Below are 57671 nucleotides of genomic sequence, written 5' to 3'. Positions count from 1 at the left end.
AGCCCCTTTCCGCCCGTTTGTATTGTTCAGCACATTCCGTCCGACTATTCCCACTCGTTGGCTGAGAAGCTCAATAAATCTTCCCGGCTCCGTGTGCGAGAAGCAGAAGATGGCGTCCTGCTTGAAAGTTCTCATGTGTATGTGGCACCGGGAGGAAAGCATCTCAGGCTTATGCAGCTACCGGATGAGCGAGTGGTAGTGAGGATTACCGACGACCCGTTAGTCAATGGCTTTCGACCGTCGGTGGATTACCTGTTTCAGTCTGCGCTCAGGATCAAAAAACTCAAGAAAGTGGCTGCCTTGATGACTGGGATGGGAAGAGACGGCGCCAAGGGGCTGCTGAGCCTCAAACGTGATGGCGCATTCACCATCGCGCAGGATAAAGAGAGTTGCGCCGTTTATGGCATGCCGAGAGCGGCGAAAGAGCTGGGAGCAGTATGCCGAACCGTTCCTTTGATTGGCATCGCAGGTGCGATTGAAGCTGCGGTGAAATCATTTCAAACGCCGGGTTCAGAAAACCTATCCAAAACGGCGGCAATGAATGGGGATGAAGGATGAGAAGAAAAGCATCGCAAACGACCCATTTAAAAGCGTTGGCAGAGAAAGCCCAGCATATTGAAGCTCTGATAGATGACACTGCATCGCTTTCCAACGTGAATGAGGAAATCGAACAGTTCATAACTTTCCATGAAGGTTACCAAGCCAATGACATGACGCCTTATCGCGCTGTCGATGATTTGCTGCTGAATATTCAATCGCTGACAGATTATCTTGCAGCAGAAGATTGTGAGCTGGATGAGACGCTCAGCGAGCTTTTAGCTCGGGCCATTCATGCGGTGGCCGAGGACTTCCGCTCGTTTATCGACGGTCAGCCGAATGAGGAATATAGCGAGATCAAAGAAGCCTTACTGGCCGATATGGCGACCTGTTTTCTGAATAAGGAAACGTTTGATATCCGCTTCTGTGAAGATACCTTTGCGTTCGAAGGTGATGTGGCGGATGAGTTGGCTTATCTCTGTTCTTTGGTTGAACCGGAAGGCCAGGAAAACACATCGAAGATAGTGTCAGGGCGTAAGTTTCTGTCAAAAACCAAGACGCCAACGAACTCCCCTCTCCAGTCGAATTTCGAGCAGACCACACGTGTGAAATCCCAGCTGCTGGAAAAGCTGATGAGTCATACCGAAGAACTGGTTCAGATACGCAATATGATGGTCGATTTGGCCGATCAGGAAGACAACCAGCGCCTGACTGAGCTTTCTAACAAGTTGATGACCATCTCTGACAACATGCTGGGTGACCTGCTGAAAACCCGGATGCGCCCCATCGGTAACTTACTGAGTAAATACCGGAGAATGGTGCGTGATCTCTCCAATGAGCTGGGGAAGAAAGTCGACGTTGAGATCATCGGTGAGAACATCGAGCTCGACAGCAATGTATTGGATGCCATTAATGAGCCGATGACCCACCTGGTGAGAAATGCGGTTGACCACGGTTTTGAAATGCCTGATGAACGCATTGACGCAGGGAAACCAATGATTGGTCGACTGCTCATTCACGCCTTCAACGAATCGGGCAAGGTCGTCATTAACATTCAGGATGATGGCAAAGGTATCGATACCCAGAGAGTGCTGAATAAGGCCATCAGCACGGGGGTGATTTCACAAGAGCAAGCGGCCCGGATGTCAGACAAAGAAACCATGGAGCTGATTTTCCATTCTGGGCTTTCCACATCGGAGCAAGTGAGTTCTGTGTCGGGTCGCGGTGTGGGAATGGACGCGGTGAAACGCAAAGTAGAGGAGATAAAGGGCACTGTCGATATCTACTCAGAATTTGGTATCGGTACCGAAGTCTCAATGATGTTCCCACTGACAATGGCAACGCTGAAAGTCGCCTTACTGCAAATCGGTGGCCTGAATTATGCCATTCCGTCTTCTGAAATTTCTGGGATTGTCGGTGTCAGCCGCGATGATGATGAGATTTCCATCCGGTTTGATAACGGCGCTGCCACCATGCTGAGGAAAGGTACTGTCACGCCTTTGATTGAAGCGAAGGATTATCTTGGGGCGCTGGCGAGTGAAGAACGCTTTCAGTCTCTGTATGAACAGGGAAAGTCAGTCAGTGTGGTGACCTTTAAAGATAGGGGGCAGCACTGGGGGTTGGTCGTTGATGATGTGCGCGCCTTCTTGGATATCGTGATCAAACCCTTAGATAAGAGTATGAATCAGGAGAAGATTTTCTCCGGTGCCACCGTATTAGGAAACGGTGCTTTGGCTTTGGTCATCAACCTGAAGAAAGTGCTGCGTTTTGCGCGCTACTGATAATCAGCGCCCTTTGTCCGGGTTTCTGATTTTGTTCTTATACTTAAGACAGATACGGTTTCTTGATTGGGGGGATAGATGAAAACTCTCGGGAGCTTTTTGCTGGAAGCGGGATTGATTTCAGCCTCCGATCTTGCCGATGCCATGGTTGAGCAGGTGAGAAAAACACCACACAGCGTAGAGATCCTCTATGAGAAAGGCCTTATTTCCCCTGAGCAGCTTCTTGCGATTGTTACGCTTCAAAATGATGAAAACCTGGATTTCAGAACCGCTTGCCTGCAGCTTAATATCTGGAAAAGTGAGTTTATCGACATCATCAATAAAGAAGTCGAAAAGCGCCGTGGAACCTTGGGTCAACTGCTGGTAGAAAGGGAACTTATCGACCCACCTGTTTTGCTGTCAGTGATTAAGCAATATCACGCCTACCGTTCTGAAAATAATAACGACTTTGCGCTTTTCTCCGAAAATGCCATTTTGGATTTGGCCGAGGAGTCTGGCAGTGACGGTGCGCCTGCGATTAACTATGAGCCGGATTTCTCGCAAGCGTCTGAGGGCAACACTTCCGAATATCTGGATCTGTTCTCAGAAGAAAAAGAGATTGCTCTCGAGTTGATGATCCTGGCGATTGAAAAACTGGGAAGCGACAAAAGCGAAGATTCTCCGGAAGAGCTGTTGGATAAGTTCTTCACTGAATATCACTCACTGAAAGGGACGGCGAGAGGGATTGGGGCTGTGTTGACGGAGAATCTAATCCACGAATCAGAGGATGTGCTCGCGTTCTATAAACGTTTCCTGCACAAACTTGAGAGTTCAGATTTCTCCGCTTTGGCAGCAGTGAACCTTAATGTGTTAGATGTGTTGAGCCAACTGAGGAATGAACTGGTCGTCGCGGAATCCGAGCAGAGCTTCTGGGAGAAAGAGGATAAGAAAGCGAAATACCTCAAAGTGTTGGAGGATATCCATAAGCTCAACAATGAACTTCAAGGGCGTGGCTACAAAGTGGACATTGAAGAAGTCAAAGACATGTTCTGATTTGGTGCATTAATTTTCTCCCCCCGTCTCAATTTCCATATATTGATGCACAGTGGAAGTACCCCATTCGATATGATGGGTGAAATTTCAATCAGTTGGGGTGGTAACAATGGATTTTCTGGAAATCTTACCTTCACTCATCAATACCTGGGTCATTCTTGCGGTTTTGGTGGTTATTGCGCTGCGTTCAGCAGTCAAATTCGTTCCTCAGAATACGGCTTATGTGATCGAGCGTTTTGGTAAATACAACAAAACCATGGAAGCAGGTCTGAACGTGCTGGTGCCGTTTATTGATCGTGTGGCGTATGTGAGAACCCTGAAGGAACAAGCGTTCGACGTACCTTCACAGTCGGCAATTACCCGTGACAACATCTCGCTGGTTGTGGACGGCGTGCTGTACATTAAAGTGCTGGACCCGGTGAAAGCGTGTTATGGCGTTGATGATTACATCTTCTCCGTGACCCAACTGGCGCAAACCTCTATGCGTTCTGAGATTGGCCGCATGGAACTGGATAAGACTTTTGAAGAACGTGAAAGCCTGAACACGGCTATCGTATCTGCTATCAACGAGGCGGCGCAGCCTTGGGGTGTGCAGGTGCTGCGTTACGAGATTAAAGATATCGATCCTCCTCGCTCAGTATTGGATGCGATGGAGCGTCAAATGAAAGCAGAGCGTGAGAAACGTGCTGCGATTTTGGAATCAGAAGGTGCACGTCAGGCAGATATCAACGTCGCTGAAGGTCAGAAGCAAGCGCGGGTATTGGCTGCAGAAGCAGAAAAGTCCGAGCAAATCCTGAAAGCAGAAGGTGAAGCTCAGGCGATTCTTGCGGTTGCACAAGCGCAGGCAGAGGCTCTGGAAGTGGTTGGTCGTACGGCGGCAACCGAAGAAGGCCAAAAAGCCATTCAGCTTGACCTTGCAGACAAAGCGATTGAAGCGAAGAAGGCGATTGCGAAGGAGTCTTCAGTGGTATTGCTGCCTGATAGCCAATCCAGTGCAGCATCGCTGGTGGCAGAGTCAATGAGCATCATTAACACCCTGAATGCTAGGAAATAACTTATGGATTTGATGTCGTACCTGCAAACCAATTTAGCCGAATCGACCGTTATCATTGGATTAATCCTGCTGATCATCGAAGTGTGGCTATTGGGTCTTTCCACTATCGTTCTACTGGCACTGGGTGTGTCAGCCATCGTGACGGGCGGTTTGGTTTGGGCAGGAATCATTCCGGAAACGTTAACAGCCGTGATTGCGGGTTCAGGTATCGGTGCGGGTGTGCTTACTGCTATTCTCTGGCGCCCGCTCAAACGATCGCAAAAAGGTCCTCGCCGTGAATACAACATTCACAGCGACTTTATTGGTTTGGTTTTCGACCTTGAAGAACAATTGGACGCAACCAATCCAGTGACGGTGAAATACTCTGGTGTGAACTGGAAGTTGGTCTTAGGACCAAAACACCGTAACGAAGTGGTTCCTGCGGGTGGATCGGTGAAAGTCACTGCAGTCGATGTAGGCAAATTTATGGTTGAGCCTGTTAGCGATAACGGCGGAGACTCCTGAGTCTGTATTGACTGGAAACGATTGAAAAGGAAGCTGAATAGCTTCCTTTTCTTTTTCCAATAAACAAAGCACCTTGGGATGTGTCGCTTGGGTATAGTCGATATCGCGGCCTAAGCTAAACCGCAGCGAATTCAAACAGGGACGAGAGTTGATGAGTAAAGTGTGGTTAACGGGAGATGCGGTTGTTGATTTGATCCCCGATACGGAAATGACTTACCTGAAATGCCCCGGCGGCGCGCCTGCCAATGTGGCAGTTGCCGTTGCCAGGCTCGATGGTGATGTAGGTTTCTTTGGGCGGGTTGGAAACGATCCTTTTGGCCGTTTTCTGGCGCAAACGCTGAAAAAGGAAAGTGTGAACATCGATCATCTGGTTTTGGATGAAGACAAGCGCACTTCAACCGTGGTGGTGGACTTGGATGACAGCGGCGAGCGCAGCTTCACTTTTATGGTAAAGCCGAGTGCTGACCAGTTTATGCAGCCAGAAGATATTCCTGTTTTTGGAGCTGGAGATTGGCTACACACTTGCTCTATCGCCTTGGCCAATGAGCCGACCCGCAGCAGCACCTTTGAGGCAATGTCGCGTATTAAAGCGGCTGGCGGCTTCGTCAGCTTCGACCCGAACCTTCGCGATGAGGTTTGGCAGAACCAATCTGAGATCATCCCTGTGGTGATGCGTGCTGTCGCAATGGCGGATGTGGTGAAATTCTCAGATGATGAATTGCTGTTCCTGACGCAGAAAAGTGAACTGGAAGAGGCTTTGGCCGAGGTGAAAGCGTTGGGTGTTCCGATGATTATGATCACTCAGGGGAAAGAGGGCGCTTGGCTGGTGATGGATGGTGTTCAGTCGCTTGTCACCGGAAAAGTCGTGAGCCCGGTTGATACCACAGGAGCGGGAGATGCGTTTGTGGGCGGCTTGCTAGGGTATCTTTCCCGTCTTTCCGGTGATAGCTGGAAACACGCAGAAATAGCAAAAGAGGCGGTGATATGGGCAAATGCCTGTGGCGCATTGGCAACCACACAAAAAGGTGCGATGACCGCACTGCCTGACTTAGCGAGCCTTCAGGCTTTTATCGATAGTTAATCAAGTTTTTGCTGCTTCTATTCTGGAGGCGGCAGCTTGGTTTATAGCGTCAATCAGATCTGCGCGTTTTAGGGGCTTGGTGAGGTAATTGTCCATGCCCGCATTGATTGCCCGTTCAAAATCTTCTTTTCCGGCATGGGCGGATAGCCCAATGATGTATAGGTGGGGGACATCATGTTCCTGCTCAAATTGACGCAACCGTGCGGTCAGCTCATAGCCATCAATAGTTGGCATTGAAATGTCAGTGATAAGGATGTTGAACAGGTTCTTCTTGTAGTAGGCAATCGCCTCACTACCGTTCTCAAAATAGACAACGTTATCTGTTACCCCAGCCAAAAATATTTTGGTGACTTCCCGGTTGTATTCGATGTCATCGACCACCGCAATGGACAATGATTGTAACGCTGAATGGTCATTTTGTGTTTTGACCGGTTGGGAAACAATAGCGGAAGGCTCCATCATCAAACTGAGTTGTAATTCTTGCAGTAGCTGACCCATGCGAAGAGGCTTGACGATAAACCTTTGCTCAATACCATCCGGATTTCGTTCAAAATCAGCTAAATTTGGGATCACGCCAACCCAAGGACAGTAAGGTTCAGGAAGAAGATCCGCTGAATCGGAGGCGAGAATGACTGCCGCATCAAATGTTGTCTTCGATGCTTCCAGCACGTCCAGTGTTGTCAGGTAAGTCAGTTTTGCCTGCCAATGGGCAAAATAACGATCGATGATAGGGCGATGTAAAGGGTCGGCATTGATCACGGCGACGTGTTGGTTTATCAGGGCGCCTTGGGTGCTTTCTAAATCCTCGAAGGTCGGTAAGGTGAGGGAGAAAGAGAATATGCTGCCCTTACCAAATTCGGATTGCACTTCCAGTCGAGTGCCGAATAGATCAAGCAGGTTTTTCGTGATGGAAAGCCCCAGCCCCGTTCCTTCATAGCGACGGGTCGTGGAGCTATCAACTTGCTCAAATGCCTTGGTCACATCTTCAATTTTGTCTTCCCGAATACCAATGCCTGTGTCTTCGATTGAAAAGGTGAATGTGGTGTTCCGGCTCTGGGGTTCATACTCGCCGCGCAACTGGAAACGGATGTAACCATGTTCGGTAAACTTGACGGCGTTACTCAGCAGGTTATTAAACACCTGGCGTAACCGCAGCTCGTCGGTTTGCACCTCGGTATTCAGGCTGGGAGGAATATCGATAACCACCAGCAAATCCTTACGCGCTGCGGCAAGGGCAGCAAGAGAAGCGGCATCTTCGATGGTATCGGCCAAACAGAATCTTTCTGAGTCCAGTTTTAACTTATTTGCCTCCAGTTTGGAGAAGTCGAGAATATCATTGATAAGCTGCAACAGGTCTTTGGCTGAGGAATTGATGATGCCGGCAAACCCGGCTTGTTCCTTGGTTAAAGAGGATTCCTTCAGCATTTCAGACATGCCGATGATGCCGTTCATTGGGGTGCGGATCTCATGGCTCATATTGGCAAGGAACTGCGATTTAGCTTCGGTAGCATTGCGAGCGGCGGTAGCTGCTTCTTTGAGCATTTCTTCGAATTCGTGACGCTCGCTGGCATCACGGACAATTAACACATACCGGTCAGTAACTCCGGCAGCATTGATGATAGGGAAGGCGGTAATTTCGGTTTGGAAAGACTTACCAGTGCGGGTAAAGCATTCTGCCCTGACGGTGACTCGCTCACCCTTATTGATGGCCTCCTGCAGTTGGTAGGCACCGACTTCAGACGTATGTTCACCGAACAGGAGTACCTGAAAGTCTTTATCACAGGTTTCCCGCTCTTTGTACCCGAGTAACTCATTCAGCGCATCATTTGACAGCGCCACATAGCCACCCAGATCGATGATCAAATAGGCTTCGTGGGATTGCTCAACGATTTCCGCCAGCATTTTGTTTTGGGCAGCGAGTTGTTTGAACCGGTTCTTTTCTCGCGAAAGTTCTTCATAGGTATGGGAAAGAGCGACTGACATATCATTAAAGGCATTGGCGACCTGCGCCACCTCATCTTTGCCTTCTACGGGCACGGTTTCGCCAGGGCCATTTTTCTGGATTTTCAGTGCGCCTTCCCGAAGCGTCAACAATTGTTTGGTGAGTAATGAGCCAAAGACAAGAGAGAACAGGGCAACCAAAACCATTTCAAGTACTGCGATGGAAACAGCGTATTTTTGAGCATCATCGATAAGCTGGCTGAATGCGCTGACATCTAATCCGACTTCAATCTGGCCGACGACATAGTCATCGATAGCGACCGGATGGCGGATATCATAAATCCCATCAATCGCATCAGAGGGCGACTGCGCATAATCCGGTGCGACAGCGCCATCACCAAGGGTATTTGATTCTGCCAATACCTGTCCTTGGTCGTTCATGATCCGGATGTAGGCAATATCACCATCACGAATCGCTTCACGGGTAAAGGCGCGAAGGTTGGCGAGGTCAGTGGAGATAATGGCGTCACGCACGGCGATGGCGAAGGTATTGGAGAGCCTGTCACCGTCGTTAATGATCTGCTGCTCGTTTGAATCCCTTAGCCAGCCGATCCCAGAGACGATCAGTATCGCGAGCAAGATAAGCTCGATAAGCGCAATACCCAGAATCGTCTTTAGGCGAAACGTCATCGCTTTAAGATCCTGTCAGTGTTATTTGGCTTCAATCACAGAAATATTGAGGGCACGGACATCATCCCAGTCATTATCGACCGCATTCTGGAAGCCTTTGATATTCAATTTCTCCAATGCTTTTCTGCCATCAGGTGTACTCCCCAGCGTCACAAACGCTTCCTGTAACCGTCGGTGTTGATCGTCTGAAAGGGACGGGTGCGAGGCAATGGCATGAGGTGTAAAGCCATCAGTGGTGTAGAGCACTTTTAGGTTGTCTTTGGCATTAGGTGGCGCCCCACCCAGTGTGCGGACAATGCCGCCTCCGGCGTCGAACAGGCCATCAGCCACGCCGAGATAGGAAGAGTCGTGGGAACCGACATAGTGTGGTTCGAACACGATACCTTTGTTTTTGAGTGTGGCTTGAGTCAGCAAGGTGGCAGCAAATGCGGCAGGCGCAGGAAAGGCCAGCCTTTTTCCATCCAAATCTTCAAGCGATGTTACGCCCGACGTTTTCCGCACTACCAGAATGCCTTTAATTCGCTTGTCTTTGGCATGGGCAATGGCTTTGTAACCGGGTGATTGATTGAAAACGGTAAAGTGATAGGGGTTCATGTAAGCAATGTCATACTTCCCTTCAGCCAAACGTTTTTCAAACTCTGGGATGTTAGGTGCCGTGGCAAAGCGGATCTTTAGGCCAGAAAGTTCACTGATCTCCTTCATCACCGGGCTCCAGCTTCGGATCAGTTTTGCTGAGGATTGCTGGGGGACAATACCAAAAACAAGTGGTTGGGACTCATCATCGTGTGCGCCAGCATGCGCCACAGCTTTGGTTGCAGTTATTAGAAAGGCACTGCTGAGGGCGATACCCAAGGCAAGAATAGCCTTGCTAAAACTCCGGTTACCTATTGATCTCATTGCGAATATTTCCCTATCCACTGACATTGATTTAACTATAGTACAGTGTCTTATATTTGCGTCAGTCGCGGAGTGGATATTAAGCGCACACTTTATGGCCCCTTAGAAAATTCAACCGGGTGAGCGCTGCATTTCTGCAGTAACTGAGGTAATCTTTGCCAATACGAATTTTGAAGGTATCCAGGCTCTGCTTCTGGGTATTGTTGGGGTTGAATAGGGAGAGTTCATGTCATCAGGAAAACTGAATACCACGCTGGTGTCTGCGGGGCGAAAATCTGAGTACTGCAAAGGCAGTGTTAACAGTGTGATTCAGCGTGCGTCATCAATTGTTTTTGATTCTGTGGCGCAGAAAAAAGTGGCGACAAAACATCGTGGGGAACGTGAGTTATTCTACGGACGCCGTGGCACATTGACGCACTTTGCCTTTCAGGATGCCATGACTGAGCTGGAAGGTGGCGCAGGTTGTGTGCTTTATCCTTGTGGCGCAGCAGCCATTGCCAACAGCATGCTCTCTTTTGTCAAAACCGGTGACCACGTTTTGATGACGGGTGGCGCTTATGAGCCAACCCAAGCCTTCTGTAACACCATTCTTGCCGACATGGGGATTTCCACCACTTACTACGACCCGATGAAAGGTGCTGATACTGGCGCTTTGGTGAAACCGGAAACCTCAGTGGTCTTTCTGGAATCACCAAGCTCGATCACTATGGAAGTGCCCGACATCCCAGCCATTGTAAAAGCGGTACGTGCGGTGAACCCTGACGTGGTGATCATGATTGATAACACCTGGGCGGCTGGCATTCTGTTTAAAGCGCTTGAGCATGATATTGATATCTCTATTCAAGCGGGTACCAAATACATTGTTGGGCATTCTGACGCCATGATTGGCACAGCGGTCGCTAATGCACGCACTTGGGAGCGTCTGCGCGAGCGCTCTTACCTAATGGGACAAATGGTTGATGCGGATACCGCATACATGGCATCCCGTGGTTTGCGTACTTTGGGAGTGCGCCTGAAACAGCATCAGGAGAACAGTATTGCAGTCGCTAACTGGCTGAGTGCGCGACCTGAGGTGGCACGTGTCAATCATCCTGCTTTGGCTGAAAGTGTGGGACACGAAAACTATCAGCGCGATTTCAGTGGCAGTTGTGGCCTGTTCTCTTTCGTGCTGAAAGAGAAATTGACCGACGAGCAGATTGCGAATTATCTGGATAACTTCACTCACTTCAGTATGGCGTATTCGTGGGGTGGCTACGAGTCTCTGGTGCTGGCGAACCAGCCGGAAGATTTGAATGCCATTCGTCCAGTTGGCCCGGTTGATTTCAGCGGCACCTTGGTGCGTCTGCATATTGGCCTTGAAGATGTGGAAGATCTGATTGCGGATTTGGAAGCAGGCTTCGAACGCCTGAAGTAATGCGGCTTCGGTGAGAATTCAAAAACGGCGCATCAAGCGCCGTTTGTGTTTCTAAGGTTCGGCACAGATTCATAGTGCTCAACCGTCGGGAAGGGATCGTAGAAATGGTGCAGCAAGGCTTTCCAATCCTGATACCCCTCGGATTGCCGGAATCCCTCTGTGTGGTCTTCCAGGGTTTCCCAGTTCACCAGCAGTATGTAGCGGCTTTTCTGTTCCATACATCGGCGGACTTCATGGCTGATGTAACCTTTCTGTGCCGAAATAATTGCCTGTGCTTTCTCAAAGGCGTTCTCAAATGCGGCTTCCTGCCCGGGAACCACATTCAATATGGCGACTTCCAGAATCATCTTCATTCCTTGAATGTTAGCGTTTAGGGCGAATTGCTGAGAGATTACTGACCTTTCGCCATCAGCATTTTTAGGGTGTCGGCCAGTTCCTCGGCACTTTGATGCGCACTGGTATTCACCACATATTTGCCATTAACCAGAAACGTCGGTACCGATCTGATTTCAGATTCTACCGTGATCTGATCAGCGCGCTCCATATCTGCAAACAGTGCTTCTTGTTGTGCTTCGGTCATGTCAAAAGGGCTGACCAGATTGTATTGCGCAAACAGTGAACTCAGGATGGCCTTGTTCTTTTCCGCGTCATCAGACTGGTCTTCTTGCACAAACTTGAACAGGGCTTCGGTCAAACCTTCTGGTGGTGCGCCGTCAATCTGACTCATGGCGGAATAGTAAATCATTGCCGCAAAGGTGGCGTTTTCATTGAAGGTGACATGCGCTTTGCCAATTTTTACATCAGCGGCAGCTTCAATCGCGGGAATGGCCGCTTCCATTGAACGGCAGTGGCCGCATGACAGGCTGAAGACTTCGGTGACTGCTGGCAGATTTTCTACAGTCACAGGCGTTGCTAGCGTAGTGTACTTGTCGTTTTGTGGCGCTTCATCGCTGCAGGCGGAGATTGTCAGTGCTGCAAACAATGGAAGAAGGAAACGCTTGAGGTTCATAAAACTTAATCACTATTTTTAGCGAATTCATGTTCGCGATGGATGAATTTTTTGGAAACGTGAGTATATACCCAAATAACTTGAATGCGAGCTCCTTCAAGTTTCTAAAATGAGTAAAAGCCAGATAAAAAAATGCCAGCCGGAGGGCGGCTGGCAATGAGCACAAGGCTCTTGGGCTTCTTTTTATTTAGTCGATGATCATCTTGCTCTGCATCACCATTGCGTCAATAACCGAAGAGCTGATTTGCTCCGAGGTCATCCCGGTAATGTCTACGCTGTAGGCATCGGCCATGTCTTCCATGCTCATGTTGTCGAACACGACCTGCTGATCAATGTTGCCATCACCTTGTGAGGAGATATTCAACATGGCGTGGCCCTCACCATCGTCACTGAACGACAGGTATTCTCCGAGTGAATCTGCAGTTTCGTTATTCAACAAATCAGAGAGATTAATGGCATCCTGCTGAGTATCGAAATCAGCAATATGGTCAACGGCTGGTTCGCTGACCGTGCCTTGATCTCCACGCAGGAAGGCATAGGTGTCCGACCCTGCGCCACCGGCTAATAAATCGTTGCCTTGTCCACCGAAGATCAGGTCATCTCCTAATCCGCCATCGATAATGTCATTTCCCGCATTGCCGTAAATGACATCATCGCCACTGTTGCCGAGTAATACGTCCACTTCACTACTACCAGCTATGCGATCATTTCCATCACTACCAGAGAAGGTGACATCATCTAGCGCAATCACGTCATCGAGTGTATCGCTTACACCGTTTAGCGACGCATTGTTGACTGCTGATTCTGAGCCACCGATGGTGACATTAACCTGAGTTTGCATACCATTTGTGGCGGTGAGACTGATGACCTCAGTAACAGTATCATGCTCTCCTAATGCTGGTGTTGAGTGAGGGTCGAGTGTGTAAGTCCAAGCACCGTCGGTTAATACCAGTGAGCCATATTGGCCGTTTACTGTGGTGTCAGCAAATTCAGGTTGTGAATCATTCGCATCCAAATCAACGATAGAAAGCACACCTGTTGCTTCGAGCGTTGCACCAGAAAAATCAGTGAAGTCGGAATATGACATCGACCTTGGCTGATTAGGCGTATCACGCAGGTAATCCATGGTGAGTCCTGGAGTGATTTGTGGACCGTCTATCTGCACAATCACTCGGCCTTGCTCATTGGAGTCGTACTTAAAGCTACCGTCACCATCAAGGTCGACATCAAACACGGCGAAGGAATAAATATTCCCTGCTGAGTCTTGATAATCGAGTTGATAGTCGTAGGTGGCGGTGTACTGAACACCATTGATTTCAACTTTTTGACTCGAATCCTGAACGTACTCGTTCGAATAATTGTCGCCGTCTACCGTGGTGTCATTATCATAGAAACGGATGGTTGAGCCGGAGTCGTTGAACTGGAATGTCGGCTCATTACCGTAGTACTGCATGTCGCCACCCGAGAAGGTGTAACCTTCATTGAGGACGAATGCATTGCCAATATCCACAAATTCACTGGTGACCGAGTCCGGTGCCACAATGGCTGCGGTGTTGGTGCCGACCACGAACGGATCATCATTGGTTCCCGTGATAGAAACATTAATGTTTTGCACCGTGCCATCCGTTGCCGTCAGCGTGATGGTGTCGGTGACATAGTCGGAGCTCGAAAGCACTTCCGCTTTCACGTCATCCAGCTCATAAGTCCATACGCCATCAGTCAGTGTGAGTGAACCGTAGTCACCCTGAATGGTGGTGTTCAGGAACTCAGGGTTATCTTCTGCGTCCGGGTCACTGATAGCGATACTGCCGCTCACTGTTACTGTGTCTCCGAAGTCACCCTCTGTAACGGCACCACTGAATACGCCAGTAACAATTGGGGCATCATCTGTACCCTGGATGGCAATGACAATTTCATGTTGTCCGCCCTCTGAGTCAGTAATGACGATGGTATCTAGAGTCTCTTCATCGATTTGTTGCGCTTTGCTTTCATCGAATGTGTAGGTCCAGTTACCGTTAGTCAGGACAAGCTCACCGAACTCACCTTGAACAGTGGTATTCGGCAGTGTTGGCGTGTCGCCGCTGTCAGCATCTGATACGCCGATTGAGCCGCTGGCTGAGATAGGCTGGTCTTGTTGCTGCGTCGCGGTGACGGAGAAGGTGACATCGTTGTAGTCGCGATCGCCGCCGCCTACAAGATCTTCCCATCCGGAGTATGTACCTGAGTTATTCTCATAATCGAAGTCACTGCCGTTTTTCGATGATTCAGACACAAATGTCGTGCCTGATGCTCCACCTTGATAGGCTGTTACTCCACCGCTTCCGAAGCTCAGACTTACACTACCGACATTAAAGCCTTTGCTGTCACCGTCAGGGATGAGGAACAGCCCCACTTTTTCACCGCCAGCGGTATTGATGTTTACGCTTGAGTTGTTAACCGAATGCGCGTTATCAAAGATGATGGCGGAACGTACTACGTTACCACTGCCATCCATCACGTAGTAACCGACACTGTTGCTGTAGCCGGCACTGGATGAAATGTTGTTCATGTTTAGATAGAGATTGTCACCTTCGCTCACATCCCAAGTACCGTCATAGTTACGGCCAAGAGTAACGTTTTGTGTCGTTGCTGTGGTGTTGGTGATAGTGCCTGTGGTGTCGCCGGAAAGCACTGCAGCATCATCGCTACCAGTGATGTTCACCACTATCTCCTGCGTCGAACCGTCTGAAGCCTCAACAGTAAAGGTATCTGTTACGTTCTGGCCTTCGTTGAGGCTATCTACCTTGCTGTTGTCGAGCGTATACGTCCATTCGCCGTCAACAAGCGAGAGTGAGCCATAGGTTCCCGATTGATTACTGTCTGGAATTGTGACGTTGTCATTATCAATATCGTTAACCGAGAGTTTGCCACTGGTTGTAATCACGTCACCTGCATCACCTTCAGTCACGCTACCGGAAGTAGTGCCTGAGATGAATGACGCATCATCAGCACCTGTTACCGTAACGACGATGTCCTGAGTGGTGCCGTCTGTCGCTGTCAGTGTTATGACATCCTCAACTTGCTGCCCTTCACTGAGTGATTGTGCCGCATCGCTCAAAGTGTAAGTCCATTCACCATCGACCAAGGATAATGAGCCAAACTGGCCTGCTACTGTCGTATTGGCAAAGCTTGGTGTGTCGTTGGTATCTACATCTGTAATCGACAGGGTGCCGCTGACAGTTTGAGATTGCGAATCTTCGGAGATTTGTGCGGAGAGATCACCCGTTACTTCAGCCAGATCATCGGTACCCGTGACCGTGATAGTGATGTCTTGTTGAGTGCCGTCGGTGGCGGTCAGCGTGATCACATCCTGGGCGGTTTGATCTTCACCCAGGCTCTGAGACTTGGTTTCATCCAGTGTGTAAGTCCAGTTGCCATCGACCAATTCGAGCGTGCCGTAAGTGCCTTCCACCGTCGTGTTCTCAAACACTGTGGTGTCACCGCCGTCGACATCCACCACATCCAGCGAACCAGAGGTGGTGATGAGAGACTCGCCAATTTCCAGTTTCACCGTGGCGGTATTGCCATCGGCATCCACTAGGTAGTAGCTGCCGTCGGTGGTTTGGACGATAACCGGCGGGGTATTGTCATTTTCTATGGAGGTGACATTACCCTGATGTACCAGCGAGCCTTCGCTGTTAATGGTGTAGAGGTCGACACCACCATCCGGATTCGGCGCAACGAAAACAGGCTCACCGTCGACGTAGCCAGCGGTCGACATATATGCGCCAGCATTTTCAATAACGTCAGTCTGTGTCAGTGTTCCGTCAGCGGCGACTTCAAACACAGTAGTCACATCAGCACTGCTGCTGGAGCTGATGGCATAGGTGCTGCCATCAGGGGTTTGATAAAAGTTCACCGAGTTGCCACTGCCGGAGGTGACCGGCTCACTGTCAACCAGAGTGAGGTTACCTGTAGCGCTGTCAACGGCATACAGACTGACGACATCAGTGCCGCTGGAAGTGACAAAGGTATTGCCGTCAATCGTCACAATATCGATGCCTGACACCAGGTCCCCTGACGGGTAGGAGTTGCCGGTTTCAGCAATTTCACCGGTTTCCGGGTTGTAGGAGAGGACATCGACGGTATCACCCTGAGGGCGTGTAGCGAAAATCAGAGTTTCACCATCATCCGTTTCGAAGGTGACGTTTTCGCGCACAATGCCTGTTTGCGAGTTGCCGAAGGTCAGGCCGCCATTGAGGCTGAGTTCACCGGAGTCAGAAATCTGCCATGCAGAAATTGAACCACTGTTCTGCGAGGTCAAGAACAGGGTAGGCTCACCATCGACTTGAGAGACATTGGACTGAGTCAGACCGTTCCCGAGCGCACCAACGGAAATACCTGCTTCCTGAATCACTGCTGTTATGTCGCCGCCAGAAGAGGAGGTCACTGTACCAGTATTATTGTCATAGACGATGCGGTCAGTCTCAGTGAGCGAACCATCATCTTCTACGCGGGAGATGATGGTAGTGCCACTGTAACCAAACGACGTCGAAATAACATAAGGTACACCGTCAATCGTGGTGGTGGTGGTATTCCAACCACTATTGTTATCGCCCTGGGTGACCTCACCAGCGGTGAGGTTGCCACTCTCTTCCACATTCAGCGTAAAGCCTGCTGCGTCCACGCTGCCTGAGGTGGTGCCTGTGACAACGCCGGCATTGTCAGTGCCGGTCACGGTGACCGTGACATCATGGGTTGAACCATCAGAGGCCGTCAGGGTAAAGGTATCTTCTACCGACTGGCCTTCAGGCAGAGGCTCTGCTTTGGCGGGATCGACGGTATAAGTCCAATCGCCATCTACCAACTGGAAGGTGCCGTATTCGCCCTGCATGGTGGTGTTGGCGATGGTGGTGTTGTCACCGGTATCAGGGTCAACAACAGTGATAGAGCCGGAGACAGAAGCATCCGCATCCGTCACCGTTGCTGTCACATCACCAGTCAGTTCAGCCAGATCATCGGTACCGGTGACCGTGATAGTGATGTCTTGTTGAGTGCCGTCGGTGGCGGTCAGCGTGATCACATCCTGGGCGGTGTCGCCCTCTCCCAGTGATTCAGACTTGGCTTCATCCAGGGTGTAGGTCCAGTTGCCATCCACCAGTTCAAGTGTCCCGTAGGTGCCTTCCACCGTCGTGTTCTCAAACACCGTGGTGTCGCCACCGTCGACATCCACCACATCCAGCGAACCAGAGGTGGTGATGAGAGACTCGCCAATTTCCAGTTTCACCGTGGCGGTATTGCCATCGGCATCCACCAGGTAGTAGCTGCCGTCGGCGGTTTGGACGATAACCGGCGGGGTATTGTCATTTTCTATGGCGGCGACATTACCCTGATGTACCAGCGAGCCTTCGCTGTTAATGGTGTAAAGGTCGACACCACCATCCGGATTCGGCGCAACGAAAACAGGCTCACCGTCGACGTAGCCGGCGGTCGACATATATGCGCCAGCATTTTCAATAACGTCAGTCTGTGTCAGTGTTCCGTCAGCGGCGACTTCAAACACAGTAGTCACATCAGCACTGCTGCTGGAGCTGATGGCATAGGTGCTGCCATCAGGGGTTTGATAAAAGTTCACCGAGTTGCCACTGCCGGAGGTGACCGGCTCACTGTCAACCAGAGTGAGGTTACCTGTAGCGCTGTCAACGGCATACAGACTGACGACATCAGTGCCGCTGGAAGTGACAAAGGTATTGCCGTCAATCGTCACAATATCGATGCCTGACACCAGGTCCCCTGACGGGTAGGAGTTGCCGGTTTCAGCAATTTCACCGGTTTCCGGGTTGTAGGAGAGGACATCGACGGTATCACCCTGAGGGCGTGTAGCGAAAATCAGAGTTTCACCATCATCCGTTTCGAAGGTGACGTTTTCGCGCACAATGCCTGTTTGCGAGTTGCCGAAGGTCAGGCCGCCATTGACGGTGAGCTGGCCGTTACCCGAAATCTCCCATGCAGAAATTGAACCGCTGTTTTGCGACGTCAGGAATAGGGTAGGTTGACCGTCGATACTCGAGACATTTGACTGTGTGAGACCATTACCCAGTCCGCCAACAGAGAAACCTGCATTTTCAACGGCAGAGGTGATATCTCCAGACACCGATGACGTTACTACGCCCGTGGAGCTGTCGTAAGTGATGCGGTCGGTCTCAGTGAGCGAACCATCGTTTTCAACCCGAGAGATGATGGTGGTGCCGTCGTAACCAAATGACGTCGAAATAACATAAGGTACACCGTCAATCGTGGTGGTGGTGGTATTCCAACCGCCATTGCTGTCGCCCTGAGTGACCTCACCAGCGGTGAGGTTGCCACTCTCTTCCACATTCAGTGTAAAGCCTGCTGCATCAACGCTGCCTGAAGTGGTGCCTGTGACGACGCCGGCATTGTCAGTGCCGGTCACGGTTACCGTGACATCATGGGTCGAACCATCAGAGGCAGTCAGGGTGAAGGTATCCTGTGCAGTTTCGCCGTCAGTCAGCGGCTGGGCTTTGTCCGGGTCAACGGTGTATGTCCAGTTGCCGTCCACCAGTTCGAAGGTGCCGTAATTACCTTCAATCGTGGTGTTGCCGATGGTGGCGGTTTCACCGGAGTCGGGGTCGGTGACGGTGATCGTGCCGGATGTTGATGCATCAGCATCGGTCACATTACCTGTTGTATCACCCGTTACCACCGCGGCATCGTTTGTACCGGTCAAGGTAATGCTGATGACCTGTTGGTTGCCATCGCTTGCAGTGACCGTGATGTTGTCAGTAACAACTTGGTCTTGCGCCAGCGATTGAACAGCGTCGGTGTTAACCGTGTAAGTCCATTCGCCACCAACCAGCTCAAGCGTGCCGTAGGTACCGTCCAGTGTCGCATCTGGAATAGTCGGTGTCTGGCCGCTATCTGGGTCAGTAATAGTAATGGTGCCTGAGACTGACTGCGCACCGACATCCTCGGTGATGCTGCCCGTCACATCACCGGCAATGATGGAACCGTCATCGGTACCGGAGACATTGATGGTGATGTTCTGTGTCGTGCCGTCACTGGCGGTCAACGTGATCACGTCCTGAACATTGTCGTCAGAACCCAGTGATTCCACTTTGTCGCGATCTACGGTGTACGTCCATTCTCCATCTTCCAAAGTCAGTGAACCGTACTGACCTTCCACTGTGGTATTCGCGAAAGATGGACTGTCGTTGCTATCGACATCAGAGATTTCAATGGTGCCGCTTACAGTAACGGGTGCTGCAATATCGTCGTAATCGAGACTGTCGATATTGTTGTACGAGCCCGGTACTAATGTGAGTGTGGTATCTGGGGTGATCTCTGGGCCATCGAGCTGGATCAGCACCTTACCGTTGTCCGGAATCGCGTTGTAGTTGTTGCCATCGGCATTGGTGTCCACATCGACAATTGCCATGGTATACACGTTACCCTGCGCGTCAGTGTACTGAAGCGTGTAGTCGAGGTTTGCAGGGTAAGTAACGCCGTTTAGCTCGATAGTTTGTGAGCTGTCATTGGAGTATTCGTTGTGTGTGTTGTCGCCATCCAGACGCGCGTCGTTATCAGTGAATTCGACGCTAACACCACCGCTGCTGAAATTTATAGAGGGTGGCAAGTTGGAGGTGTGGAACTCGCCCGACTCAATGCTGAAATTCTCATCCATGATGAAGGCGTTGCCCACGATCGCGCTTGAGAGATCAGCAGTCGAAATTGTGCCTGTTGTCGTGCCAGTGACGACTGCTGCCTGATCGGTTCCCACTACATCGACGGTGATTTGGTGAGTCGAACCGTCAGATGCTGTGAGGGTGAAGGTTTCAGTCTCTGTATCACCCAGAGAGATTGCCTCTGCTTTATCCGGATCGACAGTGTAGGTCCACTCACCGTCTACCAGTGAGAAGGTGCCGTATTCACCATCAATATCAGTGTTGCTGATGCTTGCCGTTTCGCCGCTGTCTGGATCAGTCACTGTGATAGAGCCAGATACGGAAGTGTCAGTGTCAGAAAGACTGGCGGTGGTATCACCCGTGACAACAGCTGCTTGATCAGTGCCTTCAACGGTAACAGTGATCTCGTGTTGTGAATTGTCAGATGCCGTAAGGGTAAAGGTTTCAGTGGCTTCCTGGCCCTCTGGTAGTGTTTGCGCTTTGTCTGGGTCTACCGTGTAAGTCCAGTTGCCGTCGACCAATTCGAAGGTACCATAGTTACCCTCTATGGTGGTGTTATCGATAGACGCGGTTTCGCCGGAATCCGGATCGGTAACCGTGATAGAGCCTGTTGCTGAGGTATCGACGTCAGTGATAGAGGCAGTCGTATTACCTGTCACAACCGCAGACTGGTTGGTGCCGGTGACCGTCACCACAATCTCGTGCGCCGAGTTATCAGACGCGGTCAGGGTAAAGGTCTCGTTGGCTTCCTCGCCTTCTGGCAGGGCTTGCGCTTTATCCGGGTCTACCGTGTAAGTCCAGTTGCCGTCGACCAGTTCGAAGGTACCGTAATTGCCTTCAATCGTGGTATTGCCGATGGTGGCCATTTCGCCGGAATCTGGGTCGGTAACCGTGATAGAGCCTGTTGCTGAGGTATCGACGTCAGTGATCGAGGCAGTGGTATCACCGGTGACAACTGCAGACTGGTTGGTGCCTTCAACCGTGACCACAATTTCGTGCGTCGAGTTATCTGACGCGGTCAGGGTAAAGGTCTCGTTGGCTTCCTCGCCTTCTGGCAGAGACTGGGCTTTGTCAGGGTCTACCGTGTAAGTCCAGTTGCCGTCCACCAGTTCGAAGGTGCCGTAGTTGCCCTCTATGGTGGTGTTGCCGATGGTAGCCGTTTCGCCGGAATCTGGGTCGGTAACCGTGATTGAGCCCGTCGCGGAAGCATCAACATCACTGATGGTTGCTGTGGTGTCACCGGTGACAACCGCAGACTGGTTGGTGCCTTCAACCGTGACCACAATCTCGTGCGTTGAGTTGTCAGACGCAGTGAGCGTAAAGGTTTCGGTCGCCTCTTCACCTTCAGGCAGAGCTTGGGCTTTGTCTGGGTCAACCGTGTAAGTCCAGTTGCCATCGACCAGTTCAAAAGTGCCGTAATTACCTTCAATCGTGGTGTTGCCGATGGTGGCCGTTTCGCCGGAGTCTGGGTCAGTGACTGTGATAGAGCCCGTCGCGGAGGTATCAACATCACTGATTGCAGCAGTGGTATCGCCCGTCACAACCGCAGACTGGTTGGTACCAGTGACCGTCACGACAATCTCATGCGTCGAATTGTCAGACGCGGTCAGAGTAAAGGTTTCGGTCGCCTCTTCCCCGTCCGGCAGGGCTTGCGCTTTATCCGGGTCTACCGTGTAGGTCCAGTTGCCGTCGACCAACTCGAAGGTCCCGTAATTACCTTCAATCGTGGTGTTACCGATAGACGCGGTTTCACCAGAATCCGGATCGGTAACTGTGATAGAGCCTGTTGCTGAGGTATCAACATCATTGATTGCAGCAGTGGTGTCGCCCGAGACAACCGCAGACTGGTTGGTACCTGTTACCGTCACCACGATCTCATGCGTGGAGTTATCTGACGCAGTCAGGGTAAAGGTTTCGTTGGCTTCCTGCCCTTCAGGCAGAGACTGGGCTTTGTCTGGGTCAACCGTATACGTCCAGTTGCCGTCCACCAGTTCGAAGGTCCCGTAATTACCTTCAATCGTGGTGTTGCCGATGGTGGCCGTTTCGCCGGAATCGGGGTCAGTGACGGTGATAGAGCCCGTCGCGGAGGTATCAACATCACTGATTGCAGCAGTGGTATCGCCAGTCACAACCGCAGACTGGTTGGTACCAGTGACCGTCACGACAATCTCATGGGTCGAATTGTCAGACGCGGTCAGGGTAAAGGTCTCGTTGGCTTCCTCGCCTTCTGGCAGAGATTGGGCTTTGTCTGGATCGACGGTGTACGTCCAGTTGCCATCCACCAGTTCAAAAGTGCCGTAATTACCGTCAATCATAGTGTTGCCGATGGTGGCGGTTTCGCCGGAGTCGGGGTCAGTGACGGTGATAGAGCCCGTCGCGGATGTATCGACGTCATTGATTGCAGCAGTGGTATCGCCCGTCACAACCGCAGACTGGTTGGTACCAGTGACCGTCACGACAATCTCATGCGTCGAATTGTCAGACGCGGTCAGGGTAAAGGTCTCGTTGGCTTCCTGCCCTTCAGCCAGAGATTGCGCTTTGTCCGGATCGACGGTGTATGTCCAGTTGCCGTCGACCAGTTCGAAGGTGCCGTAGTTACCTTCAATCGTGGTATTGCCGATGGTGGCGGTTTCGCCGGAATCGGGGTCAGTGACGGTGATAGAGCCCGTTGCCGAGGTATCAACATCACTGATGGTTGCTGTGGTATCACCGGTGACAACTGCAGACTGATTGGTACCAGTGACCGTCACCACAATCTCATGGGTGGAGTTATCAGACGCGGTCAGGGTAAAGGTCTCGTTGGCTTCCTCGCCTTCTGGCAGAGACTGGGCTTTGTCTGGATCGACGGTGTACGTCCAGTTGCCGTCCACCAGTTCAAAGGTGCCGTAATTACCTTCAATCGTGGTGTTACCGATGGTGGCCGTTTCGCCTGAGTCAGGGTCAGTGACGGTGATAGAGCCCGTTGCGGAAGCATCAACATCACTGATGGTTGCTGTGGTGTCACCCGTGACAACCGCAGACTGGTTGGTACCGGTGACCGTCACCACGATTTCATGCGTGGAGTTATCAGACGCGGTCAACGTAAAGGTTTCGTTGGCTTCCTGCCCTTCAGTCAGAGATTGCGCTTTGTCCGGATCGACGGTGTATGTCCAGTTGCCGTCCACCAGTTCGAAGGTGCCGTAGTTACCTTCAATCGTGGTATTGCCGATGGTGGCCGTTTCGCCGGAATCTGGGTCAGTGACGGTGATAGAGCCCGTCGCTGAGGTATCAACATCACTGATGGTTGCTGTGGTGTCACCCGTGACAACCGCAGCATCATCCGTCCCTGTTACGGTCACAACAATCTCATGGGTTGAGCCGTCTATCGCTGTGAGGGTGAAAGTGTCTGTGGCTTCTTCGCCTTCAGGAAGCGGTTTGGCCTTGTCTGGATCGACGGTGTAAGTCCACTCGCCGTCCACTAATTCGAAGGTGCCGTATTCGCCTTGAATGGTGACATTGTCGATAGTGGCGGTTTCACCGCTGTCTGGGTCGGTGACAGTAATTGATCCCGAAGTCGAGGTGTCCTGATCGGTCACTTGTCCGGTGGTATCGCCAGTGACTATAGCAGCATCATCCGTCCCTGTTACGGTCACAACAATCTCATGGGTTGAGCCGTCCGACGCCGTGAGGGTGAAGGTATCGGTTGCTTCTTCGCCTTCAGGGAGTGGTTTGGCTTTGTCTGGGTCAACGATGTATGTCCAGTTGCCGTCGATCAATTCAAAGGTGCCGTATTCCCCTTCGATAGTCACATTATCAATGGTGGCTGACTGACCACTGTCAGGGTCGGTAATGTTGATCGAGCCGGAAGTTGAGGTGTCCTGATCGGTGACCGAGCCTGTGATATTTCCGGTGACGATTGCAGCATCGTCGGTGCCTGTGACTTCGATTTTGATCTGCTGTTGGGTGTCGTCAGACGCGGTCAAGGTGAAGGTTTCTGTGGCAACCTCGTTAGCACCTAAAACCTCGGATTTGGACGGATCTAGGGTGTAGGTCCAATTGCCGTCGACCAATTCGAGCGTACCGTAATTTCCTTCCAAAGTGGTATTGGCGAATTCCGGGGTGTCGTTGGTGTCAGCATCTGAAATGCTGATTTGGCCAGACGCGGTGACCGCATCACTGACATCAAGATAGTTAATGTTGCTAACTTCTTGGTAAGAACCCTCAACCAGTGCCAGATCGGTGCCAGGGACGATGTCTGGACCGTCGATTTGAACCAACAGGGTGGTTGGTTGGCTTGTACCACCAAAATATTCGCCCGTTTCCGTGGCAGATACTGTGAGTACGGCCATGGTGAAGACATTGCCATAGGCGTCGGAATATTGAACGGTGGCATTTGCAGAAACAGGGTAGCTCTGGCCATTAAGTTCAATGGATTGTGATCCGTCGTTATTCAGTCTGCCATCACTGTCAGTGATGTTGGCGCTGAAGCCGACTGAACTGAAACTCAACGAGTCTGGCTGGCTGTCGAGGCTAAAGTTTGCGGGTTCGCCATCTGCATCATCACCAAAGACAAACAGGTTGGTGATTTCCACAACAGGGCCTGTTTCGGTAGACACAGACCCTGTGAATTCTCCTGAAACCACCGCGGCATCAGCGGTTCCCTCTACGGTGATAACGATTTGGTGTTCGTTGTTTTCGCTATCGACAAGGGTGATGGTATCTGTGGCGGTTTGACCGGCATTCAGCCCTTGTGCAACAGACGGATCGAGGGTGTATGTCCACTCGCCGTCGACAAGCGAGAAGGAGCCGTATTGACCTTCTACATCGGTGTTGGCGATAACTGGGTTGTCCCCGCTGTCTGCATCGATGACAGAAACGGAGCCCGTTGCAGTGAGGTCGGTTCCTTCCACCAAATTTGCGGAGGTGTCGCCTGTCAGTTCTGCGGCGTTGTCCGTGCCAGTGACATTGATAGCCAGCTCATGGGTGCCGCCCATGGAATCGGTAATGATGATGGTGTCTGTGACGGTGACACCTTCATCGAGCACCGCGGCAAGCTCTGGATCCAGCGTGTAGGTCCAGTTGCCATCTACCATGGTGAAGGAGCCGTATTGCCCCTGTTGATTGGTATCGGGCAAAGTCGGGTTATCACTGGTGTCTGGGTCGCTGACAGACAGGGAACCGCTAGCGGTGAGTGAGGCGCTATCATCGCTGACCGAGCCTGAAATATCGCCTTCCAGCATGGCTGAATCTTCACTGCCGGTAATGGTGATAACAATGTCATGCACGGAACCATCAGAGGCGGTGATAGTGATGGTATCGGTGGTCGATTCACCTTCGTCGAGATACTGTGCAAGATCGGGATCCAGTGTGTATGTCCATGCGCCATCGACCAAGGTTAATGAACCATATTGCCCGTCAGTTGTGCCGTTTGGCAGGGTAGGGTTCTCCCCTGTATCTACATCGACGAGTGACACCGAACCAGTCGCAGTGAGTGCTGCACTGCCTTCGGTGATCACGCCTGTGGTGTTACCCGTCAGCACAGGTTCCTGATCTGTCCCGGTAATCGTAATGGTGATTTCGTGTTTTGAACCGTCTGACGCTTCAAGCGTGACGACATCAATGGTGGTTTCCCCATCTGGCAATGCTGCGACTGAATCTGGGTTCAGGGTATAAGTCCATTCCCCATCGATCAGTGTTAGCGAGCCGTATTGACCGTCGACTTCAGCGTCTGGCAGCGTCGGTGAATTATCGGAATCAGGGTCGATAACGCTGATAAAACCAGACGTGGTTGGCGAGCCATTGTCACTGATAGAACCAACAGTATTCCCTGTCAGTACTGGCTCGTCATCGGTACCGGTCACCGTAATGACGATTTTTTGCTCAGTGCCATCAGAGGCGGTAACCGTGATGATATCGGTGTCGGTTTCTCCGCTGTTCAGACGCGATGCTGCGTCTTTGTCGAGGGTGTATGTCCATTCTCCATCAACCATTTCCAGCACACCGAATTCGCCTTCAATGCGCGTATCTTCGAATGTCGGTGAGTCATCGGCATCCACATCGGAGATGGATAGTGACCCTGTCACAAATTGAGCTTCTCCGGTGGTGGTGTCGGTCAGGGCTCCGCCGGTCTGGCCGCTGACAACGGGAAGATCATCGGTTCCCTGAATGTTGATCTCTATGGTGAGCGGAGTGCCATCTAAAGCGTAAACGGTGATGGATTCGGGCAGCACATCGCCTGCATCCAGCGCATCAAAACTGGCGGTATGCTCGGGAGAAGAGGTGTATGTCCAGTTCCCGGCTTTATCTATGTTGATTTCACCGTATGTGCCGGTAAAAGTGCCTGCCTGGAAGAATGATTCTCCGTAGTCAGCGTCAGATACGGTTGCGCGGCCATTCGTGGTAATCGCGCTGTCGGTTTCGGTGACGGTTACATTGGTCATGCCGCCAAATACGGCGGTATCGTTAGTGCCATCAATGGTGATAGTAATGGTTTGAACCGTACCATCTTCGGCACGAACCGAAATCGTATCGGTTAGCTGGTCACCCTCTCCAAGTCGGTTGATAGCGCCTTTTTCATCGGTGGAGGAGTAAGTCCAGTTACCGTTAGCATCGATGGTGATTTCACCCCAGCGTCCTTCAATGGTCTGTGGCGTGAAGGCATTATCGTTACCATCAACATCGGTCGATGTCAGCTGTCCAGACGTGGACATGGTGCCATCACTTTCTACCAAAGTGCCTACGATGTCGCCGGCGATCTCGGCAGGGTCGTTGGTGCCTACCACGGTGACGAGGATTTGTGTTTCAGTGCCATCTTGTGAGCGAACAGTGATGGTGTCGACCAGCTGTTCACCTTCTTCTAGCGCATCAAAAGTGGCGTTGTAAGCTGGGTCTGAGGTGTATGTCCAATTTCCTGCCTCATCAATACTGACTTCACCATAGGTACCGTTGAAGGTGCCGGCTTCGAAGAAAGATTCACCATAGTCAGCATCTGACACTGTCAGGCGGCCACTGTTGGTGAGTTGGCTATCTGTTTCGTCGATACTGACGCTGTTCATGCCGCCAAATACCGCTGCATCATTGGTGCCCGTGATGGTAATGGTGATGGTCTGTTCCGTGCCGTCTTCAGACTGAACGGTAAGGGTATCGGTCAGCTGTTCGCCCAGCCCAAGACGGTTAATGGCGCCTTTGTCGTCGTCTGAGCTGTACGTCCAGTTACCATTGGCATCAATGGTCAGTTCACCCCATCGTCCCTCAAGGGTTTGTGGTGTGAATGTATTGTCGTTGCCATCCACATCGGTCGCGGTCAGCTGGCCTGATGTACTCATGGTGCCGTCGGCTTCCACCACAGTGCCGACGATATCGCCTGCAATCAATGCAGGATCATTGGTACCAATAATGGTGACTTTGATGTCGGTTTCTGTACCATCCTCCGAGCGAACGGTAATGGTCTCAATACGTTGTTCGCCTTCTTTTAGGGAATCAAGCGCAGCGTTTTGACCGGGATCCGTGGTGTAGGTCCAGTTACCTGCCCGGTCAATGGTGACAGCACCCAGATCGCCGACATAAGTTCCGGCTTCCATGAAGGACTCGCCCAAATCGGAATCGACGACATTGATGGTACCTGACACGCTGATGACATCATTGGCTTCATACACGTCGCGTGAAGAGATGGCGGAAAACTCGGGCGCATTATTTGTCCCTACGAGTGTGAGGACGATTTGTTGTTCCGTACCATCTTCAGACCGGACAATGACCACTTCAGTCAACGTTTCCCCTTCCGGTAGACGTTCAATGGCGCCAGTAGGGTCTGTGGTGGTGTAAGTCCAATTGCCATCTTCATCAATGGTGATTTCACCACGCAGGGTAGAAATGGTTTCTGCCACGAACTTGTTATCTGCGCCATCGACATCCGCAGAGGTGAGGGTGCCAGTGGCCGTCATCGTGCCGCTGTTATCAACCACAGTCGCGGTAATATCGCCACCGATGACGGCTTCGTCGTTGGTGCCGTTGATCGTGATGGTGATTTGGGTTTCTGTGCCATCGACTGAATACACAGTGATGGTGTCTGTCATTTTTTCACCATCTGCCAGAGACTTAATGGCAGAGTCGCTGCTGTCATGAGTGGTGTAAGTCCAGTTGCCTGCAGCATCAATGGTGACGGAACCCCAGGTGCCGTCGAGCGTGCCTGCTTGCATGAATGACTCGCCGGCATCCGGATCATTGATGTTGATGGTGCCCTGTGCCGACATGGCACCGTCACTCTCGGTGATTTCTCCGGTGCTGATAGCGGAAAAGACTGCGTCATCATTCACGCCTTGGAAGGTGATGACGATTTGTTGCTCGGTGCCATCTGCGGCTTTGACAGTGACATATTCAGTCAGCGTATCCCCTTCTCCTAGCGCTTCGATCGCGCCGGTAGGGTCTGTCGACACATAGCTCCAGCTACCGTCTTCATTGATGGTGAGTTCACCTCTCAATGTGGTAATGGTTTCAGCGATGAAGGTGTTGTTTTCGCCGTCAACATCGTTTGAGGTCAGGGTGCCGGAAGCTTGAAGGTTTCCGCCCTCGCCGGAGACGGTGGCCGAAATATCGCCTGACACCAGCGCAGGGTCGTTGGTGCCTTCAATGTTCAGAACAATTTGGTGGGTACTGCCGTCAGAGGCGGTGATAGTGACGATATCTGTCGCCTGTTCACCTTCACCCAAAGGTGCAATGGCCTCTTTGTCAGCGGTATAAACCCAGACGCCGTTGTTCACCTCCAGTGACCCGTACTCGCCTTTATAGGTGCCATTTTCCAGTGCTGTTTCATTGTTGGAATCTGGGTCAACCACAGTGAGTGTGCCGGTAGCGGAAGGTGGCACTGTGCCGTTGCCATCGTTGACTGTGGCGGTGGTATCGCCTTCGACCTTGGCGTCATCATCGGTACGGGAGATGGGCAAGGTCACGGTTTCTTCCACCGTGGTTTTTCCATCGGAAACACTGACGGTAACGCTGATTTCGTCCAAGTTCAGGGTATCGTCATCAATTGCGGCGGCACCGGCTTCCGTAAGCACAACGTTGCCGTTTTCCACTTTGAAGTAACCATCAGGGTCATTTGTGATTTCAATGGTTAGCGCATCGCCATCGCCGTCTGTGGCATCGATAGACGCAACCACGCTGCCTTCAGCGACGTTTTCATCTTCTGTGAGCTCGACGGGTGTGATAGAAATTTCCGGCGTGTCTTCAACCTCCGTCACTGTCACCCCAACCGTGCCAGACGTTTTGTACTGACCGTCCGTGATATCAATGGTGAAATTGATGGTGCCACTGAAATTTGGTGGAGGCGTTAAAGTGAATGACCCATCGCTGTTTTTAGTGATGGTTGCACCTTCGACGCTGGGTCTGATGTCCGTGACCTGAATGTTGGCCGCGTTACCGCCGCGGATCGCACCGAGAATATCTTCGCGGCTAAGAATAATGTCGCCATCTTCTTGAGAGGAGATCGTAAAGTTACCGAAGGTTGGTGGCGCATTAGTGTTTCCGCCAGCACCTTCGTCATCAGAACCTGGTTTTTGCTGGATGGGTAAATAACGGCTGCTGAAAAGGGTCTCGGTTTGACCCGATGTTAACTTGTTGGAACCAAAAAGCCCCGTGCTATCAAATGCGGTTATGTTGCTGATACCACCGGTGGAGCCAATGTACTCAATGATGGAAGCCGCCGTGAGTGCTGATCCTGCAGCTTCTTCACCCGCAGCTGTTTCAGTGCCTTCCTTTTGGGTGGGGTCATCGCCTTCTTCAATCGCCGCGATAACGTCGAGCACATCGGAAGGGAGGTCGAGGTTATCGAAACCTTCTTCTCCAACAAGTAATGCTTCGTCAAGCACATCAAGCTGCTCACCTTCTTCTGTTACCAGCCAGGCGTTTTTTCCATTGGGTACGGATAATACATCGCCGGTTTGCAGCACGGTGTTGGGTGCTGCCTGCACCAATTCACCGTCTGGTTTTACCACAAATGCTTGTCCTACGACCTGACTAATAACTAAGTTGATAGCCATAGTTTTCTCCCGACAATTAGCGGCTCATCATTGAGCTAAATGTTTATCTTTTGAGCGGTTTGTTAAAAGTAGTACATAACGTTAAGTGGGGATAAGCCGGTCAAGGAAGTTAGATAAATTTTCTTTGCAATCTGTTTCATAAATGAGATTTACGTGCGGGAAGGTGATGGAAGTGAAAAGAAAAGCGACATTGTCACCCCCGAAAAAAGATGGAAATAGGTCTCATATGCAACTGACAAACAAATAATTAAGTCTGTGTCAGATTTGGCAGTCACAATGAAAAGCCACTAGCTTTATAAGAAATATAAATGTTTCGCCAGTGAGAAGTAAGTGAATGCAGGAAGTCGCTGATGACGGGGTCCGTGCCTAAACAAGGCCTGCAGAGAAAGGCTAACCAAAAGCTGATTGGCGATCTTGGCCCAAGACGGTTGTGTCTGAAAAAGTCTTAAAGGAAGGCCTAATGACAGGTTTGGTGAAAAATGAGCCCTTGATTGTGCTCGCGGACGAAGATCTTTCCCACATTGATTTTTACCAGCAAGTTTTGAGTGAGAGTGGATATTGGCTGCGTTCGGTTGCGACGCCCGCCAAGTTAATGACCATTCTCCAACAACATCCGGTGAACATTCTTGTTATCAGCATGGACTTTCCGTTTGAAGATGGCGGTTCATTTGCCCAGGAAGTTTCCAAGATCAAGCAATTACCGACCTGCCGCAACACGCGAATTGTGATGACGAGTAGCCAGTTTTCTGCTGAACAAAAACAACAGGCGTACCGAAGCGGTGGTGCTGATTATGTGGTTTATCCCATCGCCCCAGAGGAACTGTTCCTGAAAATGTCGACACACCTGACGGCGGGAGCAAGAAACAACGTCGCCAGTGCGTTGAGTAGAAGCTTCAATGTGCTGTCTGAGTCTAATCTGTCGTTGTATCCCATGATGGCGACGGCGCTTAGCTGCGCCCAGATGCTGAATCAAACCTCCCTCAGCAACAAGCAGGCGCTGTATTTGGATAGCCTGACCCGCGCCCTCAAACGCACTGGGGTGATCTGCGATAACCTGCGGGATTTCCAAGAGCTTTCTTCGCACTTTCTCTCGCTGGAAAATACACCCTTCGACCTCGACCAATTGCTGGAAAGTTTGCGTGAGTACCTACTCAGCGAGGCGGAGAGCCGCGATGTTGAACTTCTGTTCAATGTGCCACTGGACGTGCCACGTTCCTTGGTGGGTGACCCGGACAGATTGCGCAGAGTGCTGCTGAACCTTATTGATGAGGCCATGATTGTCGGTGAAGGCAGCCCCATTATTCTCAGCATCAAGTCGGGTCAATTGAACGATAACAGTGCTGTGCTGGAATTCGCCATCAACCAGAAAGTGACGGACGACGAGCAGATGTTCGACGATCTGGAAGAGTTAAACGAACGCCTGCTGATGTCCAAGTCGGAAGTGGATGAATCCATCAACCTGCTGATTGCATCTTGCTTGATTGAGCAAATGGGCGGGCAGGTGCATGATGAAATGGATGACAGCGAGCCTGGTGTTTATTTCAATCTGGAGTTGCAACTGGCAAAAGCTACGTCAGATAAGAGCTTCTCTGTGCCTGTCGATTTACGTGAGCTTCGCGTTCTTATCGTGGATGACAACCCTTCTTCCATCGCGGTGCATCAGGCCATCATCGAGTCGTTGGGCTTTGATGTGGATGCTGCCAGTGATGTAGACAGTGCGTTCACCGCTATTATGGAAGGGCATCTGGATTTAGAGCTGGAACCTTATGATCTGGTATTGCTTGATTGGCACATGCCTGGGAAGAAGGGATTCCATCTGCTAGAAAAAATCAAAGATGACCTTGAGCCTGAGAAACACCCGCTGGTGATTGTGATCAGCGCGTATGACAAGAAGAAAATCGACAAGGAGCGCGGTCAGGGCAAGATTGATGGCTACCTCCATAAACCTATTTCTGCGTCAGTGATGTTCGATACCATCATGGAAGTGATGGGGCAAAACTTGCCCAAAACACACCGACGTGTCATCGGGGCCAAACAGTATGGCTCGGCAGTCACTGTCAACGGCGGCGGACGCCGGATTTTGGTGGTGGATGACATGCCCATCAATCAGCAGATTGCCCGAGAGGTCTTAATCAGTAACGACTTCCAGGTGGAATTAGCCTCTTCCGGCCGTGATGCTGTGGTCAAGGTTTGTCCTGCACCAGAGCTATACGACGCCATTTTGATGGACCTAGAAATGCCAGAAATGAACGGACTGGAAGCCACCCGGATCATCCGTGAAACTTCTGACAAAGAAAGCTTACCGATTTTTGCGGTGACCGCACATACCATGGAGCGTGACCGTCAACGTTGTTCAGAAGCGGGAATGAATGACCATATTCCCAAGCCGCTTGATGCTGACAACTTGCTGCAAAAGCTCGCTGGGTATCTTGGACTTGCCGTCACCTCGGTCTCCATTCAGGAAGGGGAAGAGGCCAGTCAATCGACTGAATACGAATATGTCGATGTGGAGGATGGCATCAAACGTGTGATGGGGAACGAGGCGCTTTATTTCAAACTGCTGAGTGACTTCGTCCATCAAGCCAGAGCGCAGGAGAATCAGGTCTATCAACAAATTGAAGCGGGGCAGCTGACGGAAGCGTCGGAAAATGCTCACACCATTGCTGGCAGCGCGGGCAACCTTTCAATCGTGGGTTTACGCCGCTCGGCCAAACAACTGCAGAACGCCCTGATGGCTCTGGAAGATTATCAATCGCCGCTCACCCACTTTAAGCGCGACATGGACAACGCGATAAAGGAAATTGGGGAGATTTTGCTGAGGCATCATCAAACCGCTATCCCACAGAGCCTGTTGAACGCTGAAAGCGCAAAGAACACGTCATCAAGCTCAGCGACGCCGGATGTGGATCAGGCAAAACTTTCGCGCTTAAAAGTCTTCAAAGACCAGATGATGTCGCAAGACCTGATAGCGATCGATACCTATTATCAGTTGCTGGTCGACTACTGCGATTTGGCACCCAAGTTGAAACCCGTGGGCGATAAATTGATTGAGCTTGACTATGCCAAGGCGTTGACAGCATTCAACGCTTACATCAAAGAAAACAAACTGGATATCCCATTGGCTGATGAAAAGGGAGCAACGCATGCACGCTAATACCACTGCTCCAGATAAAGATACAGTTCTGTTGGTCGATGAATCACCAAACAGTATCCGCATCTTAAACGCCATTTTGGGTGAAGAATACCGGGTGATTTTTTCCACCTCGGGCGCAACAGCCAAAGTGTTGGCGAAGGCTGAATCACCCAAGTTGATCCTGATGGATGTCGAGTTGCCTGATATGGATGGGTTTGAACTCTGTCAGTATTTTAAAACTGAACCAGGCACCAAAGATATCCCTGTCATTTTGATCACTGAACATTCAGAAGATGAAGGCCGGGAAATGGGGTTGAAAATTGGTTGTGCCGATTACATTTCCAAGCCAGTGTCACCCGCAGAAGTCAAACTGCGCATATACAACCAACTTCGTATTCGTCGCAATGAAGAGTTGATCATGCAGCGAGCGCTCTACGACTCGCTAACCGGATTAGCGAACCGTAATCTCACACTTGATCGGCTGCGCTACGCCATCGCTCACGATCTCCGCAGGGGCTTAATGACCGGCGTGATGCTGGTGGATATCGACAATTTCAAAATCATCAACGATACACTGAGCCATGACGTGGGCGATCAGGTGTTGGTAGAGTTGTCTCGCCGAATTGTGAAAACGGTGCGCGAAATAGACACGGTTGGTCGTGTGAGTGGCGACGAATTCCTGATTGTCCTTCCCGGTTTGCATCAGACAGAAAATGCCTGCCAGATCGCCAGCAAACTGCGCAAGGCTATTAACAAGCCAATCGAGATCACAGGTGGCGGTGAAGTGCACATCACTGCCAGCATGGGGATCTCGCTAAGTCCATTGGACTCAGATGATTTCAAGCGTCTCTTTGGTAATGCTGATATTGCGAAACATCAGGCGAAAGAGGGCGGAAAAGACAGCTATCGCCTGTTTACCAGCGAGATGAATGACAACGTCCATCGCCGTTTGAGGCTTGAATATCACCTGGTTTGGGCGCTCTCCCGCGGGGAGTTTTCTTTGGTGTACCAGCCATTGTATAACCTGAACACCAACCGTATATCTGGCGCAGAAGCATTGCTCCGATGGAACAACGACGAACTGGGTTCTGTCGCGCCAACCGAGTTTATTCCTATCGCAGAACAGTCAAACCTCATCTATGAAATTGGCAAATTTGTTCTCGATACTGCCATGAACGACTTTGCATCACTGACAAATAAGGAAGGGGATTTACTGCATCTGGCCGTCAACATTTCCCCACAACAAGTCAGGCAACCGCAATTTGTTGATGACTTCACCCAAATCATGGAAAAGCATGAGTTCGCAGCCGAAAGACTGGAGTTGGAGGTGACGGAAGGGCTACTCCTCAGCAATCAACCGAACGTCAAAGAGATGCTGAACACTCTGCATGATTTGGGCACGGAGCTGTCGATGGATGATTTCGGGACGGGCTATTCCTCTCTCAGCTACCTGCTTCAGTTCCCTTTCGATGCGCTGAAAATTGATCGTGAGTTTGTCGACGGTATTACGGACGTTGAATTAAATGAAGCCCTCGCTACCGCCGTTATTTCTATGGCTCAAGGGCTGAAGATCAAGACGGTTGCCGAAGGTGTAGAGACGGAAGAGCAACTTGAGATGCTCAAGTCGAAAGGCTGTGATTTAGCACAGGGCTACTATTTGAGTCGTCCGTTAGATATTGAAGGGTTGAAGGCGCTCTTAGGCGACAGTCAGGCTTCACCGCTCGGAGATACTGCAATTGAAAGTTCGACGGATGAATCAAAGACTACCTGATCGCGATCAGTGATTAGATTCAAAAAAAGGGGGCAATGGCTCCCTTTTGCTTTTGAAGACGATGAGCATTCGGTAGCGAAAGGAGAGGCTACTTCAACCATCCGGCGACCGTTTGTACTGGATCGCCGCCACCTTGTGGCGTCAGCCAAACGGCGATTGCTGATGGCTTGGCGGCGACCTTGTTATCCAGCGTAAACTGCCAGTTATGCTGCCCTGGTTTAGTGCCGAAATCTACCACCACAAAATCATGCTCCAAAGTTCTGCCGCGGTTTTCACCACGTTGTACCTTGGTTTCAATATCCATGGCGAGCAACGCGAATTGTGCGTTGAGGTGCGCATTGCCTTCGTAATTCACACTGAGAATATTGCCGTTAAGAGATGCTTTTAGTGCGGGTGCTTGAGGGCCGCTGGCATAAGGAACGGGCTGTCTAGCGAAAAAGCCCCGCCATTCCTGATCGTTGATAAACCATCCTGGGGTATACACGCCACTGGCACGGCTTTGAGAGACCTTTTGTCGCTGCCTTTGACTGAACTCAGGCTTGGCGTATTTATCTTCCCAGCCAATGTAATTCCAGTAATCCACATGAAACGCCATAGGAATCACACTCTTCCAAAGCCCATCTTTCCGTTTGAGCTTGTTAAGCGCGGCTTCTGCCGGAGGGCAACTGCTGCATCCTTCTGAAGTATAAAGTTCAACCACAGTGGCAGGCGAACCGTTGTTCTCCCAAGTTTGTGCTGAGAGTGATAGCGGAATAGCAGCGGAAGAAAGCAAAGTGAGGGTTAACATTCGACGCATAGCAGTTCCTTTGGGTATGAGCTCCTTAATAGAGACCCGCGGGCGTGTCAGTCGCTTTCAACTTTTGAGAAACCTTGTGCCTTTCTGTTTGTTTTACGAGTCTTTTGTCTAAGCTGGATGCTAGGGGCCGTTGACCTTTGGTTAACGCCTAAAAACTTTGGGTATTAAGGAGAACACCATGAAACTGCTTGCGATTATTTTCTTCACGCTGTTTCTCGCCAGCGGGTGCAAAATCACCAGTATTGAAGGTGAAACGGACGATGTCGAAATCAAAGTAAATTCCAAAGACGACGACTACGGCGATAAGGATGGTCACCCAGACGGCAAATTCTGCCCGCCAGGACAAGCCAAGAAAGGGCGGTGCTAACAAAGGTTGGATATGAAGGTTTCAACCGATAGTTACGTGGTTGTGATGACGACGTTTGCAGATGACAATATCGGCAAACGTATTATCGAATCTCTGCTGGAAAAGAAACTGGCGGCCTGCGTTCAGGTGCTACCCATTCAGAGTTACTACCATTGGCAGGGGAAGATAGCGTCGGATACAGAAAAGCAGGTGATGATAAAAACGAAAAAGTCACTATATCAGGATGTCGAAGCTGAAATCTGTCGGTTGCATGATTACGATGTGCCCGAAGTGATACAGCTGCCTATTGAAGCGGGTTTACCTGCTTACCTATACTGGATTTCTGAAAGCTGCGAACAATAAAAAACCTCTGTTGTTTGAACAACAGAGGTTTTTTATTCATTTGAATACAGAACTTAGAGCTGGATTCTGTAGCCAAGAATGAGGCTGAGATTTTTCTCGGTGTCGTCGAGTTTTTGGCCACTATTCACGGAGCCTTCCTGCTTACCTTGGGTATAACGGAGGCCTACCATCAGATTAGAAAAATTGCCGTCAACACCAGCACCCCAGCGGAAACCATCCCCTGTCGCATCGTCGCTGCCGTTGTAAATTCTGAGTGACGAATAGCCAACCAAACCATATACATCCAGTGAACTTTCAGTACCCATGTGGAATCGTTTACCTACTGGAATATTGGCAGAATATGAGTAGTCTTCTTTGTAACCACCGTAGGTCTTTTCGAAGTCATCGTTGTTCAACAGTGCGAATTCGAGTTCACCGCCAAGAAAAAAATTGTTATCTGCGATGTTTTTGGCACCAACATGTACGGCAATTTTCTCGCCTGTTTCATCAGCAAACTCGTGCGCTCCAATGCTTCCTGCAATGTAGAAATCTTGTTCATTCGCTTGTACAGCACTTGATGCTAGTACCGCAAATAGCAAGCCGGTTCCCAATTTCATTTATTAATTCCTTTCCCTAACCAGTTATTACGCTATTGAAATAGCGGCCATCAAATGTAATTCCTGTTCAAATTACAGGAATAGGAAAAGGGTAATTTGTATCTTATTTAATAAAGGAAAAGCTTTGTTTGTATCTATATTAATTTAAATGCATTGCACTGATATGCAAAAGGCGGGTTTGTATTAATTAATATTCAAACACTGCCTAGTTAATTACTATTTCTTTAATTCAATTTGATGTGCTTCTGACCAGTTCCTCAAGTCATCAAGAATCTTTAATGCAGACTGGCCGAACTCTGTGAGCTCATAACTAACAGCAATAGGACGATCACTGATCACCTTGCGTAAAACCATGCCCTCACTTTCCAACTCCTTAAGTCGCTGGTCGATCATCTTTTTACTGGCACCGCCCAATTGACGGGCGAGATCATTAAAACGGACAGGGCCATCTTTTAAATGGTAAATGATTGAGCCTTTCCATTTACCGCCAATCAGTCGCATAGCACGCTCAATCGCACAGGGCTCCGTGCATACATTGGTCGCAGATTTCCGGCCGCGACTGTCAGTTTCTATTTTCGCTACCAACTTAGAATGCCTCGCTCTCAATACTAGGTTACAAAAAGTAAACTGGTTGAAAAGAGGGTGAAGGTTACCATAATTAACCACATAATACATTCTATACCCAAACAACCTGAAGATGCCGGATTCAGCGAGTTTGACTGGTGTTGTGATCGCGGCGTCCCTTTGTAGGTGTAGTCACCTCCATCAAAAAGGGACAACAAAGAGCACGACGCCAGTCAACTCGCCCGAAGGGAGGCCCTCAATGCGCCCACTTCAAGTTAAATTCCACGGAAATAGAACGACTATTCCTCGCGAAATTTGCCTTGAATTGAACGCATTGAGGGCCTCTGAATGCGAGCATCTTCAGGTAGTTTGGGTATATACCCTTGCAGACTGGTATGCCGATTTTTGTAGGGGGGACAAAGGGAGTTCACCATGACCGATAAAATCAAAATCGACATTGTATCTGACGTAGTATGCCCGTGGTGCATCATCGGCTACAAACGCCTAGAGAGAGCTATCGATGAGCTGGGTATGCATGATGTTATCGAGCTGGAATGGCAACCGTTCCAACTCAATCCTCATGTGGGACCGGAAGGTGAGAATTTGCGAGAGCACTTGATGGGTAAATACGGCATCAGTCGGGAAGACAGCGACCGTAACCGCCAAAATTTGACGCAGTTGGGTCAAGAGCTTGGCTTCCAATTTTCATTTTTCGATGAGATGAAAACCCTGAACACCCGCGATGCACATATTCTTTTGGAATACGCAAAAGAAAAGGGGAAGCAAACGGCACTCAAGCTGCGTTTGTTTGATGCTTACTTTTCTGAGAAGCAGGACATTTCGAACCGAGATACTTTGGCGAAACTGATGGAAGACGTAGGTCTAAGTGCCGAAGTGGGCATGGTCAAACTAGAAGACGCCAAAGCAGCCAAAACCTTCAGCGACACTCAGAATTACTGGCGTGGCCTTGGTGTTTCCTCTGTTCCAACAATCGTTTTCAATCGCGAAAGTGCAGTGACAGGCGCTCAACCTGTCGACGTGCTAAAGCAGATATTGAAAGAATTGGATTCTTAATATTGAGAAAGTCGGCGCATAGATCGTTCATTAGAATGCTCTGAATTTTAATATGACACGGATGTGACTATGAGTCTGTCAGACCACCCTCTCTGGCGTAAGCCCCAGCATCACTTAGACAGCGAAAAATCCAGCGATCACGTTCACTGGCTTGAGCTGTTCTATGACTTGGTGCATGTGGTTTCTATCTTCGTTCTGGGCAATTACCTTAGCCATCACTTGAGTGTGGAAGGTTTTGCCATCTTCGCCATGCTGTTTGTGGTGGTGTGGTTCGCCTGGTTTGATCTCAGCCTGTTTAACTCGCTGTACGTGAGTACAGATATTCGCCACCGATTGGTGATGGCAGCACAGATCTTAACGGTGATGTTGATGACCTCGTCAATCCATTCGATTGACCACGGTGGCTGGGCGTTTTTTGCTGTCGGCTACGCCCTAAACAGGTTGATCATCGCCTATCTCTATCGCCGGGCAAGGAAAGTAGGGGATTCTGAATCTTCACTACCCTGTGAAATGTCACGTAACTACGGGATTGCATCTGCCATTTTTGCAGTGAGTGCTTTCCTTCCTCAGCCTTACGGTTACATCTTGTTTGGCATTGGTATGGTGGTGATCTGGGCGCTGTTTGTCATGCCAAAGATTGGCATTGTTCGACATGAACGTCTGGTACCGAGATTGGGTCACATGGCAGAGCGTTTTGCCCTTTTACTGCTGATTGTCGTCGGTGAGGGCTTCTTCAAACTGATCATCACTTTGTCAGAATACGGCGTCTCCAACGTGTCGCCGGATGTATTTGTTAACTACATTATCGGTGGTTTTTCATTGCTGGTGATGTGTTGGATTTACTTTGATTTTGCAGGCAACGGAAAACCACGAAGCACAGATCCAAAAACCATGATGCAGTGGACGTTATCTCACCTCTTGCTCATGTTGTCTGCGGTATGTGTGGGTGTGGCTTTGTCTGCTGAAGTGAAAGTGGGCTTCTGGGATCACTACCCTTTTAAGTATGCAGTCATTGGCTGTCTTGGTCTGGCTGGCTATCTCTATGCGTTGCTTCTTATTCAGAATGTGATTGAAGAGCGTACGGCACACCAATTTGCGACCGCTAAAATCCGCATGGTGGGCATTGGCCTATCCTTTGTGGCGCTAGCGATTGTCGCTTTTGTTCCGGCACTCATCGGCAACTTCGTTTGGGGTGCAGCACTGATTTCTCAGGCGGTGATCCCAATGCGAAATGCTTATGTCGCGATATCAGCGGCCGATACGCAAGCCAAAACTGAAGTGGAAGATGCGGGTTAATGCAGGTGCAAGCGGTCGACAAAAAGCTGCCGGAATCCATCACGCCTTTTCAAATCGCGGTGCTGGTGCTTTCTGTATTTGTCGTGCTTTCGCTGATGGTGGAAATTCTGTTCCCACTCTCTGCTGAAACGCGACAGATCCTGCTATATGTAGACACCCTGATCTGCGGGGTGTTCTTCATCGATTTCGTTCAACAGTTCCGCGCAGCAGAATCCAAGCTGCAATATATGAAATGGGGATGGCTGGATTTGATTTCCTGCATTCCTTTGATGGACGTGAACCAATTTGCCCGTATTCTTCGTGTGGTGCGTCTGGTTAGGGCCATCAAGTCGATATCCATGATTACCCATGCCATCAGTGAAAATAAAGCGTCGTCCTCACTCCATTTTCTGATTGCGACTTCGCTGATCATGATGGTGTTTGGTTCTATCTACGTGCTTTCTCTTGAGCGCGGCATGCCGGGCGCAAACATCCAGACGGCGGCAGACGCATTTTGGTGGACTTTCATTACCATCACGACCGTAGGTTATGGCGATTTCTATCCCGTGACTTTCGAAGGAAGAATTGTCGCCATTATGCTGATCACTATGGGGGTGGGCATGTTTGGCAGCTTTACCGCGGTGTTTGCTTCTTGGCTGATTGCTGAGCCGAAGGACAACAACTCGCCGGCATTGGAAGCTGAAGTGCAATCACTGCGAAAAGAAATTCAGGAGCTAAAAGCGCTGCTGAAAGACAACAAAGGCGTCTAACCAGACGCCTTTATTTTTCGTGTAAACAGCCCTTCTTATCGTTGGGTCAGTGCCAACTTGATACCCAGCCCGACAAACAAGGTTCCCGTTACCCGGTTAAACCAGCGGATAAATGCAAGCTTTGCCAAGGTTTGCTTCATCAACTTTGCCGCACCACCATAAAACATCAAAGAGCCAAAAGAGATCGCCATAAAGCTCAGCGTCATGATGAAAAACTGCGGTGCGACAGGCGCGTTGGTATCCAGAAACTGCGGAAAGAACGAAGCAAAAAAGACGATGGCTTTAGGGTTGGTTATCGCCAGTAGCAAACTTTCGCCAAAGTAATGGTGATAGCGCTTATTCGGTTTTTCACCCTCTTCAACTTTTGAATTGCCTATTCGACTTGAGCGAAAAATCTTGATGCCAAGGTAGATGAGATAAATGGCGCCTATGGCTTTAAAGACAGTAAAGACGAGGGAGGATGTCATCAAGAGTGCGCCCAAGCCAAGCATAGACACCACCGAGAGAATGAACAGCCCGACGATATTGGCAAAGCTTGAGGTGGCAACCACTGACATTTTTCCCGCGAGACCATTACGGATGGCCAGCAAAATAGCGGGCCCCGGGCTGGTGACATAGAAAAATGAAACGAAAAGATAAAGCAGAAAAGTCTCTAGCTGCATGAAAAGCACTACTCCCTATGCGCTGGCAGGCTTTACAGATCCAGGTAAAGCCTCAACATGTCTTTATGTTGCACCCCATTTTCCCAAATGGGCTCATCATAGTTGTCTAAAAAATGGTCTTTGACAACATCAAATACCCGAAAGCCCATTCGCTGGTAGAAAGTGAGCTGATAACCAAACGTACCCGTACCCAATTCCAGCCTTTTCATGTCTTTGGCACGAACGAACTGGATCATGTATCGAAGCAGTTGTGTGCCACAGCCTTTGCCCTGAAAGTCAGGGGAAACAGCAATGTTAAATAGCTCCGCACGTTGGTTACCGATAGGCTTGACCACACATGCTGCGACCACATTGTCATCGGATGTTGCAATGACACACCATGAATCAAGTAGATAAGAGGCGATGCTGGATGCTGATGGATCCGCTTCGAGGAGCAGTGACGCAGGAATATGTTGGGGTGTCACTTCGCTGAAAGAGATATTAGCAGGCATCTGATAGATACCTTTTCATAGTAATTTTAAAAGTCGTAGAAAAAAGCATAAATATCCTTTTTGTCGAGCATGGCTCTGTCCTTTGGGCTTATCCATCACCAGGTAGGACTGCGTAGAGCGGCTCACCGGTTTTCGCGCAACGGAATTCGACCGTATTCCCCTATGGGACGCTGAAGGAAAGAGTCTTGCCAACACTTTCTGAACGATAGCGAGCGGTGAATTCACCATGTTCAACACCGTGTTGGTCTAGATGCGCGATAATGTTGTCTTCGTCCAGTGGAGAAATCAGTAGGCAAAGATGGTCAACACTATTCTCCATCTCTGTGGGTTCTCCACCACCTCGTCATCCCAGTTGACTATGAATATTGACAATATCAATCAAGGCATTGCCCTCGCGCAATTGGGTCAGCAAACCACGGAACGCCAGTATAAAATGCGATCATGCTCTTGCGTTTGTCAGTTCTGAGAACCAGATGATCTATGCCCAGAATGTTAAGCATGATTCCTCCTGAATGCGGTGACGCGACGTGTGCCTCGAAATATGGACTTTTTGCGCGGATTACAGTGACGTAATGGGCAAGCTGCGGCGACGTGCTTTGGATTTGTACCATGCTTCTTTTAAGTACCATCCAAGTGTACTAAGGAGTACAGATAGGGTGGTGAACATCAGTATTTGCGTTGGAAATTGGAGGAAAAATGCTTCAACGCCTGAAGTGGGTTCGTAAAGGAACAGCGAAGCCAGACGCGATGACAACAGAACGATGGTAAGGAACAAAGCGGTACGGACGATGTAAGAGAACTTTCCATAGCGTCGTTCTTCTCCCCATCGATAAAAGCGTTTGTCGAGTTCCATATTCGTTCCGGATTTTCAACTAAAACATTGATGCGGAAGAATAAAACGAACCCTTAAGTTTTTGCATTGCGAGTTGTAAATTTGCGAGTGACTCAGCGGGATGCACGGTTAAAAAAGCGCGGTGCATCCTGCCTTGGGAGATGAACGAGGTTTAGGTTGGCTTCAATCGCGGTGTTGACCGCCAGAGAAGTGGGTGTGCCGAGCGTGATCAGTGTGGCTACACCAGATAACACCGCTTTTTGCACCAATTCGATGCTGCAACGACTGGTGACCAGTAAGGCTTGAGTCGGTGCCAGCGCTTTGCCGCGGATTGCCGTTCCCAGCGTTTTATCCAGCGCATTATGGCGGCCAATATCTTCCCGGCACAGCAAAATCTCGCCTTGTTCATTGACCAACATCGCTGCGTGAATGGCACCGCTGATATGCCCCAAAGACTGCCACTGACGAAGAGACTCCCTCAGCTTGAGGATGCTGCCGTTGCTGAGGGTATCGATATATGGCAAGGGTTCAAATGTCGGAATGGCGTGTTCGAGAGATTCAGTACCGCAAATCCCACACCCTGTGCGACCAGCCAAATGACGCTTTGTGAGGGAAAGTCTCGCCTGTGCGCGGTTGGCAAGCTGCACATTCGCAATCAGCGCGTCGTCTTTCTGTTCGATGTTGATGTCGTGAATTTCGCTGCCACTTCGGATAATCCGCTCACTGAAAGAAAAACCATAAATGAAATCTTCAATATCCTGAGGTGTCACCATCATCACTGCATGGCTGACGCCGTTGTAGCTGATGGCCAGTGGCGTTTCAGTTGGCAGGGTTGCAAACGAAGTGACCTGACTCTCGTCATCAATGTAATGATGCAGCGAGTGGGGAGGAATTGGCGCATCCGGCTGCGCTTCGTCATCTTTCATTTTGCGATTGGTCATTCTCAGCCCTGAGCGGTGTGTATGTCACGAAGCATAGTGCCAACCAGTTTAACGCGTTGCCCCAAAGTGTAAAAAAGGTGATGTCACACTTTGTCGCAAACGCATTTCGGGCGGGCGCATTTGCACATTTCCCAGTGAGATCACCGCTTTACCATGCCTTTATACGGTGGCGTTTTTCCGCCTGACAGCAATGAAAAGACTACACTTTTCAGTGCCGTGACAAATTCAGTGACGGCGTTAGATTTTCCGGAATTCAGGACAATGGAATGACAGATTACTCAGGATTCGGGCTGTTTAAACACGCGCTCACTTTCCATGAAAACTGGCAACGGGCATGGCGAAACCCGACGCCGAAACCTCTTTATGACGTGATCATTGTGGGCGGTGGTGGCCATGGTTTGGCAACGGCTTACTATCTCGCCAAGGAATGTGGCGTTAAGAATGTTGCGGTGGTGGAAAAAGGCTGGCTTGGTGGCGGTAACACCGCACGAAACACCACGATTGTGCGTTCCAATTATTTGTGGGATGAAGCCGCACACCTTTACGAACACTCTCTCAAACTTTGGGAAGGCCTTTCCCAGGAGCTCAATTTCAACCTGATGTTCAGTCAACGTGGCGTGTTGAACTTGGGGCACAACCTTCAGGATATGCGTGATATTGAGCGTCGTGTCAGCGCAAACCGACTAAACGGTATCGACAGTGAAGTATTGGATACCCGAGGCGTACAAGAATTGGTGCCACTTCTTGATTGCTCTGACAATGCCCGCTACCCGGTCTTGGGGGCGAGTTGGCAGCCAAGGGGCGGCGTGGCGCGACACGACGCTGTTGCCTGGGGTTATGCCCGAGCCGCCGATCAACTGGGTGTGGATTTAATCCAACAAACGGAAGTGACCGGTCTTCGTATTGAAGACGGTAAAGTGAAAGGTGTAGAAACCTCTCGCGGGTTTATCGGCGGGGAAAAAGTGGGTTGTGTGGTTGCAGGTAACTCGGGTGAGTTAGCACGAATGGCGGGAATGACCATGCCACTGGAATCCCACCCCTTGCAGGCCATGGTATCTGAGCCAGTGAAGCCATGTATCGACACTGTCATCATGTCTAACGCTGTTCATGGCTACATCAGCCAGTCAGACAAAGGCGACTTGGTGATTGGGGCGGGTATCGACAGCTATAACGGCTTCGGTCAGCGCGGCTCTTTCCCTGTTATCGAACACACGATTTCAGCAATCATCGAGATGTTCCCTTTCCTCAGCCGTGTGCGAATGAACCGTCACTGGGGTGGGATTGTCGATACCTGTCCCGATGCTTGTCCCATCATCAGTAAAACGGACATTCAAGGGCTCTACTTCAACTGTGGTTGGGGGACTGGGGGCTTTAAAGCCACACCGGGTTCAGGTCATGTGTTTGCTCACACTATCGCGAACGATTCGCCGCACCCTATCGCGGCACCATTCAACCTCAACCGTTTTGTCACGGGCCATTTGATTGACGAACACGGCGCTGCCGGTGTTGCGCATTAGGGTCAACAGACCATAGGGAAAGGAACGCAGATGCTACGGATTTATTGCCCTTACTGTGAAGAATACAGAGAAGAAGACGAATTCAGCTATGGCGGTGAAGCGCACATTGTTCGTCCGCTCGAGCCCGAAGCCCTGAGCGATAAAGAATGGGGTCATTACTTGTTCCATCGCAAGAACATTAAGGGGAGCCACCGCGAAATGTGGTATCACGCTGCGGGCTGTCGCAAGTTCTTTAACGTTCAGCGCAACACAGTGACTTACAAGATTGAAGCGGTATACAAAATCGGTGAGTCCGCTCCCGAGGAAAATGGGGAGGCGGGTGCATGAGTCAGATTAACCGTTTAAGTGAAGGCGGGCGTATCGACCGCAATTCCTCTTTCACATTTACTTTTGAAGGCAAAGTGTATCAGGGCCATAAAGGCGACACCTTGGCCTCTGCACTGCTTGCTAACGGCGTGAAAGTCGTGGGGCGCAGTTTCAAATATCACCGTCCCCGTGGCATTTTGGGGGCAGGTGCGGAAGAGCCGAACGCGATTTTGCAGCTTGGTTCGAACGAAGCGACCTCTTTGCCAAATCAGCGCGCGACACAGACTGAGCTTTATGATGGCCTTACTGCCCGCGTTGCCAATGCCTGGCCAAGCCTGGATAAAGACTTTCTTTCCGTTGTGGGAAAAATTGGCGGTGCAATGATGCCTGCCGGCTTCTACTACAAGACTTTCATGTATCCGAAATCCCTTTGGCCAACCTACGAAAAGCAAATTCGAAAGGCGGCGGGGTTGGGTGAAATTCCACGCGCAAACGATCCGGACCAGTACGATCACATGCATCAGCATTGCGAAGTGCTGATTGTTGGTGGTGGTGCTGCAGGCCTGGCAGCGGCAAGACAGTTTCTGGGTTTAGGCCAGCGCGTGATCCTGGTGGATGAACAGTCAGAATTTGGCGGAAGCCTGCTGCATTGCCGCGAGAAGATAAACGGCAACCCAGCAACCGAATGGGTCGCTGAAACCGTGGAGCATCTGGAGGCTGACCATAACTTTATGCTGCTGCCAAGAAGCACCGCGTTTGGTTACTACGACCACAACTTTGTGGGTGTCGTAGAAAGGCTCACCGATCACTTGGGCGAAGACGTTAACGGTGTTCGCCAGCGCATCCATCACATCCGCGCTGAGCATGTTTTGCTGGCAACGGGTGCGATTGAACGTCCGCTGGTATTTGGTAACAACGATTTGCCAGGCAGTATGCTGGCATCGGCGGTACAGATTTATCTCCGTCGCTATGCAGTTGCACCGGGCAATGAGCTGATACTGATGACCACCAATGACGAAGCCTATGACGCGGCGATTGAGTGGCACAACAGTGGCAAAACCGTGGTCGCGATTGTGGATACACGTTCCTTCTCTGACGGCGAGCGGGTCAAAGAAGCCAAGGCTTTAGGAATCTCTGTCTTGCATGGTCATGCCGTGACCAGCCTTCAAGGTAGCAGCCACGTCACTGGTGCGGAAGTAGCTCCTATCGACCGTGATGGAAAGAGCGTCACGGGCACGATGAGAGTCATCAGCTGTGACACGGTAGCTACCAGCGGAGGGTGGAGCCCGGCACTGCATCTTAGTTGCCACACGGGCGGTCGTCCTAGTTGGCGTGATGATATAGCGGGATTCGTGCCTTCAAATACTGTTGAAGGAATGGATTACGCAGGCGCTGTCAATGGTGAGAGTGCGTTGCTGGAAGTGATTCAGGACGGGGCAGCCAAAGCCAAAGCCATTGCAGACGCATTGGGCGCAGAGCTCGCCGAAACGACAGTTCCTGTCGTGGACACATTGCAAACCGATTCTGCTATGGCGATGTACTTGGTGCCTTACCGTTTACCGGTCAGCCGCGCGCCAAAACAGTTTGTGGACTTTCAGAATGATGTTACTGCTGCGGGTATCGAGCTGGCAGTTCGAGAAGGTTACGAATCCATAGAGCATATCAAACGCTACACCGCGATGGGCTTTGGTACTGATCAGGGGAAAACGGGCAATATCAACGGTATGGCTATTGCTGCCAATGCAATGGGTAAATCCATTGCTGAAACCGGGACCACCATTTTCCGCCCAATGTACACGCCAGTGACCTTTGGTGCATTGGCAGGGCAGCATGTCGGCAAACTGTTCGATCCGGCGCGTTATACCGCGATGCACGAATGGCATGTCAAAGAAGGCGCGTTGTTTGAAAACGTTGGCCAATGGAAGCGCCCTTGGTATTACCCGAAGAACGGCGAAACCATGGATGAGGCTTTGGCACGAGAGTGTAAGGCAACCCGCGAAAGTGTCGGTATTCTGGATGCATCCACACTCGGTAAAATCGACATTCAGGGTAAAGATGCCCGCGAATTCCTGAACCGCATTTATACCAATGGCTGGGACAAACTGGCACCGGGACGTTGCCGCTATGGCCTGATGTGTCACGAAGACGGCATGGTGTTTGATGATGGCGTGACATCCTGTATTTCAGACTCTCACTTCATCATGACAACTACATCAGGCGGTGCAGCGGGTGTGCTGCAATGGCTGGAAGTGTGGCACCAGACCGAATGGCCAGAGCTTGAAGTTTACTTCACCAGTGTGACGGACCAATGGGCGACGATGACGATTTCCGGTCCAAATTGCCGCAATGTGCTGCGTCAGTTGGTTGGCGATGAAGATGTCTCTGAAGAGGCTATGCCGTTCATGAGCTGGAAGCCGATGAAGGTGGCTGGCGCGGATGCACGCGTTTTCCGCATCAGTTTCACGGGCGAGCTATCGTTCGAAATTAATGTGAATGCGAACTACGGCCTTTACGTGTGGGAACAGGTGATGAAAGCGGGTGAAGCCTACAACATCACCCCTTACGGCACGGAAACCATGCACATTCTGCGTGCAGAGAAAGGCTTTATTATCGTGGGGCAGGATACTGATGGCTCGGTGACGCCTCAGGATCTCAATATGGGTTGGATTACTGGTAAGCAGAAAACCTACAGCTTCTTGGGTCGTCGATCCTGGTCACGGGAGGACACTGTCCGAACTGACAGGAAACAGCTGGTGGGCCTGAAATGCGTGGAGTCACACAAGGTTATTCCAGAAGGGGCGCAGGCAGTCGATAACCCTGACCAACCAGTCCCAATGACCATGGTGGGGCATGTCACCTCTTCATACTTCAGTGCCGTATTGGGGCATTCCATCGCTTTCGGTCTCATAAAAGATGGTCTTAACCGAATGGGGGAGTATGTTTATTTCCCATTGGCGAATGGCAAAACACTCAAGGCGGAGATTTGCAGCTCAGTGTTTTACGACACTAAAAATGAAAAGCCAATGAATGCGAACGAGGATGAAGTGTCGGCGCTGTCAGAAAGCTATGAACCAGTAAAACGCACACCTGTGCATCATCTCGGTAAATCGCACCCATCTTCACCGGGCGTGCATTTGCATGAGCGCGATGGTGTAAGCCATCTCGTGTTACGTGGTGAGCCTACTGCAGAGTTCTCTGCGGCAGTGGAAAGTGCATTAGGGCTGACCTTGCCAGTTTCACCTTGTACTTCTTCGGTGAACGATTCGCTGCAAATTTGGTGGCAATCGCCAGATGAGTGGCTGATCCTGAGCTTCGAGCAAGATGCAAGTACCATCGAGAAGAAACTTCGGGAAGCGTTGCAAGGGCATTTCCAAATCACGGATGTCAGTGGTGGGCAGACATTGCTAATGCTGACTGGTTCTCATGCCAAAGACGTGCTGAAGAAATCTGTTTCCTACGATGTCGATGGAAGAAGCTTCATCATGGGCAAGTGCGTTGGCACATCTTTCGCCAAAGGGCAGGTGTTTATGCGCCATCACAGTGAAAACTGTTATGACCTGATTGTGCGCCGAAGTTTTGCTGATTACATCGCGCTTTGGATACAGCAATCCGCCGACGAATACGGATTGGCGCTGGACTGCTGATTGGCCTACTAACTCAATACTCATTGCCCGCTTCGCTTCATGCGGGCTTTGTTTTTCTTAGCCACGTGACGCATTAGCCACCTGCATTAGTGATATTGTTTAACACCCAAACGACCTGAAGATGCGGGATTCAGGTTATTTGGGTATTAAACAATAACGAGATGGCGCGCTTGGATTTTATCACTGACCCTTTGTTTTACCTTATGGCTATCCCGGCCGTGCTGATTTACGGCATCGGTAAAGGTGGGTTGGGTGGCGCGCTGGGTATCATCGCCGTTCCGCTTATGGCACTGACGATAGCACCGACACAGGCTGCGGCTATCTTGCTACCGATTCTTCTTGTGATGGACGTATTCGCCGTTCGCTATCACTACCGCAAGGCTGATTATTCCGTGATCAAGCAAATGCTACCGGGTGCGCTGGTGGGCGTTGCACTCGCAGGCTTCTACATGCAAGCTGTTTCGCAGGCAGGATTGAAGCTGACGATTGGGGTATTGTTGCTGTGGTTTTGTGGTCAGTATTTATTGAGCCTGTTAGGAATGGCCAAGCCCGCCAGAAGGCGAAATAACATGTTGGCAGCCACGCTGTGGGGTGGTGTGAGCGGGTTTTCCAGCACCACCATCCATGCCGGTGGTGGCCCTGCGAGTATTTATCTTCTTCCTCTGAGGCTCGAAAAAGTCACGCTGGTGGCAACTATGGCGGTGTTCTTCGCTGTGTTAAATGTGGTGAAACTTATTCCTTACGCGGCTCTTGGCGAACTTGACACCAACAATTTGTCTACGGCATTGATACTCGTGCCATTGGCACCAATCGGGGTGGCGCTGGGCGTGAAGCTTCTGCATCGCGTCAGTCAGGCGCGCATTTATCAGCTTTGCTACCTGTTTCTTTTCCTGTCGGGTGTGAAGCTTTCTGTGGATGGGATCAGCGGGCTTCTTTGACTATTTCCTGCTGAGCCTGAATGCCAGTGATACCGCCAGGCTCTGTGCTAAGCAGAGTGTCGCCGTTTGGGAGCGGAAGGATTCAACCTCTGCTTCTTTAATCACAAAGCAAACGTCGCTATTTGCCGCCAGAGGGCTCACCTGACTGTCGGTAAAAATGATTTGTTTTGCCTTTTTCATGGCGGCGAACTCACACAGCTCAACCGTTTCTGGCGAGTAAGGGGAGAAGCTCGCACCAATTACCAAGTCTTTGCTGCCCACCAACGCTAATTGCTCAGCTGCCATGCTGCCGAATCCGTCGACAATCACAACACGGCGTTCAAGATGACGAAGTGCATAACCCAGGTATGAGGCGATGCTGAAAGCACGACGCATCGCCACGATGTATATGGTTTCCGCGTTTTCTAAAAGATCGACGGCTGCATCCAACTGCTCGGGTGCGATTGCATTGGAGAGCTCCTGAAGCGCGACGGTATTGGCGTGACTAAACTGCTGCAGAATGTCTGACGGCGTTTCCAGTTCCCTTTCTTCACCTTGGGCGTTTTGTAGCAGACGGGCGCGTTCAGTATAGCTGCTGGTTTCCTCAACAAGGTTTTTGCGGAACAGTTGCTTCATTTCGTTGAAGCCACTGAATTCAAATGCATTTGCAAAGCGGATCAGTGTTGAAGGAGGCACATTCGCATGAGTGGCAATGACGGCTACAGTGTCGAAGGCAATGCTGTTGGGGTTATCCAACACATAGTGAGCAACCTGCTGAAGCCGTTTACTCAGATCATGATAGCGGTGACGGATTTGTTGTTGTAATTCAGCGAGGTGAGTTGCAGTTGCCATAGCGATCCCTGATTTAGCACGTCTATGTCAAGTGTAATGTTTCGTTAAAGAATAGGAAATGGAATTTTTATTCCAATCCTTATACTAACAACAACGGCGGGCGACTTAACTGAAAGTGATCTCGCTGAAGTGAGGGTTATCAACTAAGACCTTCATCGAGGTAACATTGTCGAGCACAACCAACACTTCTTCACCATCGACATCCAACACCATACATTCCTCTTTCTGGATATTTCGCGCGGTATCTTTGGCAATGCCTTCGTTAACGCCACCGTCTTTCATCACTAACCTCACGGGGTAGTGATACAAACAGGCGATTTCGACATAGTCATATTCGGCACATTTAATCATGAACCTTCCCTCCATGGGTGATAGTTCTTTTAGTGTGACCCAAAGAGTAAAAACCCGCTAACAATAGCGGGCTCAAATTTACTACTTGGATTCCGCCGTATTAGGCAAAGGGACTGCAACCACCTCGACACGTCGGTTCTCGGTTCTACCCGCTGCTGTTTTGTTGCTTTGTGCGGGTTTGGTTTCCCCTGCAGAGACAGTTTTGAGTTGTTTCTTGTCTCCGCCAGCATCAACCAAATAGCCTTTGACCGACTCTGCGCGTTTCAGACCCAGGGTCAGGTTGTAAGCGTGCGAACCTACGCTGTCTGTGTGACCTGTGATGGAAAGCGGTGTAGAGGAAGTTTTTATGGAATCCACAATTCTCGCCAGAATCTTCTTGCCTGTTGGTGTCAGAGAAGACTTATCAAACCCGAAGTGCACTTTAGCAATCAACCCACTTTTTCCTTGCTCTATCTTTGGGGTTTCGCGCACCAAGAGCTCTGCACATTCTTTATTGAGGCCCGCGTTGAGCAGGGCGTTGATGAAGATTGGGGTGGTTGGAAAAGCGTTGGTTTGGCGTTCAAGTTGGAGGTAATGCGCCTTATGAAAAAAGACATCAGTCGATTGCCCGACGTCTATTTTGAATCTGACCTCTGTTTGCTTGTCTGAACAAATGTCCTCAAACACCGTTGCCGAAATGTTAGATGCTAGAGTCGGCATCGCCACGCTGCTCAATGCAATAAAAAGCGCAGGAAGGGTAAAGGTGGCTTTCATAAATGCTCCGTTATTCATCGTAGTGGCGATAGTAAAGGTGACCGACTTCTTCACTGATCAACTCAAGGACAGTGTCAAAGATTTCCTGATAAGAATCGGCAGACTGAATATTGTCTTCGCCAGCACATATTTTTAGTCCGGGGTTGGTTTCTAAGTTATAGTCAAAACCAATGACGAAAATTTTGGCTTCAACGTCTCGCCCGTTAATCGTTTTGGCTTCAAGATCGCTGATGATGTTGTTGCAAAGGCCTCGTTCATATAATCGAAGAGCAGCGTAGCCCGGATAGCGGTTATCGTTTGAGTTTCCATCGTTTGCTGAGTCAATACCATCAGAAAGCACGATAATTAATTTTCGAACATTCTCGCCTTCATTGACGATTTTCGCTGCATCGATCAAACCTTCGTAAGATGCCGTACCATAATCTGGATAAAAACTGGAAATAGTTGAACGGAACTGTCTGAAGTTGTCGGTTAAATCGAGCGTGTAAAAATAAGAGTCGTCACCACTATATCTGCCGTTAATGCGGGTATAGCGATTGTTCAAAGGATCCGAAGCGGTAGCCGAATAGTTAATATTGGGAATGTTTCGCCACCATTCCCACGTTAAACTGCTTGAATTATAGTTATAATCTACGTTGCTGTAATAGCGGCTCCCATTGTTTGGGTACATGTTGTAACCAATGAATGCTGCACGGTTTTTTAGCTTGGAACCGTTGAGCTCTTGCTCGGTTTTTTCATTGAAAGTTTCCAGCTTTTGGGTGATGTCGGAAATGACGTCAATAACACCCCGATACTTCAACTTCCCATTCCATGATTCCTGCATTGACCCGGAAAAATCGGCAACAAAAGCAACATCAATGGTATATCCCTGATATTTTCGAGCTACGGCCTTACCGCCCATTTCCTGAACTTCTTCGTAACCCAAGTTGTAGTCGTCTTGTGGGTACCAAGAATCGAAATCAGCATTAATGACAACTTTGTATTCGGTAAATACCAAGCCTTCCTCATCATAAATACCGGGCTTTCCGCAATCATTACCATAAATTTCGTCACAACTTTTTCGGACGATAGCAATATCTGATTGCTCAATTTCGCCATCTGGAACAAAAACGTTCGTTACTTTTTGAGCAAGCTCTTTGTTTTCGCTCTCGACTGTAGATGCATTCGCAGCAACGGCCAATGAAGCCATTTCAACCGCGTCGCCAAGTCTTGCGTGTGTTTGCAAATAGCGCGTTGACTCAACAGCAAAAACAAAAATGCTGAAGAACAAAGGATACATAATCACAAAAATAATGGTGGCTATGCCTTGTTGTTTTTTGGGTGAATGAAAATTCATTTTCTTTCCCTAGCGACCAAATGACATTGAGATTGAGCGGACTCGTTCGAAGTTTTCACCAACGATGTCGCCATACCAGTTCTTCGAGCGATAGCAAATAGTGACTTGGTAAAGCGTAAGTTTGTTGTCGAACTGGGTGATAGGAGCCATATCTATCATGTTGGATAGAACAGTGTCTGGCTGACATGCATATTGACCGAGGCTAAAGCGGTGAACATTAACAACGGGACTGATTGGCTGCTTATTGTCATCGAATTGTTGTTGTTCGATATAAAGGCCTAATCGCGATGCTTCGAAATCGCCAATAGTATCTTTGAGAGACCTTGATACGAGGTCCAAGCCTTTTGTTGCTTCGGCATAGGTGATCGTCTCATCGCCGTCAAAGAGTTCAGTGCGCTCTTTGATAAGGCTGACGAGTGAATAGGAAAGCCTATCCAGTTTTCCTTTGATGGATTGCTTGACGACCACATCCATAGTGAAAACCAAAACGAGGCTAAAACCAATCAATACCAAGACAAGTTCTATGGTGAATACGCCGCGTTGTTTATTGGCTAAATTGGTCACGTTCAAACTCCTGAATGCCAAATACTTCACGGGCTAAAGTAATATTCTGTAAGCCGCCTACCCAATTGAAAACTGACGAGTAGTCATAGCTCACTCTATAGAGCGCAATGGGGTTGTCCTCTCGCTCTTCGCTTCCTTGACTGTTAGGGGAGGTGGCATCGTTATAAGACTCGTAATAACGTACCGATATATTGAATTTGTTGCGGTCTAGAAATCGAGCCCAAGTGCTATCGTTGTCATTGAGCGTGCGCATGAATACATCGGTGTAGTCACTGTTTGCAGATGTTCTGGCATTGCGTGATGACTCAGCGATGGCATAGTCGACGGCGGATGAAATGAATCCCATGATGCACAACTCCACCCAAAATATCAGAACATAAAATAGAGCCATGAATCCAAGAACGAATTCAATGGCAACAACACCACGTTGTTTGTTCATATTATTTTTATTTTGCATTTCCGTATCTCTAAGCCTTCCATCGAATGAAAAGTTTGTTTCCTTTAACTTGAACCTCAGGCTTACCCTGTTTGTCGTCCCTCATTTCAAGTACGATACGTACAAAGTTTTCATGTTCCCCCAGAACCAATTTTTTAGCGGGACCTTCTTTGTAATAACGACGCCGCTTTGTGGTGAAATCTTTTGCACCCTCAATGTCAAACACCCACTTTTTGCGTTTCTCCAAATACTCTGTATTGATTTGTCCCAGTGGAAAATCAGATGTTGCTATGTATTCTTCACCTTCAGCGGTTGATTTATATTCAACGTGAGTCACCAAGCGACGCGATTTAGCAAACTGACGTTTTTTCTTGGTTTCAGCCAGTTCTGCCAGCCGTTTCGCTTGTTTTTCTTCTTCAATCGCTCGCTGAGCGCTCTTGGCTTTTGCTTGCTCCATTTTTATTCGGAGTTTTGCTAGTTGGTCATTTGAGCCTGTCGCTGTATTTAGTTCTGGTTGGGCCGGGCTTGTTACAATGTTCGACTGAACCTTTGGCCCACTCTCCATATTGCCCTTTGTCGCAACATCTTGCTGTTTTGTCTTTACTGGTTCAGGCTGCTTGTCTTGTTTTCCCATTGGCACTGAAGCGGATTTCTCAACATATGTGAGCTTATTTGTGTTGAGAGTTGTGGCCCGAAGTCCCGTAAACTTCTCGGCGAGATAGGTATCATTTTCGCTGTTTGCCAGTAATTGACTGAATGCGCGTGTTTTGCCAGCTTTAGCATAAGCGAGAAGTAGGTTGGCTTTGGCCTTATCATCGGCTCTACCTGCCTGAACAAGTGGGGCGAGAATATCAATAGCTTCGTCGTAGTCACCTTTCAAAAGCGCCATCATCGCTAAATTATTTTTTACTGCGGCATCGTTGTAGTGATTTTTCCTTGCGGTTTCAAAGGCCGTGGTGGCATCGGCAAATTTTCCTTGTTCAGCCAGAATCAACCCTCTGAGGTTGTGTGCTTCACCTAAACCTTTTTCCTTTCGAATTGCGGTATTCGCATGTTGTTCAGCTAACGTCAATTTGCCTTGATCGAGAAAAACGTTTGCACGAAGAAGGGCGAGTTCTGCGCTATCCAGCTTCCTGGGAGATATTTGGGATAGTTGGAACATGGCAGCTTCTGCATCTCCCAACTTGTAATGTGCTGATGCGAGCTTGAATCTCGTGGCGGCAGATGGTTCTTCTTGCAGCTGCCTTTCGTAGCGTTTTACAAGAGCAGCATAGTTTCCTGAGTTAATGAGGATGTCTTCACCGTTATCTTTCACGTACTGAGATGGTGAAGAAGAGGTACAACCTACTAATAGGGTTGCTGCAAAAAAATAAGCGAAGATTTTCATTAACCTAACATCCTCATAACTCCTGGTGCGGTAATCAAAATCACGATTGGCATCATGATGAAAATGATCAAAGGAACAGACATTTTTGAAGCTAGCTTGCCGGCTTTTTCCTCCAGAGAGAGCAATTGAATTTCACGTATGTCTCTCGCCAACGTTGAAAGAACACCGTAAATTGAGGTTCCGTGCTGCATGCTTTGAGAGAGTGTCATCACGAAGCTGCGCATTTCAGGAGCAGGGATCCGCTCATGCAGTTCTCTCAAAGCTTTTTCAAGACCGACAGTTTGAGACCTATCTCTCAGGCGTTTAAGCATATAGGCCATATCTCTATCAAATGCAGCCATTTCAGATGTGAGATAAAACAAGGTTGTTTCGATAGTCATGCCTGTTTGTACACAAACGCCCATTAGATCGAGAAGGTAGGGTAGTTTTCGGGTTAGTTTGGATGCTAAAGCTCGGCGACGCATGTCCAGATAAATATCAGGAGCGATAACAACTGCTACGACGAGTAGACTCAACCACATCACCTTTGAAGTGACTGATTCACTGAGAGGTGTGTCGCCCGAAAACAAAATAATCAGGGTGCCTACAGCACAGACCGTGTACTTGATAAGGAAGTAGTAAGGCGCGAGGGAGGTATTGTAAAAACCTGCACCGATAAACTTCTCTTCAATTTCCCGGTTTGTACCTGCAAGAAAACTAGCTGTAAAACTGGCTATCTCAGACATCGCCGATTTTTGGGTAGATGCGGTTGGAGCGTCGAGTGTCTGGCGTATGCGGTAGCGGCGAAAAAACGAAACATAAATCCCGGTAAGAATCACTGCCGCACCAACGGATATCAGCAAGGTGTAGAAAACTATCTGTACACCAGTCATTACTTAACGCTCCGCATAAGGCCAGTAATGATTGCCATACCAATTGCTTCACTAATAAGGGTGTAGTAAAGCAGTGGGCGACCGTTTTCATTGTTCATCACGAAGTCATAGTTTTCAGGACTAAGTACACGCATGATGAAGAAAATGAAAATGAATGGTATGGCACACACAATGTATGCAGACATTCGCGCCTCTGCGGTCATCGCCCTCTTTTTCATTTCTATTGAACGGGCATCAAACAGAACTCGATTCAATCGAGTGATCACTTCCCGAAGCTGGCCGCCTCGGTTAACGTTGACGCGCATTGCGATTACGAAGAATTGAAATGATGGTGTGGGAAACCGCAAACAAGCCTTCCTGAATACAGCATCTGTCGACTCCCCCATATTCAGACGTTCTCCCATGCGCTTGAATTCTTTACCGACGATACTGTCGAGATTTCCACCGACAAAAACGATGGCATGAAGCAAACTTTCACCAGCGGAGACTGAGCTAGCAATCATGTTTAGCGCATCAGGGAAGCTATCCTCAAACGCATTCTGAGCTCGGGTATTTAGGTATGAAAGACCTAAAATGGCAGATAAAGGCACTGTGATTACGAGACTAGTAATCATGGATAAATGGAATAAGGTACCCAACACGTAAACCCCAAGCATTGAGGTGACGGCGAAGAACGCGATGATTTTCAGAAGTGCAAACCGTCCTATATCGGCCAACACATTCTCGAACGCGCGTTTTACTCTTTGCGGATAGGTAGTTTGCGTCAGCGCATCCATGTCTACCGCACGGTTTTCTAGAAATTGGGTTTCCGGGAGCGGGTTATTGTCTTTTAGCAATGTTTCCCGACGGGATTTAAGACGCGTTTGTTTGTGGAGCAAGTAGAGTCCAAACGCTAGGAATAAGCAGTAAATCGCGTTTGCAATCATGAAGATCTCCCGCTGAAGATACTGTTTAGTTCTTTATCTAAACCGAAGTAACGGGCCTTTTCATAAAGCACCGAACGTTGAAGCAAGCCAGAAGTGATAAAGTCGCCACGCACTTTTCCGTTTTCTCCAATACCACGGTGCTCAAAGCGGAAAATTTCCTCCATGACTACGTTGTTACCCTCCATACCAACGACTTCACTAATGCTAAGCACCTTACGGCTACCATCATGAAGGCGACTGATTTGGATAATGACATCGATAGCACTGACTATGGTTCGCCTAATCGCTTCCAAGGGGAGAGAGGAGGTTGCCATCATGACCATGCTCTCGATACGGGATATAGCATCTCTAGGGTTATTGGCATGAAGTGTTGTCATTGAACCATCATGGCCAGTGTTCATCGCTTGGAGCATTTCAAATGCTTCTGAACCACGACACTCACCAATAATGATTCTGTCTGGACGCATACGCAGTGCGTTAATAACTAGCTGGCGCTGATTGACTTCACCGGTACCTTCTATACCTGCTGTACGTGTTTCAAGGCGGACGACATGGGGTTGT

At 49.8% G+C, this 57671-nt stretch carries 41 protein-coding genes (2 of these 41 cut by a window edge); 18 read left to right on the top strand and 23 right to left on the bottom strand.

Annotation, left to right across the window (positions count from 1 at the left end):
- From QL223_RS12410 to QL223_RS12385, 6 genes are all read left to right on the top strand, one after another.
- A protein-coding gene (locus QL223_RS12410; RefSeq protein ID WP_281544922.1) for a chemotaxis protein CheB crosses the window boundary here: on the top strand, positions 1-558 show its end. The gene continues 999 nt to the left of window position 1, outside the view; only the last 558 of its 1557 coding nucleotides appear in the window; the start codon falls outside the window, past its left edge; it ends in the stop codon at positions 556-558.
- On the top strand, positions 555-2318 hold the full coding sequence (locus QL223_RS12405) for a chemotaxis protein CheW (RefSeq protein ID WP_281544921.1): 1764 nt from the start codon (positions 555-557) through the stop codon (positions 2316-2318). Before QL223_RS12410 ends, QL223_RS12405 begins: the two co-directional genes overlap by 4 nt.
- A gap of 78 nt (positions 2319-2396) precedes the next feature.
- Positions 2397-3350, top strand: coding sequence for a hypothetical protein (locus QL223_RS12400; RefSeq protein WP_281544920.1), 954 nt, complete (start codon positions 2397-2399; stop codon positions 3348-3350).
- A gap of 109 nt (positions 3351-3459) precedes the next feature.
- On the top strand, positions 3460-4404 hold the full coding sequence (locus tag QL223_RS12395) for a stomatin-like protein (RefSeq protein ID WP_002536820.1): 945 nt from the start codon (positions 3460-3462) through the stop codon (positions 4402-4404).
- 3 nt (positions 4405-4407) lie between these two features.
- Complete coding sequence (locus QL223_RS12390; protein ID WP_046306653.1) at positions 4408-4908, top strand: NfeD family protein; 501 nt, start codon at positions 4408-4410, stop codon at positions 4906-4908.
- Between the two features lie 151 nt (positions 4909-5059).
- A complete protein-coding gene (locus QL223_RS12385; protein WP_281544919.1) occupies positions 5060-5989 on the top strand; it encodes an aminoimidazole riboside kinase in 930 nt (309 codons plus the stop codon).
- Here QL223_RS12385 and QL223_RS12380 read toward each other — a convergent pair whose 3' ends face one another.
- Together QL223_RS12380 and QL223_RS12375 are read right to left on the bottom strand one after the other, a co-directional pair.
- Positions 5990-8620 carry an ATP-binding protein gene (locus QL223_RS12380; RefSeq protein ID WP_281544918.1) on the bottom strand — a complete coding sequence of 877 codons (2631 nt, stop codon included), beginning with the start codon at positions 8618-8620 and terminating at the stop codon, positions 5990-5992.
- 21 nt (positions 8621-8641) lie between these two features.
- The gene (locus tag QL223_RS12375; protein WP_002536825.1) at positions 8642-9517 is read right to left on the bottom strand and encodes a phosphate/phosphite/phosphonate ABC transporter substrate-binding protein; all 876 of its coding nucleotides are present in this window, start codon (positions 9515-9517) and stop codon (positions 8642-8644) included.
- 226 nt (positions 9518-9743) lie between these two features.
- Here QL223_RS12375 and metC point away from each other — a divergent pair, with 226 nt between their 5' ends.
- Positions 9744-10931, top strand: coding sequence for a cystathionine beta-lyase (metC, locus tag QL223_RS12370; protein WP_281544917.1), 1188 nt, complete (start codon positions 9744-9746; stop codon positions 10929-10931).
- A 32-nt stretch (positions 10932-10963) separates the two neighbouring features.
- Here metC and QL223_RS12365 read toward each other — a convergent pair whose 3' ends face one another.
- The 3 genes from QL223_RS12365 to QL223_RS12355 all read right to left on the bottom strand — a co-directional run bounded on the left by QL223_RS12365 (position 10964) and on the right by QL223_RS12355 (position 29635).
- Complete coding sequence (locus QL223_RS12365) at positions 10964-11278, bottom strand: antibiotic biosynthesis monooxygenase (protein WP_281544916.1); 315 nt, start codon at positions 11276-11278, stop codon at positions 10964-10966.
- A 44-nt stretch (positions 11279-11322) separates the two neighbouring features.
- Positions 11323-11940: a thioredoxin domain-containing protein gene (locus QL223_RS12360; RefSeq protein ID WP_002536832.1), complete on the bottom strand. Its 618-nt coding sequence runs from the start codon at positions 11938-11940 to the stop codon at positions 11323-11325.
- Between the two features lie 187 nt (positions 11941-12127).
- Entirely contained in the window at positions 12128-29635 is a 17508-nt protein-coding gene (locus QL223_RS12355; protein WP_281544915.1) for a VCBS domain-containing protein, read from the bottom strand.
- 460 nt (positions 29636-30095) lie between these two features.
- Here QL223_RS12355 and QL223_RS12350 point away from each other — a divergent pair, with 460 nt between their 5' ends.
- Together QL223_RS12350 and QL223_RS12345 are read left to right on the top strand one after the other, a co-directional pair.
- Positions 30096-32789 carry a response regulator gene (locus tag QL223_RS12350; protein WP_281544914.1) on the top strand — a complete coding sequence of 898 codons (2694 nt, stop codon included), beginning with the start codon at positions 30096-30098 and terminating at the stop codon, positions 32787-32789.
- Complete coding sequence (locus QL223_RS12345; RefSeq protein ID WP_281544913.1) at positions 32779-34539, top strand: EAL domain-containing response regulator; 1761 nt, start codon at positions 32779-32781, stop codon at positions 34537-34539. The genes QL223_RS12350 and QL223_RS12345 overlap by 11 nt, the downstream gene beginning before the upstream one ends.
- 88 nt (positions 34540-34627) lie before the next feature.
- On the opposite strand, the gene QL223_RS12340 is transcribed toward QL223_RS12345, so the two are convergent.
- The gene (locus tag QL223_RS12340; protein ID WP_002542089.1) at positions 34628-35335 is read right to left on the bottom strand and encodes a DUF1223 domain-containing protein; all 708 of its coding nucleotides are present in this window, start codon (positions 35333-35335) and stop codon (positions 34628-34630) included.
- A 178-nt stretch (positions 35336-35513) separates the two neighbouring features.
- Here QL223_RS12340 and QL223_RS12335 point away from each other — a divergent pair, with 178 nt between their 5' ends.
- Both QL223_RS12335 and cutA read left to right on the top strand, forming a co-directional pair.
- Positions 35514-35702 carry a hypothetical protein gene (locus QL223_RS12335; RefSeq protein WP_002542087.1) on the top strand — a complete coding sequence of 63 codons (189 nt, stop codon included), beginning with the start codon at positions 35514-35516 and terminating at the stop codon, positions 35700-35702.
- A gap of 12 nt (positions 35703-35714) precedes the next feature.
- Complete coding sequence (cutA, locus tag QL223_RS12330) at positions 35715-36044, top strand: divalent-cation tolerance protein CutA (RefSeq protein WP_002542086.1); 330 nt, start codon at positions 35715-35717, stop codon at positions 36042-36044.
- A gap of 53 nt (positions 36045-36097) precedes the next feature.
- Here cutA and QL223_RS12325 read toward each other — a convergent pair whose 3' ends face one another.
- The gene (locus tag QL223_RS12325; protein ID WP_002542084.1) at positions 36098-36640 is read right to left on the bottom strand and encodes an outer membrane beta-barrel protein; all 543 of its coding nucleotides are present in this window, start codon (positions 36638-36640) and stop codon (positions 36098-36100) included.
- 216 nt (positions 36641-36856) lie between these two features.
- Complete coding sequence (locus QL223_RS12320) at positions 36857-37225, bottom strand: helix-turn-helix domain-containing protein (RefSeq protein ID WP_039850580.1); 369 nt, start codon at positions 37223-37225, stop codon at positions 36857-36859.
- 411 nt (positions 37226-37636) lie between these two features.
- Between QL223_RS12320 and QL223_RS12315 the strand changes: the two genes are divergently transcribed.
- The 3 genes from QL223_RS12315 (at position 37637) to QL223_RS12305 (ending at position 40323) form a co-directional block, all read left to right on the top strand.
- Positions 37637-38278 carry a DsbA family oxidoreductase gene (locus QL223_RS12315; RefSeq protein WP_281544912.1) on the top strand — a complete coding sequence of 214 codons (642 nt, stop codon included), beginning with the start codon at positions 37637-37639 and terminating at the stop codon, positions 38276-38278.
- Between the two features lie 69 nt (positions 38279-38347).
- Positions 38348-39574, top strand: a complete 1227-nt coding sequence (locus tag QL223_RS12310) for a low temperature requirement protein A (RefSeq protein WP_281544911.1) — start codon at positions 38348-38350, stop codon at positions 39572-39574.
- Complete coding sequence (locus tag QL223_RS12305; RefSeq protein WP_002539798.1) at positions 39574-40323, top strand: ion transporter; 750 nt, start codon at positions 39574-39576, stop codon at positions 40321-40323. The genes QL223_RS12310 and QL223_RS12305 overlap by 1 nt, the downstream gene beginning before the upstream one ends.
- 35 nt (positions 40324-40358) lie before the next feature.
- Here the strand turns inward: QL223_RS12305 and QL223_RS12300 are convergent, their stop codons facing one another.
- The 5 genes from QL223_RS12300 to fdhD all read right to left on the bottom strand — a co-directional run bounded on the left by QL223_RS12300 (position 40359) and on the right by fdhD (position 43249).
- The gene (locus QL223_RS12300; protein WP_281544910.1) at positions 40359-40985 is read right to left on the bottom strand and encodes a LysE family translocator; all 627 of its coding nucleotides are present in this window, start codon (positions 40983-40985) and stop codon (positions 40359-40361) included.
- Positions 40986-41017: 32 nt separating this feature from the next.
- On the bottom strand, positions 41018-41476 hold the full coding sequence (locus tag QL223_RS12295; protein WP_002539801.1) for a GNAT family N-acetyltransferase: 459 nt from the start codon (positions 41474-41476) through the stop codon (positions 41018-41020).
- 160 nt (positions 41477-41636) lie between these two features.
- Positions 41637-41795 (bottom strand): hypothetical protein, encoded by a 159-nt coding sequence (locus QL223_RS12290; protein ID WP_281544909.1) that lies wholly within the window; start codon positions 41793-41795, stop codon positions 41637-41639.
- A gap of 240 nt (positions 41796-42035) precedes the next feature.
- A complete protein-coding gene (locus QL223_RS12285; protein ID WP_046307351.1) occupies positions 42036-42329 on the bottom strand; it encodes a hypothetical protein in 294 nt (97 codons plus the stop codon).
- 92 nt (positions 42330-42421) lie between these two features.
- Positions 42422-43249, bottom strand: coding sequence for a formate dehydrogenase accessory sulfurtransferase FdhD (fdhD, locus tag QL223_RS12280; protein WP_281544908.1), 828 nt, complete (start codon positions 43247-43249; stop codon positions 42422-42424).
- 266 nt (positions 43250-43515) lie between these two features.
- Here fdhD and QL223_RS12275 point away from each other — a divergent pair, with 266 nt between their 5' ends.
- From QL223_RS12275 to QL223_RS12260, 4 genes are all read left to right on the top strand, one after another.
- Positions 43516-44766, top strand: coding sequence for a sarcosine oxidase subunit beta family protein (locus tag QL223_RS12275; protein ID WP_002539808.1), 1251 nt, complete (start codon positions 43516-43518; stop codon positions 44764-44766).
- A 30-nt stretch (positions 44767-44796) separates the two neighbouring features.
- Positions 44797-45093 (top strand): sarcosine oxidase subunit delta, encoded by a 297-nt coding sequence (locus QL223_RS12270; RefSeq protein ID WP_002539810.1) that lies wholly within the window; start codon positions 44797-44799, stop codon positions 45091-45093.
- A complete protein-coding gene (locus tag QL223_RS12265; protein WP_281544907.1) occupies positions 45090-48716 on the top strand; it encodes a sarcosine oxidase subunit alpha family protein in 3627 nt (1208 codons plus the stop codon). Before QL223_RS12270 ends, QL223_RS12265 begins: the two co-directional genes overlap by 4 nt.
- A 170-nt stretch (positions 48717-48886) precedes the next feature.
- On the top strand, positions 48887-49654 hold the full coding sequence (locus tag QL223_RS12260) for a sulfite exporter TauE/SafE family protein (protein ID WP_152442383.1): 768 nt from the start codon (positions 48887-48889) through the stop codon (positions 49652-49654).
- On the opposite strand, the gene QL223_RS12255 is transcribed toward QL223_RS12260, so the two are convergent.
- From QL223_RS12255 to QL223_RS12210, 10 genes are all read right to left on the bottom strand, one after another.
- A complete protein-coding gene (locus QL223_RS12255; RefSeq protein WP_281544906.1) occupies positions 49655-50485 on the bottom strand; it encodes a MurR/RpiR family transcriptional regulator in 831 nt (276 codons plus the stop codon).
- 105 nt (positions 50486-50590) lie between these two features.
- Positions 50591-50836, bottom strand: coding sequence for a Rho-binding antiterminator (locus QL223_RS12250; RefSeq protein ID WP_002539816.1), 246 nt, complete (start codon positions 50834-50836; stop codon positions 50591-50593).
- 81 nt (positions 50837-50917) lie between these two features.
- Complete coding sequence (locus QL223_RS12245) at positions 50918-51589, bottom strand: OmpA family protein (RefSeq protein WP_002539818.1); 672 nt, start codon at positions 51587-51589, stop codon at positions 50918-50920.
- 10 nt (positions 51590-51599) lie between these two features.
- Entirely contained in the window at positions 51600-52925 is a 1326-nt protein-coding gene (locus tag QL223_RS12240) for a hypothetical protein (RefSeq protein WP_002539820.1), read from the bottom strand.
- A gap of 9 nt (positions 52926-52934) precedes the next feature.
- Complete coding sequence (tadF, locus tag QL223_RS12235; protein ID WP_165013756.1) at positions 52935-53489, bottom strand: tight adherence pilus pseudopilin TadF; 555 nt, start codon at positions 53487-53489, stop codon at positions 52935-52937.
- On the bottom strand, positions 53470-53835 hold the full coding sequence (locus QL223_RS12230; protein ID WP_002539823.1) for a hypothetical protein: 366 nt from the start codon (positions 53833-53835) through the stop codon (positions 53470-53472). The genes tadF and QL223_RS12230 overlap by 20 nt, the downstream gene beginning before the upstream one ends.
- Positions 53836-53956: 121 nt before the next feature.
- Entirely contained in the window at positions 53957-55312 is a 1356-nt protein-coding gene (locus QL223_RS12225) for a tetratricopeptide repeat protein (RefSeq protein ID WP_002539825.1), read from the bottom strand.
- Positions 55312-56184, bottom strand: a complete 873-nt coding sequence (locus QL223_RS12220; RefSeq protein ID WP_002539827.1) for a type II secretion system F family protein — start codon at positions 56182-56184, stop codon at positions 55312-55314. Before QL223_RS12220 ends, QL223_RS12225 begins: the two co-directional genes overlap by 1 nt.
- Positions 56184-57110, bottom strand: a complete 927-nt coding sequence (locus tag QL223_RS12215) for a type II secretion system F family protein (protein WP_002539828.1) — start codon at positions 57108-57110, stop codon at positions 56184-56186. The genes QL223_RS12220 and QL223_RS12215 overlap by 1 nt, the downstream gene beginning before the upstream one ends.
- Positions 57107-57671, bottom strand: the end of a protein-coding gene (locus tag QL223_RS12210) for a CpaF family protein (protein WP_281544905.1). Its footprint extends 713 nt past the window's final position; the window shows 565 of its 1278 coding nt (coding positions 714-1278); its start codon lies beyond the right edge, outside the window; the stop codon is at positions 57107-57109. The genes QL223_RS12215 and QL223_RS12210 overlap by 4 nt, the downstream gene beginning before the upstream one ends.

Source organism: Grimontia sp. SpTr1 (assembly GCF_947387585.1).
In the GTDB taxonomy this organism is placed as follows: Bacteria; Pseudomonadota; Gammaproteobacteria; order Enterobacterales; family Vibrionaceae; genus Enterovibrio; species Enterovibrio indicus.
The sequence above is the reverse complement of the archived record's forward strand: the minus strand, read 5'-3'. Positions and strand labels throughout refer to the sequence as shown.

What these genes read in the sequence shown, in the direction of transcription:
- QL223_RS12245 (WP_002539818.1), bottom strand. Translation starts at nt 51,589, where the DNA reads ATGAAAGCCACCTTTACCCTTCCTGCGCTTTTTATTGCATTGAGCAGC.
- QL223_RS12360 (WP_002536832.1), bottom strand. Translation starts at nt 11,940, where the DNA reads ATGAACCTCAAGCGTTTCCTTCTTCCATTGTTTGCAGCACTGACAATC.
- QL223_RS12240 (WP_002539820.1), bottom strand. Translation starts at nt 52,925, where the DNA reads ATGAATTTTCATTCACCCAAAAAACAACAAGGCATAGCCACCATTATT.
- QL223_RS12285 (WP_046307351.1), bottom strand. Translation starts at nt 42,329, where the DNA reads ATGGAACTCGACAAACGCTTTTATCGATGGGGAGAAGAACGACGCTAT.
- QL223_RS12380 (WP_281544918.1), bottom strand. Translation starts at nt 8,620, where the DNA reads ATGACGTTTCGCCTAAAGACGATTCTGGGTATTGCGCTTATCGAGCTT.
- QL223_RS12395 (WP_002536820.1), top strand. Translation starts at nt 3,460, where the DNA reads ATGGATTTTCTGGAAATCTTACCTTCACTCATCAATACCTGGGTCATT.
- QL223_RS12270 (WP_002539810.1), top strand. Translation starts at nt 44,797, where the DNA reads ATGCTACGGATTTATTGCCCTTACTGTGAAGAATACAGAGAAGAAGAC.
- QL223_RS12385 (WP_281544919.1), top strand. Translation starts at nt 5,060, where the DNA reads ATGAGTAAAGTGTGGTTAACGGGAGATGCGGTTGTTGATTTGATCCCC.
- fdhD (WP_281544908.1), bottom strand. Translation starts at nt 43,249, where the DNA reads ATGACCAATCGCAAAATGAAAGATGACGAAGCGCAGCCGGATGCGCCA.
- QL223_RS12355 (WP_281544915.1), bottom strand. Translation starts at nt 29,635, where the DNA reads ATGGCTATCAACTTAGTTATTAGTCAGGTCGTAGGACAAGCATTTGTG.
- QL223_RS12255 (WP_281544906.1), bottom strand. Translation starts at nt 50,485, where the DNA reads ATGGCAACTGCAACTCACCTCGCTGAATTACAACAACAAATCCGTCAC.
- QL223_RS12400 (WP_281544920.1), top strand. Translation starts at nt 2,397, where the DNA reads ATGAAAACTCTCGGGAGCTTTTTGCTGGAAGCGGGATTGATTTCAGCC.
- QL223_RS12275 (WP_002539808.1), top strand. Translation starts at nt 43,516, where the DNA reads ATGACAGATTACTCAGGATTCGGGCTGTTTAAACACGCGCTCACTTTC.
- QL223_RS12215 (WP_002539828.1), bottom strand. Translation starts at nt 57,110, where the DNA reads ATGATTGCAAACGCGATTTACTGCTTATTCCTAGCGTTTGGACTCTAC.
- QL223_RS12250 (WP_002539816.1), bottom strand. Translation starts at nt 50,836, where the DNA reads ATGATTAAATGTGCCGAATATGACTATGTCGAAATCGCCTGTTTGTAT.
- QL223_RS12390 (WP_046306653.1), top strand. Translation starts at nt 4,408, where the DNA reads ATGGATTTGATGTCGTACCTGCAAACCAATTTAGCCGAATCGACCGTT.
- QL223_RS12335 (WP_002542087.1), top strand. Translation starts at nt 35,514, where the DNA reads ATGAAACTGCTTGCGATTATTTTCTTCACGCTGTTTCTCGCCAGCGGG.
- QL223_RS12265 (WP_281544907.1), top strand. Translation starts at nt 45,090, where the DNA reads ATGAGTCAGATTAACCGTTTAAGTGAAGGCGGGCGTATCGACCGCAAT.
- QL223_RS12305 (WP_002539798.1), top strand. Translation starts at nt 39,574, where the DNA reads ATGCAGGTGCAAGCGGTCGACAAAAAGCTGCCGGAATCCATCACGCCT.
- cutA (WP_002542086.1), top strand. Translation starts at nt 35,715, where the DNA reads ATGAAGGTTTCAACCGATAGTTACGTGGTTGTGATGACGACGTTTGCA.
- QL223_RS12310 (WP_281544911.1), top strand. Translation starts at nt 38,348, where the DNA reads ATGAGTCTGTCAGACCACCCTCTCTGGCGTAAGCCCCAGCATCACTTA.
- QL223_RS12300 (WP_281544910.1), bottom strand. Translation starts at nt 40,985, where the DNA reads ATGCAGCTAGAGACTTTTCTGCTTTATCTTTTCGTTTCATTTTTCTAT.
- QL223_RS12225 (WP_002539825.1), bottom strand. Translation starts at nt 55,312, where the DNA reads ATGAAAATCTTCGCTTATTTTTTTGCAGCAACCCTATTAGTAGGTTGT.
- QL223_RS12375 (WP_002536825.1), bottom strand. Translation starts at nt 9,517, where the DNA reads ATGAGATCAATAGGTAACCGGAGTTTTAGCAAGGCTATTCTTGCCTTG.
- QL223_RS12340 (WP_002542089.1), bottom strand. Translation starts at nt 35,335, where the DNA reads ATGCGTCGAATGTTAACCCTCACTTTGCTTTCTTCCGCTGCTATTCCG.
- QL223_RS12230 (WP_002539823.1), bottom strand. Translation starts at nt 53,835, where the DNA reads ATGGGATTCATTTCATCCGCCGTCGACTATGCCATCGCTGAGTCATCA.
- metC (WP_281544917.1), top strand. Translation starts at nt 9,744, where the DNA reads ATGTCATCAGGAAAACTGAATACCACGCTGGTGTCTGCGGGGCGAAAA.
- QL223_RS12405 (WP_281544921.1), top strand. Translation starts at nt 555, where the DNA reads ATGAGAAGAAAAGCATCGCAAACGACCCATTTAAAAGCGTTGGCAGAG.
- QL223_RS12345 (WP_281544913.1), top strand. Translation starts at nt 32,779, where the DNA reads ATGCACGCTAATACCACTGCTCCAGATAAAGATACAGTTCTGTTGGTC.
- QL223_RS12220 (WP_002539827.1), bottom strand. Translation starts at nt 56,184, where the DNA reads ATGACTGGTGTACAGATAGTTTTCTACACCTTGCTGATATCCGTTGGT.
- QL223_RS12325 (WP_002542084.1), bottom strand. Translation starts at nt 36,640, where the DNA reads ATGAAATTGGGAACCGGCTTGCTATTTGCGGTACTAGCATCAAGTGCT.
- QL223_RS12295 (WP_002539801.1), bottom strand. Translation starts at nt 41,476, where the DNA reads ATGCCTGCTAATATCTCTTTCAGCGAAGTGACACCCCAACATATTCCT.
- QL223_RS12290 (WP_281544909.1), bottom strand. Translation starts at nt 41,795, where the DNA reads ATGGAGAATAGTGTTGACCATCTTTGCCTACTGATTTCTCCACTGGAC.
- QL223_RS12350 (WP_281544914.1), top strand. Translation starts at nt 30,096, where the DNA reads ATGACAGGTTTGGTGAAAAATGAGCCCTTGATTGTGCTCGCGGACGAA.
- QL223_RS12315 (WP_281544912.1), top strand. Translation starts at nt 37,637, where the DNA reads ATGACCGATAAAATCAAAATCGACATTGTATCTGACGTAGTATGCCCG.
- QL223_RS12365 (WP_281544916.1), bottom strand. Translation starts at nt 11,278, where the DNA reads ATGATTCTGGAAGTCGCCATATTGAATGTGGTTCCCGGGCAGGAAGCC.